Below are 57671 nucleotides of genomic sequence, written 5' to 3'. Positions count from 1 at the left end.
ACCAATCGTGCGGATGGTGACGCGAGCGGCGATCGGCACCCCCACGCTGGCCTCCGCGGCCCGCTGGCGGCCACCCAGCTATTGGCCCGCGAAGGAGCTGGGCCGCCTACTACACGACGCCATAGCGGCAACCGCCCTACTGCGTTTCGCCAGGACCATGTCCGACGAAGGCCTGCCAACCGCCGCACGGAGACATCGGGACGAACTGGTGGCGGCCAACGCCTGCCTGACGAAAGCGGAGCGATCCGCGGCGGCATGGCGAAGCAAGGAGGCGTACGAGCATCCGGCACGCCCAGGACGCTATGTCCACGACCTACTGCAGCCACTCCGTCCGGACCGCGGAATCACCAGGAACACCGAGACGTACGTGCAGGAACGGGTCGGATTGGCACGCAACTACGGCGTGGTGGTCCTGGACGCGATCAGCGAGCTGCTGGAACGAGAGAACGGGCAACCGCTACACGACTCTTGGGACAACTGCAAACCGTGGCAGGCCACCCGGCTTCGCGCGTGGCGCGCCGCCACGGGTTTCCGCCGCTCCCCGAACGGATGGGAGCAGCCACCACTACCCGACGCACACGCCGAAGGTCCGAAGGAGACACTTGCGCAGCGACTGACCGAGGCCCCCGCAGCGGATCCGGCAACACTGGAGACACCACACGACCTGCTGTGGTACGCCGACCTGGCCGATGCCCTGGCCCCGTTCTACGGCAACGAAACCGCGACGGTACGGCATGCGAGACCGGGACCGGAGCTGAGCTACAACCCACCGGCGCCACGGCCGGAGCCGAACGAGGACTCGGTACCACTGGCGGCAGCCGCGACAGCCCAGCTGGTGGCGTTCGGTGCGAGCCCGCCACAACGCTGCCGCAGTTGGGCAGAGCTGGCCGAGGGAGTCAGCTCGGACGCGACGGTCGCCGAGGCGAGCACAGGCACCTTCCCGATCCCGCCCGAGCTGTCCAATGTGGACAAAGAGACCGTGCCGGAAACCGCACTGCGCATAGAACTGGGCCGCGACCCGAGACAGCTGGCCGAATGGTCGAGCTACATGGGGAACTGCATCGGCGAGTCGTGGTACGCCGACCAGGCCCACAAAGGCCAGTGCGTACTGATGGCACTACGCGACGACGACCGGATAGTCGCGAACCTGGACATCCGCCGCCGCACGAGCGGCTGGCAGGTCCACGAGCTACGCGCACGCTTCAACGACACCGTCGCCCCGGAACTGGAGGAGCAGGTCGGACGGTGGGTGAGGTCACTGACCCCAAAGCCACCCACGCCCGAACCAGCGCCACCAGAACCAAGAGTGCGGTCAAGGGACGGCGCATCCCACCGCTCGACCGATGGACGCCTACCAACGGCGCTGGTCAGAGCCCTGACCGCCGAGGTGGACCGAACACTGGCCGAGTCACGGACCACAACGGCCCGCCAGACCTACGCCACCCTGGCACGCGGCCTGGCCCCACATGCCGACTTCGATCCAACCGCCGCGGTCGTCGCACTGAAGCGCCTGGACCCGACCGAACATGTGGACCTACTACGCAGGGCCCTGGCCACAGATTTGGATGTTCCGGCTCTCTGGCGAGCCACCGGCGTCCGCCCGTTGGCCGCAGCGGTCGCCCGCCTGGACCCAGCCGTACAGGAACACGACCGCCTGACGACACTGACCGAGGAAGCACCACTCCCCCGAACGCTGCGAGCGCTGGTACGCCGCCCGGAAATAGCCCCGGCGTACGCCATGGACGTGGCGGCAAGGGCAACCCGCAGAGCCATGGGCAAACTGGCCGGCGACGACACCCTGGCCCGAGCGGTGGCCCGCCACCCGTCCCCGGAACTGGTATGCGCTCTGATCATCAGAACGACCTGCGCCCCGACAGCCAATTCCGCGCCCTTGACGCCTCCCGGGACCACCAGCGTCCCAGGCTTCCCTACGACCGACCTCCTCGACGAACAAGGCCCCTGGCAACAAGCCCTCCCAGCAGCAGCCGACCTGGGTGCCCAGGTGGAGTCGTTCAACCAACACCTAAGCGAACACGGCCTTCTGGCCCCAGCCGCACTCCTGAGAAAAGACGGCTGGCCCGCCCTCTGGCAACGCGCACACCGCTGACGGACAGCCGCAAAATACCGCCGGTGCGGACCAGAAGGTCGCGAGCCAAGAGCCACCCTGTTCATGTTCGCGATTGGACAGCGGCCGATTGCACCGAGCGTTGCTGGTCGCCGCTCGACGTCCACGGATCGGTCTCACTTCTGGATCTAACGACAGTTGGCCGTAGATCCTTTTTCTTGCCGACAATTGCCGACACTTTGGCCATTCGATGGATCGTCGAGAAACGACTCCCAACACCAAGGCGTCATCGTAATCGACAGAGAATGCACTCGAATGCACTAGGGCGGTCGTCTGCACACAGCTTACGCTGAGATAGATGTCCAGGCACGCCGCTTCCGGGCGCATCCGACCTGGGTACCGGCAACTCAAAGGGGGTAAGACAGGTGCTCGACGGCTTCATCACCTGGCTAGATTCCTACATCTCCCGCGAGCGCCCATCAGCCGTCATGCGGGGAATGATCGGACTGATGGCATTTGCCGGTCTATTGGGCACTGTATCAGGGAAACAGGCGATCCGCGCTGGGGCATTTGTCGTCGTGATCGTGATCGCGGTGTCGACCATGCTCGCCCTGCTTGCCGACAGGCGGCGCCTGACACGCGAGAACGACACGAATCGAGGACTGCTTTCTCGTTATTGCGACTCAATCGCCGAGAACAGCGGTGACCCGCTCGTCCGGATCGAACACTGGAGGCAGCATGTGGAGGTGCGACCGAACGGCGACGTCACGGAGACGTTGACACTCAGGGCCGTGGCACTCAGAAGACAGGTGGAGTTCATTCGGTTGACGGCGGGATGCAGATGGGACCAGCCAGACAGATATCGCCGCCGAGTCCAGGTAATCGCCAGAAGCTTGACGATCAACGGGGCACCCGGCACCCGATGGAACGTCACCACGTCGTGGAGGTCCGTTCAGAAGCTTACCTCCGTGCTGCACCTGCACGTGCCCATCAAGCGGGGGCAAATGGTCACCTTCGAGGTAACCAGAACCTGGCCGGCGAAATGCCGGCCACTCATCAACGGAGAGGCCGAAGAATTCACTCTCCGAACCACATCTTTGCTCGATATTCAGCATGTCGAGTACACCATCGTGCTACCACAGGGAGCACAAGCCGTATATGAAGAAATCGGCGCCGGGGAGCCAGATGTTCAATTGAGCACTGACGCCGACGGCGGCAGAATTTTCACCTGGCGAGCAGAAAAAACGCCCACTCTAACCGAAGTCGGAATCAGGCTGGAGTTGAAGTAGCCGGCTCCCCTCAATATTCAACTACGTGTCGCCGTCTTCCCCGCCACCCATCATCCGACAGATCTCCTAAGCCTTGATACAACACCATTGGCAACGCGCGCAACCTGACCAGACTCGCTGCCTGAGGTGCAGGCAACGAGCTATTGCTGAGCGGTCAAGTGTCTCTCGCCGGCCAGTTGATCGGAGAATATCAGAGTCCGCAGTGGACCCCCTGCGGTGTCACACGTCCGAGTGTGCCCTTGGGACAAAGACCCACAACTCCGACCCGACTTGGACGCAGGCCCCCACACAACCGGACCACGCCGGGTCAGCCAGCATCCGACACCAGCGTATGAACCGCGACGGCCAACGGAACCACGCCGGGTCGGGACCACCCGCGCCGTGGGGTCTGCGGGGTCGCCCCCGCAAAATGTTGACGACCGACCCGGCGAAGGTGGCGCAGCCACCGAGCAGGGTCGGCCAGAGGTCGTGGGGCGGGTGGGGCTCGAACCCACGGCCAATGGATTATGAGTCCACTGCTCTAACCGACTGAGCTACCGCCCCTCAGTTCTGGGCGAAAGGTTACTGGCTGCCGGTGGCGAGCCAGGCGGCGACCTCCGCCACCAGCCGGGTCCTGACCTCCGCCGGAGCCGCTGACGCCTGGACCCCGCCCACCGCCACCGCGGCCAGGTCCTCGTCCGTCAGCCCCAGGAAGTCACGCAGGATCTCGTACTGCCCCGCCAACCCCACGCCGAACAGCAACGGGTCGTCGGTGGACACCGCCACCGGTACCCCCGCTGCCAGGAACGTCTTCACGGGAATGGTCGACAGCTCGTGTACGCCGAACGGCGGGTACGACGTCGGGCAGATCTCCAGTGCCACCCCGCGTGACGCCAGTAGCTCCACCACGGCCGGATCCGTTGCCGCCGACGTGCCGTGGCCGATTCTCGCGGCGCCCAGAAGTTCGACGCATTCCTGCACGTGCGTCGCCGGTGTGTAGAAGCCTGAGTGCGGCGCGGCCAGCAGCCCTGCCTCACGCGCGAGCTTGAACGCCGGTGTGAAGTCGGCCACTGACGCGCCGCGTTCGTCGTTCGACAGGCCGAAGCCCACCACGCCGGCCCCCGCGTACCGCGCGGCCAGCCTCGCCAGTGTCACAGCATGGGCCGGTGACCTCTGCCAACTGGACGCCACCAGCACGCCCACCGGGATCGGAGCCGCCGCCGCCCCCGCGAGTACCGCCTCCAGCGCCGCCTCCAGGCTGCCGAACACCGGCAGGTACGACGTCGGGTCGACCTGGATCTCCAGCCAGCCGCAGCCGTCGGCGGCGTCGTCGGACGCGGCCTCCGCGATGACGCGGCCGACATCGGCAGCGGTGCGGAGCACGGCTCGGGACGCGTCGTAGCGGTCCTGGAACGCCGCCCAGGTGCCGGCCGCGCCGGGCAACGGCGGTGGGACCGTGACGCCATAACGGCCGGCCAGCTCGATGAGCGTGGCCGGCCGCATGGCGCCTGTCAGGTGTAGGTGGAGCTGCGTCTTCGGCAGCTCCCGGAGGTCACGGCTTGGCGAGAGCTGGCTCACGCACACCGTTGTTCTGTGTCGCCGACCTGCCGCGGTTCCCGAGGCCGGTCTTCTCCCCGACCTTGGCACGTGCGATACCGGCCGCCCCCTGCACAGCGGGGTGGTCGGCGATCTTGCGATAGGTCCGCATGATCTGGTCGTACCGGCCGCGACCGGCCTTCGCCCCCAGCACGTACCCGATCGCGGCGCCCAGGATGAACGCCCTCATGTGTCTCGCCTCCCATGCCTCAGCGCTGAGGTTCCATCATCCCCTACGAGGCTCCCCGGTGCAGGATGGTCCACGACCGTGCGCTACAGTTACTCCTTGCCGGACCGAGTCCGGCGGCGATCCTCCATAGCTCAATTGGCAGAGCATTCGACTGTTAATCGAAGGGTTGCTGGTTCGAGTCCAGCTGGAGGAGCGACCTCTGGGTACCCCTGCTCGGTGCTTGGCACCTTCGCCGGGTCGGTCGCCATCATTCTGCGGGGGCGACCCCCGCAGGCCCCACGGTGCGGTTGGTTCCTCACCCAGCTCGTCGGGCGTCGCAGACCCCACGGTGCGGTTTGTTCCTCACCCAGCTCGTCGGGCCCCGCAGACCCCCACGGAGCGGTTCGTTCCTCACCCAGCTCGTCGGGCCTCGCAGACCCCACGGTCCGGTTCGTTCCTCACCCAGCTCGCTGGGCGTCGCAGACCCCACGGTCCGGTTCATTCCTCACCCAGCTCGCTGGGCGTCGCAGACCCCACGGAGCGGTTCGTTCCTCACCCAGCTTGTTGTGGTTGGGGTCTGGGCCTGCGTACACGGTGCGGAGTGGTTTCGTTGCCAGTCGGTGTTGTGGCTGGGTTCTGGGCCGGCGGGGGTCATCTTTGTTGTTTTGGTGGGGGGTCGCCGGCTGAGGCTCGGCGGATGTTTTCCAGTTGGTCTTCTGATAGGTCGGGGGCTACCTCTCTTAGGTGGCGGATGAAGGCGTTGGCTCGTTCGTGGCGTTGGGGTTCTTCGTCGTCAGTCACGGGGGTGGGACTTTGTGGGGGTTGGTGTGGATCCCCGTGCCACCTGATTGGGTGGCACGGGGATGTCTTTCACGGCTTGGGGATTGCTACTGCCGTGTACTCGGTTGTGGGGGTTGGGGTTGTGGTGAACCTGGCGTTCGGGAGGTATAGGCGGTCTCGGAAGGACGCCATTGTTGTTGGGACGTCGAATCGTGGGTCTGTCGTGGTTGTGACGAGTGTGCCGCTTGTTGCCTGGCGGTTCAGGTGGAGGACTGCCACGGTGTTCAGGCGGTTCTGCACCACGTACAGGGTCTGGCCGGACAGTAGTAGGCCGTCACCGTTCGTGAGGGTGTAGTCCAGGGCCACCTGGCGGGATACGCCGTTGAAGTCCACTCGGAACAGGTTCCCGGTGCTTGACTGCACGATCAGCAGGGCCCTGCCGTCCGGGGTCGGGGCTATGCCGTTCGCGTTCAGGCCCTCGGTGTACACCAGGTCGCCCGTGATCGGGACGTTGGTGACGACACCACACGTCAGGCGGTACACCACCTGGTTGTTCGAGTCGGTGAACCACGCCGAGCCGCCCACCAGCGCCACGTCGTTGATGAACGTCGTGCCGGTCGCCAGCTGGTGGCTCTCCAGCACCCTGCCGGTCCGCGAGTCGATCACCCGGGCGTCGCCAGCCACACCACCGGAGACGAACAGCCGGCCTCGCCCGTCGATCTTCATGCCTACCGACGGCGTGCCGGGGCCCTCGCTGATCACCTGCCCGGCGCCGGTCCTCAGGTCGACCCGGTAGATGTCGCCGTCGGCCAGCGAGCCGAAGTACGCGACCGGGGCCGACCCGATCGCGACCCCCTCCGGACGGAAGCCTGCCGGCAGGTTGATGGTCGTGGGTAACGAGGGTGCGGCCGACGCCACCGCCGGCGACAGAACGAGCAGGGCAGCCAGTGCAACACCAACGCGTCGAAACATCAGAGAGTCCTAGCGTGGGGAAACAGGGTCAACCCGCACTACGCATTTCGGACGCGCCGGGTTCAGCAGGCAGACCGAGGACACTCAGCATCGCTCGGAGCAGCACGTCCCGCAGCTCCGGCTCGGTCGAGTCGACCCCGTACGTCGGCGCGGTCAGCACCGCGCCGAGCACCTCCATCGCGGCCACCGCGCGCAGCCGCTCCGCCATGGTCGACGCCGGCCCGGCGAGCCAGCCGACCAGCTGCTGGCCAAGCGCCAGGAAGTCCTCCCACAGCGACTTCGCCACCACGGCCACACCGGCCGGGTCACGCTGGAAGACCCCCACGACCGACCGGTTGCGTAGCAACACGTCGAGGCACTGCTCCACCACGTGCCGCACGTTCACCGGCGTGTGGTCCAGGGCCTCGGCCTCGTGGGCGATGGCCCGCCAGCCGGTGAGGACCGGCTCCACGACCGCGTACAGCAACGCCTGCTTCGACGAGTAGTGGTAGTACAGCGACGCCTTCGTCAGCCCGACGCGCTCGGCGATCTCCCGCAGGCTGGTCTGCTCGAAGCCCTTGGTCGAGAACAGTTCCAGGGCTACCGCACGAATCGTCTCGCGGGTGTCCCCGTCCATCCGCGCTCCTCCTCAGCAGTTTCTCAGCCCACCCAAGTTACCTTTCCGCCGACGGGAGCCCTCATCAGATCCTACCTACCGGGCGGCAGGTAGACTCGTCGCGCGAATCTCAGACAGGGGGAGGAACGATGTTCGAACGACTGGGACGGCTGGTCGTGCACAACCCGTGGAAGGTCATCGCGGGCTGGGTGCTGGTCACGATCGCGATCGTGGCCTTCGCGCCGACGCTGTCCGACGTGACCAACAGCGACCAGGCCAACTTCCTGCCGTCGGACTACGAGTCGGTGCAGGCGGGGGACCTCGCGAAGGACGCGTTCGGCCAGAACAACCAGGCCACGGCAACGATCGTGGTCAAGCGGCAGGACAGCCAGGTGTTGACCGGGGGCGACCAGACCTCGGTCGGCGACCTCGCCACGGCGCTCGACGGCGCACGCATCGACCACGTCGAGCAGGTGGTCACGGGCAAGCAGTTCCTGTCCAAGAACCAGAAGGTCCAGCTGGTCAACATCGAGCTGCGGGGTCGGGGGGACGACCCGGCGCTCGTCGACGCGGTCAAGGACATCCGCACCAACGCGACCAGCGAGCTGAAGGGCTCCGACCTGGAGTACGCGGTCACCGGCCAGGTCGCCATGCAGGCGGACAACTCCGACGCCTTCGACACCGCGCTGGTCATCGTCGGCGCGGCCACGATCGCGCTGATCATCGGCCTGCTGCTGTTGATCTACCGCAGCCCGCTCGCCGCGCTGCTCCCGGTCATCACCGTCGGCCTGGTCAGCACCATCGCGCCGGGGCTGGTCGCATGGCTCGCGCAGGCGCTCGACTTCCAGGTCGACCAGTCGGTCCAGATCGTGATGACGATCGTGCTGTTCGGGGTCGGTACGGACTACATCGTGTTCCTGCTGTTCCGGTTCCGCGAGCGGCTGCGCGCGGGTGACGACCCGAAGGCCGCGCTGATCGCGGCCGTCGCCAGGGTCGGCGAGGTCATCGCGTCCGCGGCGGCCGCCATCATCATCGCGTTCATGGCGTTGCTGCTGGCCGCGTTCGGCGCGTTCACGAGCTTCGGCCCCGGCCTGTCGATCGCGGTCGCGCTGATGGCGATCGCGGCGGTCACGCTCATCCCGGCCGTGGTCTCGCTGCTCAGCACCAAGGTCTTCTGGCCGTCGAAGTCCTGGCAGCGCGTGCCGAAGGGCTCGGTGTTCCAGCGACTCGGCAAGTTCACCGGCCGCAGGCCGGGCGTCGTGGCCATCGCGTCCGGCGGCGTCATGGTGGCGCTGGCGCTGGGCATGATCGGCTTCAACACCGACTACGACCAGACCGGCCAGCTGCCGAGCGACACCGAGTCGGCTCGCGGCCTGGACTACATGGCGCTCGGCTTCCCGTCCGGCGCGCTCAACCCGACGTCGGTGTACGTGAAGGCGGACAGCGGCACGCTCGACCAGAACGCGCTCACCAAGTACGCGCAGGCTCTGCAGGATGTGCCCGGCGTCGGCGGCGCGATGCCGGGGCCGACCGGTGCCCCCTTCACGACCAACAAGGCCGGCGACATCGCCAGGATCGACCTGCTGCTGGACACCAGTCCATACGCGAACGCGTCGCTCGACCTGGCCGGCGGCCCGCTGCGGGACGCCGCGCACGAACGGGCCCCGGACGGCGCGAAGGCGTACGTCGGCGGCCTGAGCTCGGTGTTCGCCGACGTCCGGGACGCCAACAACCGGGACCTGTGGGTGATCTTCCCGGTGGCCGGCGTGCTCATCGCGCTCGTGCTGGGGCTGATGCTCCGCAGCCTCGTGGCGCCGATCTACCTGATGGTGGCCGTGGTGCTGGGCTTCTTCAGCACGATGGGCGCGACGGTGATCGCGTTCCAGGGCATCGGCGACCGCCCGGGTGTGTCGTTCATGCTGCCGATGCTCGTGTACCTGTTCGTGGTCGCGATCGGCACGGACTACAACATCCTGATGATCGCCCGGCTACGCGAGGAGGCGAAGAAGGGCCACGACCCGCGCACCGCCGCCGACCTCGCGGTCGAGCACGGCGGGCCGTCGGTCGGCGCGGCGGGCGTCATCCTGGCGGGCACGTTCGGGTCGATGCTGCTGGCCGGCGTGTCGTTCCTGATGGAGATGGGCTTCGCGGTGTCGCTGGGCATCCTGCTAGCGGCGTTCGTGATGTCGATGTTCCTCGTGCCGAGCGTGACCGCCCTGCTGGGCCACGCGGCCTGGTGGCCCGGCCACGGCGACCGCGCGAACACCGGCCCGACGGAACACCGCGAACCAGCACCGGTCGCGTAGTCCCACCCCACCCGCGAGTCCCGCGTTCAAACCTAGCGAGTCGCGCGTTGGCGCATACCGAGTTGCGGTTTCGTGCAGGTCCTGGCCCGAGCCGTGTGCACGAAACCGCAACTCGGAGCGTCTGAACGCGGGACTCGCGGTGTTTGAACGCGGGACTCGCGCGGGGTCAGGCGACTCGGGCTACGGCGAAGACGCGGCGGAACGGGAACCAGGTCGTGCCGTCGGCGCGCTGTGGGTACTCCGCGCGCAGCGTCGGGGCCAGCTCGGCGCGGAACCGGTGCCAGTCGTCGTCCGGGAGGGCGTTCCGGATCGGGCGCAGTGCCGTGCCGGTGATCCACTCCAGCACCGGGTCGTCGCCGGTCAGGCGCTGCAGGTACGTGGTCTCCCACGCGTCGACCTCGCAGCCCGCATCGGTCAGCAGGGCCGCGTACCCGGCCGGGTCGAGCACCGCGTCGTCCTCACGCAGCACGACCGGGCCGAGCCGGTCCCGCCACGCGTCCGACGCGGCGAGCTGACGCGTCCGCACGTGCGACGGCGCGTCGAAGTTTCCGGGCACCTGGCACGCCAGCCACGCGCCGTGCGGCAGGTGCTTCACCCACCGCGCCAGCAGCTCGTCGTGCCCGGGCACCCACTGCAGCACCGCGTTGGTCACCACGACGTCGGTGTCCGCGGCCGGCTGCCACTCCCGCACGTCCAGCACCGTGGCGTCGATCCCCCGCTCACGGGCCGCCGACACCATCTCCGGCGACGAGTCGGACGCCTCCAGCACGGCGGACGGCCAGCGCCGCGCGAGCGCCGCGGTCAGGTTCCCCGGCCCGCAGCCCAGGTCCACGACCCGCCTAGGCGACTCGGCGGAGATCCGGCCGATGAGGTCGAAGAACGGACGCGAGCGATGGTCGGCGAAGTCGAGGTACTTGGTGGGATCCCACATCGGAGACGCGCCTCCCTAGCAAACCGTACGTACGTACTGCTTACTTTAGCGCCTCGCGAATCTTCGCGGCCACCTCCGCGGCCAGGACACGCACCGAGTCCTGGTCCGTTCCCGGGTCCGCCCGCACCTGCAGGACGATCCCGTCCCGCCCCGGCACCTTGCGCTGCACGAACCACGCCCCGCCGCCGGACAGGTCCCGGTGATGGCGCGACCGGATCGACCCGGTCACCCGCCGGTGCACGGCCTGCGGCAGCTTGCCCGGCTCGACCAGCGCGTACCGGCGCGGCTCGCGGTCCTGCAGCAGCACCGCGTCGCCTGCCGCGCCGATCTCGTCGGCCTCGATCACGACCAGCTCGCCGTTGCCCCAGGTCACCTTGCTGAGCAGGTGCCAGCCGATGCGCCGCGGACCGTCGTCCGTCGGCACCCACAGCCCCAGCGACGTCGCGACGAGATGTCCGCCGGCGCGTAGCTCGGCCACGCTGGCGACGCTTTCGTGCGCCTCGAGGGTGCCGGTGAAGCCGGGCGGCGTCCCGTCGCCGACGATCTTGTCGACCAACCTGCGGAACACGCTCACGAGACGCCTCCGGCCGCCTGCTCACCGAGTGCCTTGTAGTACTGCTCCAGCGCGACCAGGTCCCCCCAGAGCGCCCGCGCCTCGTCCGGCTCCTCGATGGGCGACAGCCGCTGCAGCCGCGACTTGATGTCCGCGATCTGCCCCGCGAGCAGCTGCCGCTGCAGCGCGGCGAGCATCCCCGCGGCGTACCGGTCGAGCGCGTTCTGCCTGGCCGGAATGGTTTCGACGGCGAGCTCGGTGACCAGCGACCGCACCGTGCCGGTCTCGCAGCACTTGGCCACGGCGTCGACCATCTCCGCGCCCCCGAGGCCACTGGACGTGCCCCCGGCCGCCTGCACAGCGCGGTGCAGCTCGGCGTACGCGGGGTGCGTGAACACCTCGTGCGGCAGCGAGTCGTACATCGGCCCGGCGAACGCGGGCTCCTGCAGTGCCAGCTTGATCACCTCGCGCTGGACGTGCAGCTGCGGGTCACGCGGGTTCGGCCGTGGCGGACCGTCGACATCGACCGCGAGCGCACCCTGGTTGGGGTCGGCCTGCTTGGCACGCGAAGGCGTCGGCCGCCCGCCCGCGGACTCCCGGACCCGGCGTACGACCGTCGCCATGTCCTCCCAGCCGACCCAGCCCGCGAGCTGGCGGGCGTACTCGTCCCGCAGCGAGGAGTCCTTGATCCGCGCCACCATCGGCACGGTCTTCCGCAGCGCCTCGACCCGTCCCTCGGCGTTGTCCAAATTGTGCTCGGCCAGCTCGGTCTTGATCGCGAACTCGAACAGCGGCCTGCGGCGGGCGATCAGGTCGCGGACCGCGGCCTCGCCCTTGGACTGCCGCAGCTCACACGGGTCCTGGCCGTCCGGTGCGATCGCGATGAACGTCTGCGCGGCGAACTTCTGGTCCTCGTCGAATGCCTTGCGCGCGGCCTTCTGCCCGGCCTCGTCCCCGTCGAAGGTGAAGATCACCTCGCCGCGGAACGCGTCGTCGTCCATCAGCAGGCGGCGCAGCACGGTGATGTGCTCGGTGCCGAACGCCGTGCCGCAGGACGCGACCGCGGTCGGCACGCCGGCCGCGTGCATGGCCATCACGTCCGTGTAGCCCTCGACCACGACGACCTGGTGCCGGCGCGCGATCTCCCGCTTGGCCAGGTCCAGCCCGAACAGCACCTGCGACTTCTTGTAGATCGGGCTCTCGCTGGTGTTGAGGTACTTGGCCTGGATCTGGTCGTCGTCGTACAGCCGCCGCGCGCCGAAGCCGACGACGTCACTGCCCAGGTCCCTGATCGGCCACAGCAGCCTGCGGTGGAACCGGTCGATCGGCCCCTGCCGCCCCTCCCGCGACAGCCCGCCCTTGATCAGCTCCTGGAGGTCGAACCCGCGGCCCAGCAGATGCTTGGTGAGCTTGTCCCAGCCGGCCGGCGCGTAGCCGCAGCCGAACTGGAGGGCGGCGGCCTGGTCGAAGCCGCGCTCCGCGAGGAACTCACGCGCCGCCATCGCGTCGGGGGTCGTCAGCTGGTCGGCGTAGAACTCCGCGGCGGCCTTGTGCGCGTCGACGAGCCTGGTCCGCGTGCCCTTGTCCCGCTGCCGGGTCGGCGCGCCGCCCTCGTAGACCAGCTGGATGCCGCTGCGCTCGGCGAGCCGCTCGACCGCCTCGACGAAGCTCAGGTGGTCGATCTTCATGAGGAACGCGATGACGTCGCCGCCCTCGCCGCAGCCGAAGCAGTGGAACGTGCCATGCGTCGCCCGCACGTTGAACGACGGCGTCTTCTCGTCGTGGAACGGGCACAGGCCCTTCAGCGCACCGCCACCCGCACGGCGCAACGACACGTACTCACCAACGACGTCGTCGATCCGATTGCGGTCGCGGACCTGCGCGATGTCGCTTTCCCGGATCCGTCCTGCCACGTTGTCCGAGTTTAGGCGTCCCCGCCGACAGTAGGATCGGGGGTGTGACAACCAGCGACGAGGTCCTCGCGAAGGAGTTCTCGACGCACCGCGGCCACCTGATCGGCGTCGCGTACCGGTTGACCAGCACGATCTCCGACGCCGAGGACGCGGTGCAGGAGTCCTGGCTGCGGTTGTCCGGCCTCGACGAGGGCAGGCGTGCCCAGATCCTGGACCTGCGTGGCTGGCTCACCACGGTCGTCGGTCGGATCTGCCTCGACCGCCTGCGTTCGGCCGCCGTCCGGCGCGAGCGCTACGTCGGGCCGTGGCTGCCCGAGCCGGTCGTCACCTCGCTCGACGCCAGGCCGGGCGACGATCCACTCGAGACGGTCGTCCTGAACGAGCAGGTGCGGCTGGCCGCGCTGCTGGTGCTGGACAAGATGACCCCGGAGCAGCGGGTCGCCTTCGTGCTGCACGACGCGTTCGCGGTGCCGTTCGGCGAGATCGCCGAGATCCTCAGCGTGACCGAGACGACCGCCCGGCAGCACGCGTCCCGCGGCCGGCGCGCCGTGGCGGACGCGGAGGTGCCGGACCCCGCCGACCTGGCCGAGCAGCGCGCGATCGTGGAGAAGCTGCTGACCGCACTCGCGAGCGGCGACGTGGACGGCGTGGTCGCGGCTCTGCACCCGGACGCCGTGCTCATCGGCGACGGCGACGGCAAGGCCCGCACCGCCCGCCGGCACATCGTCGGCGCCGACAAGGTCACCCGGTTCCTGCGCGGCCTGTCCGACACCTACGGCGTGCACCGGATCCCGCTCGCCAGCCTGGTGGTGGTCAACGGGGACCTGGGAGTGGCGTTCCCGGACCTGCCCGCCGAGGAGGGTTACCGTGCCGTCGACCGGCGGGTTTCCGCGTTCGAGGTGCGCGACGGCCGGATCTGGCGGATCTACGACATCGTCAACCCGGACAAGCTCAGGCACCTTCAGGTCCGTCCGTGACGCTCACCGGCAGGGTCGACATCGCGTCGGCACAGGCGACGGCGAGCCGCTCCTGGTGCGTGTGGGTGGACAAGGAGGCGCCGCCTTACGTGACGGGGTTCGTGACCCGGGCGAGGAAGTACACCACCCCGGTCTCCTGGTGGCGCACCACGAGCAGGAACGGGCGGTCCACGTGCAGCTCGACCGGTTCGCCCGTCGGCATCGACACCATGCGCATCATGATCGCCGTGGCGGCGGCGCCCTCGAAGCCCTGCTCGTCGACCTTGAGCACGGCCTCGTGCAGGACCCGCTGGACGGCGAGGCGTTCGGCCGTGATGCCCCCGAGGTCGGCGGCGTTGGTGAACACCGTGTGCACGCCGAGCTGGGTGAGCGGGTCCGTCAGGTCGGCCCTGGTCCGGAGCTCCAGTTTGGGCAGCCGCAGGTTGACCTGGCGCCGGCGCGGCGCGGCGAGCAGGTGAGCGAGGCGGCCGGCGTCCAGTTCGGGCTCGGCCGTCGCGAGGTCGTCGTCCGGTAGCAGAACGGCCACCTCGACCCCGCCGATCGCCGGGAGCTGGGCGACCTGCCAGCCGTCCGTGGCGGCGTAGCCGATCTGCTCGGACAGGGCCATCGTCGGCACGTCCACCGTCCCGCGCGGGCTGTGGAACGGGAGGGGCGTGGTGGCGCCCTCGATGAACCGGTACCGCCACGCGCACTTCAGGTACAGGGCGTTGACCAGCGTCGACACCGTCTCCGCGGTGACCGCGCCGCCCGTCAGCAGCTCCGGGATGAGGTCCCTGGTGGTCTTGGCGACGTCCAGGTTGATCAGCCTGCGTGCGCCCTCCGCGTCCTGCTGGAACGGCGCGCTCTGGACCATGCCGCTCGACCAGCGACCCAGCTCCTCGACGAACGAGGCCAGGATCTCGACCGACTCGTCCGTCCACAGTGTGTTGGCGACCGCGATGACGGGCTCGTCCTCGTTGTCCCGGTGCTCTGCGAGGACGCCGGCGCGCGTCAGCAGCGCGCCCAGCTCCCCGATGTCGCCGGACTTCTCACCGACGAGCAGGACGGCGAGCTCGTCACGCGTCAGCCCGCGGGCGCCCTGGGTCAGCAGGCCCAGCGCGCTCGCGACGGAGAACGGCGACCAGCAGGCGTTGGCGGTCAGGTTGGGCGCGGTGGCCCGGTGCAGGTTGAGGGTGAACGCGAGGTCCGTCACCGGCGCGGGTCCGGCAATGTGACGAGGAACCGCGGTTTCGGCACGGGCAGCTCCCCCGCGTCCGCCCTGGGCCCCAACGGTTTCGGGTGCCGTGGCTCGCGCACCCCGGCCGAGCCGGCTTCGTCTTCGCCGTCGTTGCGGGAGCCGTCCCACGGACCGGCCGGGACCGCCTCGCGCTTCCGGCGCCGGAAGAGGCCACGACGGCCGTCACCCCCTGGTGGGCGGTTCACTTTCTCGGTCATACCTACGTCACTTCCTCCCCTGACTCGATCCGAGTGTGCCACGTCACTCCTTTTCTGTCCGCCGGCCGACGAGCGCCGTGTGCCAGCTGACCGCCTGGGCATCCGTCAGCGACGCGACCTGGTCGATCACGACCCGCAGCCGCTCCGCGTCGGTGGCAGCGGCGTCCCAGGCGGGCACGAACGCCGGCTCCAACGCGTCGGACCCACGCATGACCAGTACCGCCACCACCTCGGCCAGCAGTTCCCGCTGCCGGGCCTGAAGGGCGAGCCGCTGCGGGTCGCTCATCACGTACCGCAGCGCGACGGCCTTCAGCAGCGCCACCTCGGCCGCTGCCTGCTGCGGGATGACGAGGTCGGCGTTGTACCTGGTCAGCGTGTCGTCGCCGCACTCCCGGCGGGTCCCGGTCACGGCGGCGGAGACGAACCGGCCGACCAGCTCGCTGGTCAGCCGCTTGAGCGCGACCTGCGTGCGGAGCGAACCGCCGGACTCGGCGGCCGCCACGTCGGCGACGACGGGTAGTCGCAGCAGCTCCCGGGACGCGTCCTCCAGAGCGGACACTGGCTCGGCGCTGAAATGCTTGGCCGCCAGCTCGGCGACCACCGCCCACTCGACCGGGTCGGTCAGCTCGGCGAGCGAGATTCGCCCTGCGCGAACACCGTCCTCGACGTCGTGGACCGAGTACGCGACGTCGTCGGCCCAGTCCATGACCTGCGCCTCGACGCAGCGAGTTCGCGGCGGCGCACCGTCCCGCAGCCAGTCGAAGACGGGCCGGTCGTCCTCGTAGACGCCGAACTTGGCCGTGCCGGCGGTGCGGGGCCAGGGGTACTTGGTGGCGGCGTCGAGCGAGGCGCGGGTGAGGTTGAGGCCGCGGTCGGCGATCTTGGGCTCGAGCCTGGTGAGGATGCGAAGGGTCTGCGCGTTGCCCTCGAACCCGCCGCAGTCCTGGGCGACCTCGTCGAGGGCGCGCTCGCCGTTGTGGCCGAAGGGCGGATGGCCGATGTCGTGCGCGAGGCCGGCGAGGTCGACGATGTCCGGGTCGCAGCCCAGTTCCTCGGCGATGCCCCGGCCGATCTGGGCGACCTCGAGCGAGTGGGTGAGCCTCGTGCGGGGCACACCGCTGACCTCGGATCCCTCGCCGGGCCCGACGACCTGCGTCTTGCCCGCCAGGCGACGCAGCGCGGCCGAGTGCAGCACGCGCGCGCGATCGCGGGAGAAGGGGCTGCGCCGGGACGGCCAGGCGTCCGGCAGTAGGGCACCTTTCTCCTGCTCAGCGATGAGGCGAGCCGTGTCGTGATCGCCATAGCCGTGATGAATTGGTCGCTCCGCTCCTCCGCTGACGACGCCGCTTCCCTCCTGCGCGCGGAGGCCCGGGCTCGTACCTCGCCGGGACTCCGTGCCCGTCGGTCCGGACGGCGGGCTGGTCATGCCGCGAGGCTACTTGTCCGCACCGACATCCCCGGCGCCGTCGGCCGGTGCCTTGGTCGCGTGGTAATACAGGAGCGCGGCCGTCTCGTAGAAGATGTAGCGGATCTGCGTCTCGCGGGTCCGGACGATCGGGCCGCTGTGCGTCGGCGACGTCCAGGCGTCCAACCCCACGTCGGAGGCCATGGTCCTGGCGCGAAGCGAGTGCCACGGGTCGCTCACGATGACGGCGCTGCGCCAGCCGCGATCGTGGATCTGCTCGGCGGCGGCCCTCAGGCTGCCCAGGGTGTCGTTGCCCTTGGCGACCGGGATGACCCGGTTCTGGGGTACGCCGTGCTCGGTGAGCCAGCGAACACCGGCGGTGGCCTCGGTGTACTTGTCGCCGGGGCGGTTGCCGCCGGTGGTGACGATGTAGGGGGCGACGCCCTCGTGGTAGAGGTTCATCGCGTGGCGGAGGCGGGCCTCGAGGACCTTGGAGGGCTTGCCGTCGTACTGGGCGGCGCCGAGCACGAGCACGACGTCGGCGGTGGCACGGTCGTCGAACCGGGCGACCTGCCAGACACGGAAGCCGGTGCCGGCGACGATGAGCATGCCGACCAGCAGCACGCCGAGCACAAGGCGGCGCAGGAATCGGCGCACCGGTCTCGGCTCCACGGGACTCACTGGACCCATCCTTCCAGATACGGAGGGCAAATGTCGGATGCTAAGGGCGGCCACCGACATCCGGCGACCCCTGACCGGCGGTTATCCACAACCGACCCACTTGTCCACATGTTGATCATCGTCGCTCGCCCCGCCTCCCGATCCACGCTTTGCTTGGCCCATGACCGACAACCGAGCAACGCTCAACCTCGCCGCCATCCCTCTCGTCTTCGACCACCTGGTCGCACCCGTGCGGGAGTTGCACGCGCTGGGCATGTCCACACACGCCATCTACGAACGGTGCCGCCCCGGGGGTCCGTGGCAACGCATGGAGCCGAACCTCGTCCTACTGACCGACGAGCCGCCGAGCAGAGCACAACTCATCCACGCCGCGCTGAAGGTGGCCGGCGAGGACGCGGTGCTCACCGGTGTAGACGCGCTGAAGCTGCACGGGTTGTCCGGAGCGAAGCTCCTGTCGCCGATCCATGTGCTGCTACCGGTCCGCCGCCGACAACCCAGGCTGGTGGACGGGGTCTACTTCGACCGCACCCACCAGCTCCCAGAACCACTGCACCTGAAGGGTTTCCCCGTGGCGCCCCTCCCAAGGGCCACGGTGGACGCCGCACGCCGGGCGAAGGTCTCCAAACACGTGGAGGACCTGCTGGCCGAGTCGATCTACAAGGGAAAGATCACCCCCGCGACCCTGCGCGACGAGCTTGACCGCGTAGGCGGCCGAGGCCTGACCCTCCCCCGTAGGAAGCTGGCCGAGATAGACGACAAGGTCCGCTCGATGGCCCGCGGCTGGGCACGGCGCCTCGTGCAACGGTCCGGCCTGCCGATGCCGGAGTGGCGAGTCCCGATCACGTCCCGAAACGGCATCCACGTGGCGACGGCGGACGCGTGGTGGGACGAGGTGGGGCTGGCGTGGGAGGTGGACTCCTACGCGTTCGACCTGTCCCCGGTGGACGCTCAGGCCGCGTTGAGCAGAGCCGCGAGGCTGACGGCGAGCGGCGTGCTGGTCGTGCACACCTCCCCGTCACAACTTCGAGAAGAACCAGCCAGGGTCGCCGATTTACTGCGCGGCGCCTACGCCCGAGCAATGGCCCGCCCAAGACCAGAAGTGAACGGCCAGTGCAGACCACCCAAGCCAACCCGCCAACCGAGCCTGTTCCCCGGCACCCTCCAGAAGACGCCCGCGACGACCCCCTCAGGAAAGCTGGTTCTGCTGGACCCATCACAAAAGCCTGCGCCGCCCCAACCCCAGCAGACCGCCGAATCGACCCCGACCGAGAAGCCAGCCGACTCCAACCCACCCCAGAAGCCGCACGAGAACGAACAATCCGAGAAGACCGCCAAGCCCGCCAAGCCCGAACAGCCGCCGCAAGGTCCCGCGCCCGAACCAACCTCCAAAACGCCGGAGCCGGGTCCCCTTCGACCGACACCCGAACCGCAAGCAACGGAACCAACTCCCGAGCCGAGGACAATCGAACCGACACCCGAGCCGGAAACAATCGGCCCAACTCCGGAACCGCAAGCAACCGAACCGACTTCCGAGCCAGAAGCAACCGAACAAACTCCCGAGCCGAAAGTAACCGGCCAAATTCCCAAGACAGGAGCGCACAACAAGACTCCCTACCCGGACCAGCCCCAACCACCTCCCGAACCACTCGAGAACGCAGCCGAACCGGGATCCCCAGACAAGAGTTCCAATCCGGACCAACCCAGTCCGACTCCCGAACCGGGATCCCTCCACAAGGCGCACGCGACGGAACCGTCCCAACCCACTCCAGCTTCCAAGGCACACCAGAAGATCCCCGAACCACAACAAACCCAACCAACTTCCAAACCCCAACCACTCCAGGCTCCGGAGGCCGTTCAGTTCCGACCGGCTCCCGAGTCCTGATCACTTCGAAAGGAGCACAGGTCCTGACGAACCGCACGGCTGCCGCGCGCCTGAGAACCCTGATGACCCAACCCAACCAACCCATCCCTCCCTCACCGGTCGCCGGTCTGATCAACCGCGCGACCTGAAGGACCGGGCGAGCCCCGTCGCGCTCGATGCGGTTCCGGCACCGGCAAAGATGCGAATGGCAGCCACCGGAAGCGAGTGGTGCGAGGTGAACCAGGAGACTGAAACCAGACGACCACGACGGCGTCCGGCGAGGGTCCCAGGCACGCGCCATATCCGCCCAACCCCAACGGAATCGGTCACGCCCTCGTCCCCCACCGGACCGGGCACCGCCCTTCGGACCCAGAAAGACATCCCAGGAGGTTATGCCAAGCTGCACTGTTCTCGGTGTGATTCGACCAGGCGGTCGTCTCGTCGTAGGTACCGGTTTGAGGCCGCCGTGCAGGATGCCGACCAACCGGATGGCCAGCTGGCGCAGGCGGCGTAGACCTCAGCCACGACCTCAGGCCGGCCCAGGTGATGCTCGCGCAACGTGGTCTGGATCATGGTTGCTTGCCCCGCGATGTCGCGCCGGCGGGGCGCGCGTGAGCGCGGCGCGGATCTGCGCCATCGTCAACCAGGCAGCAGCCCCTACCGGGGCGGGAGCCTGGTCAGCAGTGCGGCCTGCAACGGATCCACCCCATCACCGTCTAGCCGACCGCGACCAGAGCACCCCTGCCCCCGATCCACCGAGAAGGCACCGAGCAGTCCATACAGGACGACAACTCCACACCAACCGGGCCTTATCCCCGGATGTTGGACACGGGGTTATGCGGCGTGGGTCAGCGTAGCCGGTGTCGGGGTCAGGCTGTTCTCGTAGTCGATCGGGGACATCTGTCCGAGGTGGGAGTGGCGTCGTCGGGTGTTAGCGGTGTAGCCAACCGAACACGGCCAGCCGTGCTTCCCTTTCACTGTCCCAATTCTGGGCGTCCTGGAGTTGTCCGCCGAGCTGCCGACGGCGCCCATGGATCGGGTCACCCCCGCCTCGCGGCAGGCATCCGCGAACGCCCGAGCGCTGTATTGCGGACCCGTGATCGCTGTGGAACACCGCCCCGGCCAGGCTGCCCCGCGTGCGTTGGGCGGCGGTCAGGGCATCGAGCACGAGTTCGGTGCGCATGTGGTCGGCGATGGCCCAGCCGACCAGGCAGCGTGAGCACAGGTCCATCACGGTGGCCAGATAGCGGAAGGTGCCGTCGGCGATCGGCAGGTAGGTGATGTCGCCGACATAGCGGGTGTTCGGTGCCTGGGCGGTGAAGTCCCGTCCGAGCAGGTCCAGGGCCTTGACCGCGGTCGGATCGGCGACAGTGGTGCGATATCGGCGACGCAGCCGTAGCCCGGTCAGGCCGATCCCGCGCATGACCCGGGCGACACACTTGTGGTTGGACCACCTACCCGGCCTCGCGCAACTCGGCGGTGATCCGCGGGACGCCGTAGGTGCCGGCCGAGTCCCGATGACTCACACGGATCCGGGCCGCCAGGCGGGCATCCGCAGCGGCGCGGACCGCTCGATCGAGTGAAGTGGCCGTCCAGCGGTAGTAGCTGGACCGGGCAATCCCGATGACCTGGCATAACCGCTTGACGCCGTAGCGGCGCTGATGATCGTCAACGAACTGGAAGCGGTTCACCAGCGCGTCTCCCCCGCGAAATAGCGGGCTGCCTTGCGCAGGATATCCCGCTCCTCCTCCAGCTCGCGGATCCTCTTACGCAGCGCGGCGTTCTCCTCCTCCGGCGAACCTGACGGCGACACGGTCGCAGGCGTAGCGGCCTGCGCACCGGCGCCCTGTGCGTCGTCGATCCGGATCCAGTTGCGCAGCGTCTCATGGTCGACCCCGAGATCCTCGGCCACCGACTTGATCGTCACGCCCAGCCTGGACCGGAACAGCGCGACCGCCTCGGCCCGAAACTCCAGCGGGTAGTGCATCATCACCATCTGTACCGGACTCCTGTCCACCCGGACCACCAGGGCCCAAGTGTCTCTGGTGTCCAGCACTCGGGGTCAAGGCCCGGGTGGGTGGCGGCGGAGTCGGGTTCGGGCTGCTGGGGGTTGAGCCGGGCTTGGGATCAGGTCACTCTGTCTGGATTGCGGTCAGGATGTTGGTTCTCGCGGCCCGGTGGGCTGGCCACAGCGCGGACAGGGCTCCTACCGTGAGCATGCCGAGCAGGGCTGTTGCGATGGTTGTCGTGGGGATCTCTGTGACCTGTAAGGGGTTGCCCAGCATCGCGTGTTGCATGACCGCGCCGAACAGGGTGCCTACGACTATCCCCAGTGCGCCGCCGTAGGTGCAGATCACGATGCTCTCTGTGCGTACTGTTCGGCGGATCAGGTGGCGGGGGGCGCCTATCGCGCGTAGTAGGCCCAGTTCTCGGGTTCGTTCCATTACGGACAGGGCCAGGGTGTTGATGACGCCGAAGATCGCTATCGCTATGGCGGCGCCGAACATCGCGTACATCGCCGACAGGAGTAGTTGGAAGTCGGCCGTTTCCGTTGCTATCACGCCTTCTCGGTCGGTTACCACCACGTCTGGACGGTTCCGGAACTCGCTGTCCAATGCCTGGCGGACCGCGCTCGGGGTTGCGCCCGTCGCGTAGATCGACGTCACGTTCCCGTGGAACCAGTTGGGGGTTTCGGCCACGTCCACGTAGATCAGGGGTTGGCCCTCCACGGTGTCGATCAGGCCGGTGACGCGTTGGTGGACCGGACGGCTGTTCGGGAACTTTATCGCCAGGTCGTCTCCTAGTTGCAGGCCCAGCACGGCTGCCTGGTCGGTGTCGACCACCACGCCGCGGTGGAGGTCGGCGTTGCCCTCCACCAGCTTCGGGGTCAGGACCGTGGTGAAGCCGGCGGGCTCTGTCGCCGAGATCGAGGAGGCCGCCGTGCCTCCCGCCGTGGACACGGTGACGAGTGTGTATCGGTCCGCTGCCACGCCTGTCACGCCGGGGGTCGCGCGGACACGGTCGAGCACGTCCGTGCTCAGTGGGTCCACTCCGGACGCCGAGCGCAGGATCGTCGCCGACGGGGGCACCATGTTTCGTACCGCGCCGCCCAGTGTGGACACCATGGTCTCCCCCAGTGTCGCGAACGCGCACACCAGTGCCAGGCCCACCAACAGCGCCGATGACGTCGCCGCGGTGCGGCGGGGGTCGCGTACCGCGTTGCGGGTTGCCAGGCGGACTGCTGGGCCGCGGCGTCGGGACAGCAGGCGGGACAGGGGGGTCAGTGCGGCGTGCGCCAGCACCGGTGCCAGCAGCAGCACAGCCAGCCAGCCCGCCACGCCCGCTCCCATGCACACGACTCGTTCCGTGGTGCTCAGGTTGGGGCCGGCTGTCGACGCCACCGTCGCGGCGCCTGCGACCAGAAGTACCGCGCCCGCGGTCGTTCGCGCCACCGTGGTGCGGCGTGGTGGTGTCGCGTCCGTGCGTAGGGCCGCCACCGGGGGCGCCTCGGCCGCCCGGCGGGCTGAGCCGTAGGCGGCCGCCACCGTGACGCCGATGCCTACCGCGTAGCCGACCAGGATTCCCTGTGGGGACACGGAGTAGGTCACCGGTTCGCCGTCAGGGGTGAAGGCCCACATGCCCAGTAGGCCCAGCGCGATGCCCACCGCCACGCCGATCGTCGCGCCCACCACGCCCAGTGCGCCGGCTTCCAGCACCACCGCCCGGCGGACCTGTCGTCTCGTCGCCCCTACGGCACGCAGGAGCGCGAACTGGCGGACTCGTTGTGTCACCAGCATCGTGAACGTATTGGCGATGACGAACATGCCGACCAGCAGCGCCACCACCGCGAACGCCAGCAGGGACTCGCGGGTCGACTCCGCGGCGGACGCCGCCTCGTCGTGTGCCTTGGCCGTCAGTTCCGCGCCGGTGTGCACGGCGATGGCCGGGTCGGGTAACGCCGCGCGGACCTGTGGCGCCAGGCCTGGGCCGTGCAACTCGATGCGGTCGTACTCGTTGCCCAGGTACTCGTGGGCGGTCGTCGGCGCGAAGGCCACCGACGGGGCCGTCTCCATGCCCAGCATTCGGTAGTCGAACAGGCCGACCACGTGAGCTTCGACCTCGCGGCCGTCCCCGAGGATCACGCGGGCCCGGGAGCCCAGACGCAGGTTCGCGCTGGCGGCTACCGCCTGGGACAGCGCCACCTCATCGGCGCTCGTCGGTGGGCGGCCATCGAGGATCGTGAAGCGGTCCGTGTCGTCCCAGGCCGTGCCCGCGTGGTCCTGCGCGCCCGCGACGAGCTTGCCGTCGGCGCCTATCAGGGAGGCTCGGGCCGCCAGGATTCCTGTCGCCCGGCGGACTCCCGGGAGCCTGGACAACCTGGCCAGGTCGTCCTCGGTAAGTACTGCCTCGTTGGTGGGGCTCTGGGCCACCACATCCACTGTGGACCGACCGCCCTCACCCGCCAGCGAGGCGGCCGTCGAGTCGGACAGCACCCACGTGGCCACCACGAACGCCACGCCCAGGACGATCGCCACCAGTGTCATCGCCATTCGGCCCGTGTGGGCGCGTAGGTCGCGCAGCATCGCACGCAGCATCAGAGCGTCACCCGTTCCAGGTTCTTCATGCGGTCGAGGACGCGGTCCGCGGTCGGGGCCGACAGCTCGTCGACCAGGCGGCCGTCGGCCAGGAACAGGACGCTGTCCGCGTAGGCGGCGGCCGCCGGCTCGTGCGTGACCATCACGACGGTCTGGCCCAGGTCGTCGACACTCGTCCGCAGCAGGCCGAGCAGTTGTGCGGACGCCGCCGAGTCGAGCGCGCCGGTCGGCTCGTCGGCGAACACCACCTCCGGGCGGGTGATCAGGGCGCGGGCGCACGCGACCCGCTGCTGCTGGCCACCGGACAGCTGGTTCGGGCGGTGGTGCAGGCGGTCGCCGAGGCCCACCGCGGCGATGATCTTCTTCGCCACCTCGCGGTCCGGGGACCTGCCGGCCAGGTCCAGCGGCAGCGAGATGTTCTCCCACGCGGTCAGCGTCGGCAGCAGGTTGAACGCCTGGAACACGAAGCCGACGCGGTCCCGGCGTAACGCGGTGAGCTCGTTGTCGCTCATGCCCGTCAACTCGGCGTCGCCGAGGAACACCTGGCCGCTGGTCGGCTCGTCCAGGCCCGCGACACAGTGCATGAGCGTGGACTTACCGGAGCCCGACGGGCCCATGATCGCGGTGAACCGTCCGGTGTGGAAGTCGGCGTCGACGTGGTCAAGTGCCACGACGCGGGAGTCTCCCGCGCCGTGGACCTTGGTCAGTGCTCGAGCACGAGCGGCTGGGTTGGTTTGCACGGTGACCACGGTCCTGGAAACGAGGGCGGTCCACATCGGACCAGGGTCCGGACTTTTCCGTCCCACCACGGTCTGGGTCGGCCCGAAAAGGAGTCCACCCGTGGTGGGACGCGCCAGCGGCTCGCGGCCGATACGGTCTGGGTGTGTTCTCATTCGTCCGCCAGGTATGGCTCCGCATGGTCGACATAGTCGCCGCGGTGGTGCTGCTCGCCATCGTGGGCTATGCGGCCATCGACGCGACGACGTCCTCCGGCGTCGCCGAGCCCGAGTGGGTGTCACTGTCCGCCGCGACCCTCATCGCCGCGCCGATCGTCACGCGCCGGTGGGCGCCGCTGCTCTCGCTGGCGGTCAGCCTCGGTGCCTCGGTGCTGGCCATGGGGTCCGGAGTGATCTCGGTCGTCGGGATGGGCGCGCCCGTCACCGCGGTCGGAACCGTGCTGTACATGGTGGCGAGCCTGCGTCCGAAGCGGCTGTCGGTACCCGCTCTCGTCGCGTGCGTCGGCGCCAACCTGGTGGTACTGCTGGGCCGCCGGTTGGTCGATGTCCCGGCCGAGGCATGGTCGGACAGCCTGTTCGGGATCACCTTCGCGTGCCTGTTACTGGTGACCGCCTGGTCGCTCGGGTTCGCGACACGGGAGCGGCGGCGGCACGCAGAGGAGTCCGCGGCCCGGCAGGCCGAGCAGGCGGTGGCGGAGGAACGGCTGCGGATCGCCCGCGAGCTGCACGACATCGTTGCGCACAGCATGAGCCTGATCGCGGTGAAGGCGGGTGTGGCCAACCATGTCGCCGAGCAGCGACCGGCCGAGGCACGCGAGGCGCTGCGGGTGATCGAGGCGACCAGCCGCGGCTCGCTGGCCGAGATGCGCCACCTGCTCGGCGTGCTGCGGTCCGAGGTGGACGGTCCGGAGCGCGCGCCGGCGCCCGGCCCGTCGGGAATTCCGGCACTGGTCGAGCGGGCGCGGTCCGCCGGGGTGACGGCCGAGCTGTCGCTCGACGACACGGCCGGTCTGCCCGACGGGGTCGGCCTGTCGGTGTACCGGATCGTGCAGGAGGCGCTGACCAACGTCGTCCGGCACGCGGCGCCGGGACGGTGCGAGGTCAACGTGGCGGTTGACGAGGAGGTGGTGCGGGTCGAGGTGGTCAACGAGGGGCCGCGGGTGGAACCGGGGCCGAGTGGGCACGGGCTGCTCGGGATGCGGGAGCGGGTGGCGGTGTACGGCGGGACGTTCGCGGCGGGGCCGAGAAGGGAAGGGGGCTGGCGGGTGTCTGCGGTGCTGCCGAGGTGACCAGGGTGCTGGTGGCCGACGACCAGGCGTTGGTGCGGGGCAGCTTCCGCGTGCTCGTGGAGAGCGCGCCAGGGCTGACCGCGGTCGGCGAGGCGTCGAACGGGAAGGAGGCCGTGGAGCTGGCGGCACGCGAGCGGCCGGACGTCGTGCTGATGGACGTGCGGATGCCGGAGCTGAACGGCATCGAGGCGACCGAGCGGATCTGTGCCGACCCGGCGACGGCCGGGGTGCGGGTGCTGATCCTGACCACGTTCGACCTCGACGAGTACGTGTACGCGGCGCTGCGGGCCGGCGCGAGCGGGTTCCTGCTCAAGGACACGCCGCCCGCGGACCTGTTGACGGCAATCGAGGTCGTCGCGGCCGGTGAGGCGTTGCTCGCGCCGTCGGTGACGCGGCGGTTGATCGCGGAGTTCACCCGCCAGCCGGAGAAGCCGAGGTTGCCGGCCACGCTCGACGACCTCACCGAACGGGAGCGCGAGGTGTTGCTGCTGATCGCCTGCGGCCGGTCGAACTCGGAGATCGCCACGCAGCTGTACCTCGGCATGGCCACGGTGAAGACCCACATCGGCAGGCTGCTGAGCAAGCTGGGGGCGAGGGACCGGGCGCAGCTGGTCATCGCCGCGTACGAGGCCGGTCTCGTCCGTCCGGGTTGATTCCGTGCGGGTTGATTCCGTGCGGGTTGATTGCGGGTTGATACTGTCGCCGCGTGCCAGTCACCGCCGATGACGTCGACCTGTCGGTCCGCCTCACGATCGAGGCCTTCGGCGGTGTGGCCGACGGCTGGGACGCGCCGGCCGGAACGCTGGAGTGGACGTGCTGGGAGACCGCCGAGCACGTGGCCGACGACCTGTTCTTCTACGCGACGCAGATCGGCGCCCGCGCGTTGCGGCACGCGGTCCCGTTCGGATACGGGGCGCTGCGGGAAGGCGGGCCCGACCTGACGATCACCGCCAGGCGCGAGGCCGGACCCGCCGGACTACTGCAGGTCGTCGAGGCATGCGGGGCACTACTGACCGCCGTGGTCCGCACCGCTCCCCCGGAAGCCAGGGCGCACCACGTCTTCGGCGACGGTGACGCCGAGGGGTTCGCCGCGATGGGGGTCGCCGAGATGCTGGTGCACGCGCACGACATCGCGGCGGGCCTCGGTGTCGGCTGGCAGCCGCCCGCCGACCTGTGCGCACGTGTACTGGCCCGGCTGTTCCCGGACGTCACATCGACCGACGACCCGTGGCGGACGCTGCTGTGGGCCACCGGCCGGGATGACCTCCCCGACCGGCCGCGGCGGACGGAATGGCGCTGGCACAGCGGCCCTATACCGGCCGCCTGAGCACCCGGTACATCACCGGGGCCGCGAGCAACACCCCACCCAGCAACAGGATCCCGCTCTCGGTCCACTGGAAACGCCAGTACCGGTCCTGCGGCTGGACGTAGAAGGCGAGGCGATAGCCGGCTTTCTCGACGCAGTCCGTGTACGTGATCTGGTCCGCCTCCGCGCATGCCGGTGGGTCGGCGACCGGGGTGCCGGACGGGTCGACCCACGTCGAATCGGTGATCATGGCCCCCGGCTCCGGTCCCTTGTCCGACTGCTGAAACAGCGGTTCCGCGTAGTTCTGCCGCGCCTGCAGGAGCCCGAAGAGCACCAGCATGAACACGGCGATCGTCACCGCCATGGCCGGCAGCAGCCTGCGCAGCACCCCGCCCGCGGCGGCGCCCAGCAGGAACGCGAACAACCACCACGCACCCGCCGCCACCCCCGAGCCGCCGAACAGCGCGTCGTCGCTGAACACGCTCTGTTGGAACCTCGTCGCCCAGGCGCTGACCATCAGGCCGGTCACGAGGCCGGCGACAGTCACCGCCAGGCCGAGCGAGCCGAGCTTCGTCAGCAGCCAGCGCCGTCGCGACACGGACTGCGTCCACGCGAGCCGGTGCGTACCCCGCTCGAACTCGCGCGAGAGCATCGGGGCACCCCAGAAGATCCCGACGAGGAGCGGCGCGACCGGCAACATGCCCAGGTAGACGTAGGCAGCGGACCCCTGCACCAGCATGAGCACGCCCAGCACCACCAGCAGGCCGACGGTGGCCAGCGCCTGCGTCCGGTGCTGGCGCCACAACAACCACACCATCCCGAAATGTCCTTTCATCGAAATGGGAGTCATGCCAGGACCGGCCGAGGCAGTGCCGCGGCGTCCGGGCGGCGCAGGTACGCGAGGACCAGTTCCTCGAGCCCCACCCCGCGGGACGTCCACCGCGGGTCGACTGGCGCGTCCCCGGAACGTACGAGCACCGTCGCCTGGCGCTCGGTTCGTGAGTCGTCCACAACGGACAGTGGCAGGGTGTCGGCCAGTTCCACCGGGCCGGTCAGCAACCGGTGCGAGCCGAGGAGGTCCTCGATGTCGCCGGACACCTGGACTTGGCCGCGGTTCAGCACGACCAGCCAGTCACACGTGTCCTCCAGGTCCGACACCACGTGCGAGGACAGCACCACGGTCATCCCGCCTTCGGCGACCGCGGCCATCAGCCCACGCATGACGTCGTGCCGGGCCAGCGGGTCGAGGTTCGCGAGCGGTTCGTCGAGCACCAGCAGTTCCGGCCGTTTGGCGAGTGCGACCGTCAGCGCCACCTGTGCCCGCTGACCGCCTGACAGCCGGCCCACCTTGCGGTGCATGGGAATCTCCAGCGACGCGAGCCGCGTCGTGGCGAGCGCGGCGTCCCAGTGCGGGTTCGTGTGCGCGCCGAAACGCAGCATGTCCGCCACCGAGAAGCCGTCGTAGAGCGGCTTGTCCTGGGCCAGGAAAGCGATACGCGGCAGCGTCTCGCGGGTGCCGGCCGGGTGGCCGAGCACCGTAACGTTCCCCTCCTCCGCGGCCAGCAGGCCGACGATGATGTGCAGCAAGGTCGTCTTGCCCGCCCCGTTCGGCCCGACCAGCGCGACCACCCGGCCGGCCGGGACCGAGACGGAACAGTCCCGCAACACCCAGTTCCGCCGGTACCGCTTCCCAACCCCCGTCAAGGTCACAGTCATGCCGTGTCCTCCCCTATCCGAAAAGAATCCAGCACCACCGATGCGAACAACGCCTCCACGTCCTCCACGTCCAGCCCCGCCGAGCGCGCGTCGCGCACCCAGCCGGTGAGCGACTCCCGCAGCCGTGCGTGCTCGGCGACCGAAGCGCCGCCGAGCGAGCGCTGCACGAACGTGCCCAGCCCGGGCCGGCCCACGACGAGCCCCTCGCGCTCCAGCTCGCGGTACGCCTTCAACACGGTGTTGGGGTTGATGGCCAACTTGTCCACCACCTCCTTCGCCGTCGGCAGCCGGTCCCCCGGCCGCAGCGTTCCGAGCCGCAGTGCGTGTCTGACCTGGTGGACGAGTTGCAGGTATGTGGCGACCCCGGAGCCGCGATCGAGCCTGAAGTCGACCACGAAGCAACACCCTTTCCCTAATGAAGTAGTGAAATAGTGGAGGTACACGCAACTGTTGTCAAGCGGAACGCAGTTTCACGCGATTGGGTCTCGGTACTCGCTGGTCCCCGGTTACGCTGGCGATCACGTCAGGGGGACGTGTACGAAAGGCTTCATCCGGCATCGAGAACCTCTTGGGGGGACAGGTCATGAGTGCTCCCACCGCGCCACCACCGGTGCGTACGCAAGCGATGCCGGAGAGTGTCGGCAGGGTCGCCGAGGCGCGTGCCCTGTCCCGCACGACGCCGGGCGTGCTGATCTTGTTCATCGTGGCGCTCGTCGCCGCGAGCGTGGTGGTGGGCGTGGTCACCGCGGTCAGCGTGCAGAGCCGCGCGCAGGCGCTGGACAACCTGTCCGGCCGGAGCGGGCCGCTGTCGGTCGCCGCGCAGGACCTCTACCGGTCGCTCTCGGACGCGGACGCGACCGCCAACAGCGCGTTCCTCGCGGGCGGCGTCGAGTCGAAGGCGGTGCGGGACCGGTACGAGAAGGACATGGCGGAGGCCCAGCACGCGCTCGCCATCGCGGTGGCCGCCCGGGAGCCCGCCGACCTGGCCGACCCGAACAGCCCGCTCGCCATCCTGACCAGCCAGCTGTCCACGTACGCCGGCATCGTCGAGATCGCACGGACGAACAACCTCCACGGCTACCCCGTCGGCGCCGCCTACCAGCGCGAGGCGTCGACGCTCATGCACGACAAACTGCTTCGAGCGGCTCGGTCGCTTTACGAGATGGAGACCCGGGGCGTCGCCGACGACCAGGACTCGGCCACGTCGTGGCTGGGACTGACGGTCGAGGTGCTGCTCGGGCTGGCCACGCTCGCCCTGCTCGTCCAAGCGCAGCGGTACGTCCGCAGGCGCACCCGCCGACGCATCAACGTCGGGCTCGCCGTCGCCACGGTCGCCGCGCTGGCCTCGCTGGTGTGGGTGCTGGCCGCGTCCATCGGCGTGATGACGAACGTGCACGCGAGCCGCGAGGACGGCTCGGACCAGACGAAGGTCCTGGCCGACGCCCGGATCAACGTGCTCGCCGCGCGTGGCGACGAGACCCTCACGCTCGTGGCGAGGGGCTCCGGCACCACGATCGAGCAGGACTACGTGGCCACCCGCAAGACCCTCGCCACCCAGGAGCTGCCCGGCGCGCGCGACCTCGCCACCGACGACGACGTGCGGGCCAACGTGCAGACCGCGATCGACCAGGAGATCGCCTGGCACAAGACGCACGTCGAGATCCGGACGGCGGACGACGATGGCGACTTCCCCGGTGCGGTCGACAAGGCGCTGACCGGCGCGGCGAAGCAGTTCGACCAGGTCGACCAGGCGCTGAACGACGCGATCGGCAAGACCACCAACGCCTTCGACAAGGAGGTGTCCCAGGCGTCCGACGCGTTGACGGGCCTGGTCGCCGGCGTGATCCTGCTGGCGCTGGTGACGGCCGTCGGCGCGGTGACCGGGATCTGGCAGCGGCTCAAGGAGTACCGATGAAGGCGATCACGCTCGTACTCGCCGTGGTGCTCGTCGCGGCGGGCTGCTCGGCGGCCCCCAGCGCGGTCGGCACCCAGAACCCGGCGGCGGTCCAGCCCCTGCCGGCCGGGGCCACGGTGGTCACCACGACGCCGGTTCCGTCCGTGGACGGCAGCTGCGGTGACCCGAAGGCGAGCTACCGCCCGGACGCCGCGCTACCCGCCCCCGGCGCCTTCGAGTCCGGCTCGATGATGGCCACGATCCACCAACGCGGCAGGCTGAAGGTCGGCGTCGACCAGAACACCTACCGGTTCGCCTACCGGGACTCCCAGAGCGGGCAGATCGAGGGGTTCGCGCTCGACATCGCCCACCAGATCGCCAGGGCCATCTTCGGCGACGACGGACCGGAGCGGCTCCAGCTCGTCGTGCTCACGTCGGCGCAACGCATTCCGGCGGTCAAGAACGGCGACGTCGACCTCGTCGTGCACTCCATGACCGCCAACTGCGAGCGGTGGAAGGACGTGGACTTCTCGGCGATCTTCTACGAGGCCGAGCAGAAGGTCCTGGTACGGAAGAACTCGGGATACAAGGACCGAAACTCGTTGGCGGGCAAGAAAGTGTGTGCCACCAAGGACTCCACCTCACTCGCCAGGATCGTCAACCTGGACGTCACCCCCAAGCCGATCGGCATGCAGGTGCCCGGCTGGACCGACTGCCTCGTGATGCTGCAGCAGAACCAGGTCTACGCGATCTCCACGGACGACACGATCCTCGCCGGTCTCGCCGCGCAGGACCCGTTCACCGTCGTGGAGAAGGACGGGATCGCCCCGGAGCCCTACGGCATCGCGATTCCCAAGGACCACGTCGAGTTCGTGAAGTTCGTGAACTCGGTGCTCGAGCGGATCAAGGCAGACGGCACCTGGACGAACAGCTACAACAAGTGGCTGGCGGAGCTGCTCGGCCCGGCGCCCGTCCCGCCGGCCGCGGTGTACAAGAGCTGAGCGGCGATGGACGGGATCTTGTCGAGCCGCGAGGAGATCGACCGCGCGCTGGCTCAGGTGGAGGCCGACAGCGAGCGGATCGCCGCGTCGCTCGTGGAGATGGACGCCCATCCCGGGCACCGGTTGCTGCGGGACACCGCGCTCGCCGGGCTGACGGCGAAGCGCTGGACCGAGGCGTCCGCCGCGATGACGACGCTGTGGGAGCAGTACACGACCTACCGGGACCTCGTCGCCCGCGCGCGCGAGGTCCGGTCCCGCCGGTCCAGGCCGGGCGACGAGGAGATCGAGGAGCTGACCCACATCCTGGGCGGTCCGGTCGTGGAGCTGGACTCCGAGGCCATCCCGATCGAACGGCGCGGGCTGACCGGCGCGGCACAGGTCACCGAGCGGATCACGATGGCCGAGCTGCTCGGCCGGATGCGCCAGGCCTTCGACACGGTGACCGCGGTGCTCGCGGCCGCCGAGTCCGCGTGGTCGGCGGCGATCGGCCGGCTCGACCCGATCGACCGGCGCGTGCACGCGGTCTCGGTGCTGGCGGAGTCGGTCGGCGAGGGTGACTTCGCGAACCTGCGCCGGGACCTGGAGAAGGCTCGCGAGCTGGTGCTCACCGACGTCCTGACCGCGCAGGCCACCGACGCGCTGCCGGAGATCGAGCGCCGGCTGACCGAGCTGGAGACCCGGCTGACCGAGCTGGCCAGGATCCGCGACGAGTTCTCCTCCCGGCTGGCGGCGCTGGACTCGGTGGTGTCGGACGTCGAGGCGGCCGAGGCGATGGCACGGCAGACGTACACGGCGGTGCTGGACAAGATCGCGTCACCCGGCCTGCCCACGCCGACGGACCAGGGCTCGGCGGCCATCCACGGTCGACTGCAGCGGCTGCGGGCGCGGACGGACACCGCGGGCTGGGCGACGCTGGGCCGGGAGACCGACGAGCTCGACCGGTTCGCGATGACCACGCTCGACTCGGTTCGCACCTCGGTCCGTGCCATCACGGGTTTGTTGGACCGCCGCGCGGAGCTGCGTGGCCGGTTGGAGGCGTACCAGGTGAAGGCGGCACGGCTCGGGCACGCGGAGGACGCGGAGCTGTCCGGGTTGCACGACGAGGCACACGAGATCCTGTTCACCGCGCCGTGTGACCTGCCGGCGGCGACCCGCGCGCTGAACCGCTACCGCCAGGCGATCCAGGACCGGACCCGCGAGGAGGGGACACCATGAGCGGAGCTCGCGGAGGCTGCCCGCACGAATGGGACTTTCGTACGGGGTCGGGGAGCAAGATGGACGGTTCGCTCGTTGCCATGGAGGTAGCGTCGGGCAGGGCGGGGAAAGGCGTGAGGGCGTCATGACGGTATGCCCCCGGACCGGCTGCGACGGCACGCTCGACGAGGACGGCTTCTGCGACACCTGCGGCCTCGAAGCCCCCGCTGCAGCCAGCGCGCCCGCTTCCGCGGAGGCGCCCGCTGCGGCGAAAGCGGCGGCATCCGCGAAAGCGCCCGCCGCGGCGAAGGCGCCCGGCGCGTCGAGGGCGGCGGCATCCGCGAAGGCGCCCGGCGGAGGGAAGGCTGCGGCATCCGCGTCGAGCAGCCGGACGACGCCGGACGACGCCACCCCGCCCGCTCCCCCGACGCCCGCCTCCCTCGGCGGTCTGTCCTGCCCGCGCGACGACTGCGACGGCACGCTCGACGAGGACGGCTTCTGCGACACCTGCGGCCTCGAGGCCCCCGCCGGCACCATGCCCCCCGCGGCGCCGGCCAAGCCGGCCACGTTCGGGCCCACCGGCGGCGCCACGGAGGACCACGACCCCGGCAGCACACGCACCGGCAGCATCCGTACGGGCTCGGTCGCGACCGGCTGGACGGCGTCGACCGGCGCCGTCACGAGCAGCTCGCGTCGCGGCTCGACGCGTTCGTCCAGTCGTGGACTGCTCGGCGCGGGCCTGGTCGAGGTGCCTCGCGTCCCGTACCGGGACCCGAAGGCCGCCGTTCTCGACGATCCGAAGGTCCCCGAGGAGAAGCGGTTCTGCAGCAACTGCGGCGCGAAGGTGGGTCGCGGCAAGGACGGCAAGCCCGGTCGCACCGAGGGGTTCTGCACGTCCTGCCGGAACCGCTTCTCGTTCTCCCCCAAGCTTTCCGCGGGTGAGATCCTGCACGACCAGTACGAGGTGCTCGGCTGCCTCGCGCACGGCGGGCTCGGCTGGATCTACCTCGCGCTGGATCGGGCCGTCGCCGACCGGTGGGTCGTGCTCAAGGGCCTGCTCGACACCGGCGACGTGGACGCGCTCGCCGCCGCCGTCGCGGAGCGGCGGTTCCTCGCCGAGGTCGAGCATCCGAACATCGTCAAGATCCACAACTTCGTCCAGCACCTCGACAAGGAAACCAACACGATGGTCGGCTACATCGTGATGGAGTACGTCGGGGGTCAGTCCATCAAAGAGATGCTCAAGGACATCCGCGCTGCCGAGGGGCCGCAGGCGTGCCTGCCGCTGGACCGCGCGATCGCCTACGTGCTGGAGATGCTGCCGCCAATCGGCTACCTGCACACGCTGAACCTCCTGTTCTGCGACTTCAAGCCGGACAACGTGATCCAGACCGAGGAACTGCTCAAGCTGATCGACCTCGGCGCCGTCCGGCATCTGGACGACGACGACAGCGCCGTCTACGGCACGATCGGCTACCAGGCGCCGGAGATCGCCGCCGTGGGTCCGTCGGTCTCCTCGGACCTGTACACCATCGGCCGCACGCTCGCGGTGATGGCGTTCCCGTTCGACTTCCAGCGCTCGTACGTCGACCGGTTGCCGAACCCGGCCGAGGAGCCGCTGCTCGCGCGGTACGACTCGTTCTACCGGTTCCTGCTCCGCGCGACCGCGAGTGAGCCGTCCGCGCGCTTCACCTCCGCCGAGGAGATGAAGGACCAGCTGACCGGCGTGCTGCGTGAGGTGCTGGCGACCGACGACCTCCAGCCGCGGCCCGGCCCGTCCGCGGAGTTCACGCCGGAGCGCCGCTCGTTCGCCATCGACCTCGCGGCCGGCCCGGCCATGCCGTCGCTGGTCCACTCGCTGCCGGTGCCCAGGGTGGACGGCAACGACCCGGCGGCCGCGTTCCTCGCGACGGTCACGTCGACCGACCCGCTGGCGCTGGTCGACGAGCTGCGCATGGCGCCGCACTCGTCGGTCGAGGTGCGGCTGCGGATCGCCCGCGCCTACCTGGAGGGGGGCGAGTTCGCCTCCGCCCGCCGCCGGCTGCTCGAGCTGTCCACGGACGCGCTCGACCTGGAGCGGCTGTGGCTCGTCGAGTGGTACCGGGGCATGCTCGGGCTGGCCGAGAACAAGCCCGCGCAGGCGGCCGAGCACTTCGACAAGGTCTACTCGGCGGTGCCGGGCGAGGCCGCGCCGAAGCTCGCGCTCGCGGCGTGCGCGGAGGCGCGGGGCGACTGGGCGACGGCCGACCGCTTCTACCGCGTCGTGTGGGGCACGGACCGCGGCTACGTGAGCGCGGCGTTCGGCCTCGCGCGGTCCTTGATCGCGACGGGCAACCGGTCGGAGGCGTTCGACGTCCTGTGTTCCGTGCCGGAGACGTCGAACCATCATGTGACCGCCCGGCTCGCGGCCGCCGACGTGCGGGTGCGGGACGTTCCGGCGAACGATCTCACCGAGGACGACCTGGTCGCCGCCGGTGAACTGCTCACCGACCTCGACCTGGACGTGGTCCGCAGGGCGCACGCGTCGGAGCGGGTCTTCTCCGCCGCGCTGGCGTGGCTGCCCCACAACGGGAACTCGAGCGGGTCTGTGCTTGGCTGCGCACTGACGGACATCGACCTGCGGGCCGCGCTGGAGAGCTGCTACCGGACACTCGCGCGGCACGCGAACAGCACGAGGGAGCGCATCACATTGGTGGACAGCGCGAACCAGATCCGACCGAGGACGTGGGTGTGACCGTAACCAACTGCCCCGGCTGCGGCACCCCCGTCGGACCCGAGGACCGCTTCTGCGAGAACTGCGGACAGAGTCTCCTTGTGCAACGGACCCCGCTCGGTGGGCCGACGCTGAAACCGGCCGGCGGCGCGTGCGTGGCCTGCGGCGGCGAGCACGTCGGCGCCGACGGGTTCTGCGAGGACTGCGGGCGTGCGCAGCCGAGCGGGCGGGACCGGATGGAGTGCGACCTCGGGCTGGTCGTCGGCGTCAGCGACAAGGGCAACCGGCGGGCGCGCAACGAGGACTCGATGGCGTTCGGGACGGTGCTCGGCGGGGACGCCCCGCCGACGGTCGTCGCGGTGGTGTGTGATGGGGTCGCGACCTCCGACCGGGCCGACAGCGCCTCGCAGCGCGCCGTGGACGAGGCCACTTCCGTGCTGCTCGACGCGGTGCTCGAGAACGGTGACCCGACCGCGGCGACGAAGGCCGCGGTGGCGCAGGCGATCTCTGCGGTGGCGCAGCTCGCCGACCCGAACGTGCCCGGCACCGCGCCGTCCTGCACGTTCGTGTCCGTCGTGGTGACGCCGACCGAGGTGACGGTGGGGTCGGTCGGCGACAGCAGGGTGTACTGGCTGGCCGCGCCGGACTCGGCGGCCATGTCCTCCCGCATGCTGACGGCCGACGACACCGTGGCGGCCGAGCTCATGGCCGAGGGCCTGAGCGAGGAGGAGGCCAACGCGGTGTACCAGGCGCACGCCCTGTCCAAGTGGATCGGCGCGGACGCCGGCGAGATCGAGCCGCGCGTGGTGACCGTCGCGCCGGGCGGGCCGGGGCACGTGCTGCTGTGCAGCGACGGCCTGTGGAACTACGTGCCGGACGCGGCGGCGCTCACGGAGGTCATGCCGGCCGAGGGTGGCATGACGGCCGCGGCGGAACTGACCGCGCTGGCGCTGAAGCTCGGCGGCCACGACAACATCACGACGGTGCTCGTGCCGTTCCCGCCGACCGGAGGGGAGAAACCATGACCGACTTCTCGGTGGAGGTCTACCAGAACGAGTACTTGGCGGCGGGTTCCGCCGAGGTGAACGCGATCGTCACGGTCACGTCGACGGGCGCGCCCACCGGGCCCAGCGTCTCGGGCGGCGCCGCCGAGGTGATCATCGTCGACTGCTCCGGGTCGATGCACGTGCCCCGCACGAAGCTGGCGTCGGCCAAGCAGGCGACGGCCGCGGCCATCGACACGTTGCGCGACGGCGTGGAGTTCGCCGTCGTGGCCGGCACGGACGAGTCGCGGCTGGTGTATCCCTACCAGCACGGCATGGTGGTCTCCTCGCCGCAGACGCGGGCCGAGGCCAAGGAGGCGGTGACGAAGCTCGCCGCCAACGGCGGCACGGCGATCGGCAAGTGGCTGCGGCTGGCCGACTCGCTGTTCGCGACGTCGGCGGCGCCGATGCGGCACGCGATCCTGCTGACCGACGGCCAGAACATGCACGAGACGCCGCGCCAGCTCGCCAGGACGCTGCAGGAGGTGGCCGGGCACTTCGTGTGCGACTGCCGCGGCGTCGGCACCGACTGGGAGGTCAAGGAGCTGCGGACGATCGCCGACACGCTGCTCGGCACGGTCGACATCGTGGCCGAGCCGGAGGGCCTCGAGGCGGACTTCCGCGCGATGGCGGCCTCGGCGATGGACAAGGCGGTCGCGGACGTGGCGCTGCGGCTGTGGACGCCGATGGGCGCGACGGTCAAGTTCGTGAAGCAGGTGGAGCCCACGCTCGCGGACCTCACCGCGCGGCGGGTCGAGGTGCCGCCGCGCAGCGGTGACTACCCGACCGGCTCGTGGGGCTCGGAGACGCGGGACTACCACGTGTGCGTGCAGGTGCCGGCCGCGGCGCCGGGCGAGCGGATGCTGGCCGGGCGGGTGAGCCTGGTGGTGCCGGGCTCCGCCGGCGCGGAGGAGCAGGTGCTCGGCAAGGGCCGGATCCTGGCCGTGTGGACCGAGGACACGGCGCTGTCCACGCGCATCAACCGGGAGGTCGCGCACTACACCGGTCAGGCCGAGCTGGCGTCGGCGATCCAGGAGGGGCTGGAGGCACGCAAGGCGGGCGACGTCGAGACGGCGACCGCGAAGCTGGGCCGGGCCGTGCAGCTCGCGACCGAGACCGGGCACACGGACACCGCGAAGCTGCTGTCGAAGGTGGTCGACGTCGAGGACGCGCGGACCGGGACGGTGCGGCTGAAGCGCAAGGTGGAGACGGTCGACGAGATGACCCTGGACACCCGGTCGTCCAAGACGATGCGGGTGCGCAAGAAGCAGTCGACGGAAGGCTGAGGCGCTCGATGGCGACCTGTCCACAGGGCCACACCTCGACGGACGAGGAGTACTGCGACGTCTGCGGCCGGGAGATCGGCGGCGCGCCGGCCTCCGTCGCCGACGCGCCCACCTCCGCCGAGGCGCAGCTGCCGGCCGCGGGCACGACCTGCAAGGCGTGCGGTGCCGCGTTGGCCGGACGGTTCTGTGAGGAGTGCGGCCACGACTCGCTCGCGCCGCCGCCCGCGGCGCCCGTGACGGCCGCGGCCAGGACCGTCGTGGTCGAGGACGCGCCACCGGTGCCCACGGACCGGGTGGAGGCGTCCACCTGGACGGCGACCGTGACGGCGGACCGCACGTACTTCGACTCGGTGATGGCGGCGGACGGGCCGGACGCGTCGGCCATCCAGTTCCCGCCGTACTGCCCGGACCGGCACTTCCCGTTGGCGGGCAAGGAGATCAGCATCGGCCGGCAGAGCCGCAGCCGGGGCATCATGCCGGACATCGACCTGCTGGGGCCGCCGGAGGATCCTGGCGTGTCGCACCTGCACGCGCTGCTGATCGCGCAGGCCGACGGTTCGTGGTCCATTGTGGACCTGGACTCGGCGAACGGGACGCAGGTGAACGAGGAGAAGAACCCGTTGCGCCCCAACGTGCCGCGCCCACTGGCCGACGGTGACCGGGTCTACATCGGAGCATGGACCAGGATCACGGTGCGGCGCGCCTGAACGTTCAGTGGTCCTGAACGTTCAGCAACGGAAGGTTATCCGCGGTTGTCCCCGTTCGGACGCAGCTCGTTGCCGCAGGTCGTGGATATGCTGCGCGACATGTCTGGACACCGTGGTCTGCGACTCGTGTTCGCCTTGGCGCTCTTGACGTTGCTCGTACTGAACGGTCAGGAGGCCGGCGCGCTCGGCCGTGCCCGATGGGTCGCGTCGTGGGCGGCGAGCCCGGTCGTCGGGAGCGTGATCCCGTTCTCCGACTGCCCCGCCGGCAACGGGTTGACCGACCAGACGGTCCGCAACGTGGTGTTCGTGAGCGTGGGCGGGAGCTCGGCGCGGGTCCGGCTGACGAACGCCTTCGGCACGACGCCCCTGCGCGTCGGTCGTGCGTCGGTGGCGGTCCAGTCCTCCGCGGCCGACGCGGTGCCCGGCACGGTGCGGGAGCTGAGGTTCCACGGCCACCGGTCGGTGACGATCCCCGCGGGCCGCGAGCTGTTCAGCGATCCCGTGCCCCTGCCCGTGGCGGCGCTGTCGACGCTGCTGGTGAGCGTGTACGTGCCCGGCCCGACCGGTCCCGTCACCAACCACCCGTTCACGGCGCAGGGCAACTTCCTGGCGGCCGGCGACCGGTCCACCGCCGTGGCTGGCGGCTCGTTCGGCAACACGCCGTGCTGGATGTTGGCGGACGGCGTGGACGTGGCGCCGAACCGGCCGGTCGCCGGCTCGGTGGTGGCGTTGGGCGACTCGATCACCGACACGTCGGCGACGACCGGCAACGCCAACCACCGCTGGCCGGACCACCTGGCCCGCCGCCTGAACGCGGTTCACGGCCCGACGATGTCGGTGGTGAACGCGGGCCTGGGCGGTAACCGCGTGCTGCTCCCGCGCGATGGCGAGCCGTTCTACGGCGTCCCGGCCGTGGACCGGCTGGCGCGGGATGTGTTCGCACAGACGGGTGTCCGGACGGTGATCCTGCTGGAAGGCGTGAACGACATCGGTTTCGACGCGGCCGCGCCGGACCTGATCGCGGGCCTGCGGTTCGTCGCAGACCGGACGCACGCGGCGGGCCTGCGGATCGTCGGCGGCACGATCACGCCGTTCGGCGGTTCGTTCATCGAGACACCGGCACGCGTCGAGACGTGGGCCGCGGTCAACGACTGGATCCGCCACAGCGGCACCTTCGACGCGGTGGTCGACTTCGCCGCTGCGACGGCCGCCCCGGACGACCCGACGGCGCTGAACCCGTTGTACGACAGCGGTGACCACCTGCACCCCAACGACGCCGGCACGTCGGCGATGGCGGACGCGATCGACCTGTCGCTGCTACTCCCCCACCAGCACGCCGCGGCGGGCTGACGCCAGCACCAGCTGCCGGACGATGCCGACCAGCCAGACGAACGTGAAGGCGATGACCGTCGGGTTCTTCACGAACAGCAGGACGGCGAGGTAGGTCTGCCGGGCGGACGCCGGCAGCAGGCCGGCGAGCCCCTCGAGGCCGAGGTCGAAGACCGCCGCCGCTGCCGCGAGCAGGCCTGCCTGGCACAGGAGGCTCGGCCAGTGCTCGCGGAGGAAGGCGCGGAGGTGGGCCCGGCTCGGGCGTCCCTTTGGGGTGGCCAGCCGCCAGATCGCGACGAGCAGCAGCAGGCGTGCGGCCATGACGACCACCTCCGAGCCGAGGGCGACCGCGTGCGGGATCTCGTCGGTCCAGTTGACGACGATCAGGCGCTGCACGGACCCGACCAACGACAGCCCGACGACGAGTACGACGTGGCGGCGGTAGAAGTGCCATGCCCAGCGTGGGACGGAGATCGCCAGCCGCCACTCGTGGCGAAGTCTCATGATGCTGCCCTCCAGAGTTATTTTAGTTGACTATACTAAAATAACTGGCCGGGTAAAGTACCTCGCATGCCGAAGGAGGATCACGCAGCTCAGACCGGGCGGACGGGTGACGAGCTGGGCCGCGACCTGAGCACGGCGGTGGTCATGTTCCACGAGGCGGTGGGCGCACACCTGGGCGTGAGCGCGGGCGACCAGCGGGCGCTGACCTTCATCAGCCGCGACGGCGCGATGTCGGCCGGCGAACTGGCGGAGCGGACCGGGCTGACCCCCGGCGCGGTGACGGGCATGATCGACCGGCTGGCCCGCGCCGGCCTGGTCCACCGCGCCCACGACCCGAACGACCGCAGGCGGGTACTGGTCACCGCCACCGGCCACCGACCAGACGTCTTCGGCGACCTGGCCACGGCGATGAACGCCCTGAACTCCCGCTACGACGAGCAGGAGATGCGGGCCATCGCCGACTACCTGACCCGCATGGTGGACATATTGCGCGAGCAGACCCGCAGGTTGACCGCCCGCCGTTGAGCGTCAGGGCCACAACGGCGCGGGGCGGCTGAGCCGCCGACTGACACCACGCCTGGCCGCCCGGGTCGCGGGCGGCCAGGCGGGCCGTCTTCCCTACCCCACCGACACGCTGCCATCACTCTGTCGAACGCACGCGACCTGTCGAGACGCCGTGACCGCCGCGCCCGACAGGCACTGCCCCAGCACCCCGTAGCCGTTCACGTTGGGGTGCCACGACTCCTGGCACGTCTGGAAGTACGTCACGCACGTGTTGGCGATCCGCTGGATGTCCAGCTTGTCGTAGCCGGACAGGCTCGTCACGAACGTTCCGCTCGGACCGTCCATCAGGCGGATCGGGGTCGCCAACGCGTTCGCCGGGCTGCCGTCCTGCTCGCACAGCCGCGCCCCGTTGAACGCGGACTGCACGTTCACGTAGACCAGGTCGTCCGACGGGAACTCCGCCGACAGCGTCTGGTGTGCCGACCGCACGATCGTCCCGAGCGCCTGCGAGAACAGGTGACCCGCCGCCAGGGTCGCGCGGTGGGCCGGGCAGCCCGCCGCGTACCGCTCCGCCCCGAGGGCGCGGAACTTGTCGCGGTCGTCGGCCCGGCCGTCCTCCTCCCAGTAGCGCTGGGCGTAGTCCGTCGGCAGTGGGTTCGTGTAGTCCTGGAACACCACCCGGTGCTGACCGTCCGCGTCGACCTGGTCCAACGTGGTCAGCAACGCGCGCAACGCGGTGGTCGTCTCCGCGGTCGCCGACGACACCTCCGCGTCGGTGGCCAGGTCCGACAGCGTGCACGGCTCCTGCGGCACCGGACCGCCCAGGTACGCCCAGAACTCCCACCAACCCGTCCACGCGTCGGCGATGAACCTGTTGGCACACACCGAAGCCGCGTCGCCGAAGGTGAAGGAGCTGTTGTTCGAGCCCAGTCCCACCAGGACCAGGTCGATGTCGTGGGTGGCCGCCACCGCACGCAGCTGGTCGAGCTGGGACGCCACCGAGCGGCCCTTGGCGCGGCCCGGCGAAGCGTTCAGCACGTCGTACGGCTGGCCGCCCGAGCACGCGAGGTTGAAGCGGTCCTGGATGCCGGGCAACGTCGCCCGGAACAGCGACGCGTTCGGTGACCGGTGACAGAAGTACGCGTTGGTGTTGTCCGCCGACCAGCCGGGAAAGCCCTGGGACACTCCGTTGACGTCTGTCACGGCGGAGTAGTTCCCGCCGCCTTCGCCGGAGATGAAGCTGTCCCCGAGCGCCACGGCGGCGGTCGGCAAAGCGGTTGTTGAAGCGGTGGGTTCGGCGGCGGTGGCGGCCGGCGCGCCAAGCACGAGGAGCACGGCGGCTGCCGCGAGGTAACGCAGGGACATCACGGCCCTCCAGATCGGGCACGAATGTGAATTAATTTCAAACACGAATTCTGCTCACTAACGCAGCCAGGAGTCAAGATCACCGTTGCAATAGCGCATGCGTTCGAGCACGGCACGTAGTAATAGCGACCATACGGACGGAATTGCCAACTAATGGTGTGACATGCCGTGACAAGACATGCGCACACAGTGCACGGTATAGGGCATGTCCTTAGAAGGCCTCCGCTACCGATTACTCGTCCAGTGCCCGCTCGAGCGAGCGGACACCGTCGCGCCCATCACCGCCCGGTACCACTCCGGGCTCGTACTGACCGGACCCAAGCCCCGCTCGACCGTCCGACACCTCCACCGCCTCGGCTACCAAGCCCCGATCCTCTGCGACGCCGCCCGCTACACCGGACGCCACCGCGTCCCGGCCGGCGCCGGCCTCAGCCGCGACTGGACGGCCGAACAACACGACCTCGGCCTCGTCGCCCTCACCGACTCCGGCTACCTCGCCGCCGGCGACTGGGCCGGCCTCTACCGCGTCCTCCACGACGCCGCCCACCAACCGCAGCCGCTGGTCGTCACCCTTCCCCTGGCCAACGGTTGGTTCGCCGAGCGGACGCAGCTCACCCGGCTGATCGCCACGCTCAACGACGCACGCCTACCCGTCGCCGTCGTCGGCACCCGATATGTCACCGGCGGGCTCGTCCGGCTGCTCGCCGCCACCGTGCCCGTGCTCGTGCTCCGCTCCGACATCGGCGCGCTCGGCGCGCTGTGCCACGGCGCCCACACCGGCGCGCTCGGCATCACCTCCGGCCTCTTCGTGCCGGCCCTGCTCGGTCACCACCGACCGGCCGTGCTCGCCCGGATCGTGTCCAGGACGCCCGATCTCGCGCACCTGTGGCCGTGCCGCTGCCCCGAATGCACCGGCGCCGTACCGACCCATCTGGACCCCGAAGGCATCTACCGGCACTCGCTGCACACCCAGCTCGCGCTCGGCGACCAGCTGCACCACGACGCCATGACCTGGCGGGAGAGCTGTGGTGACGCGCTCGCCGTGCACCGGAAGGTCGCCGAGGTCATGCCGAACTGGCCGCCGCCGGAGGCACTCCAGCGGTGGCACGAGCTGGATCCGCCCGCCATCCCCCGGCAGACCGCCGGGGAGCACGCCCCTCGGTTCGGATAGCCCCAGGACGTGGCACCATCGATGTCACCATGACTCTGACTGATGTGCTGCCCGCCGAGCAGGATCCGGACACCCTCTTCGACGCCTTCTCCACGTGGGCGGAGGGCGAGGGTCTTTCGCTGTACCCGGCGCAGCAGGAGGCGATGATCGAGATCGTCTCCGGGGCGAACGTCATCCTGTCCACGCCGACGGGCTCCGGTAAGAGCATGGTGGCCACCGGCGCGCACTTCGCCGCGCTCGCCGGCGGCCAGCGCAGCTTCTACACCGCGCCGATCAAGGCACTGGTGAGTGAGAAGTTCTTCGCGCTGTGCGACATCTTCGGCGCCGACAAGGTCGGCATGATCACCGGCGACTCGAGCGTCAACGCGGGCGCGCCGATCATCTGCTGCACGGCGGAGATCCTCGCCAACATCGCGTTGCGGGAGGGGAACGCGGCGGACGTCGGCGTGGTGATCATGGACGAGTTCCACTTCTACGCCGAGCCGGACCGCGGGTGGGCCTGGCAGATTCCCCTGCTGGAGCTGTCGAAGGCGCAGTTCCTGCTGATGTCGGCGACACTCGGCGACGTCGCGCGCTTCCAGGAGGACCTGACCCGCCGCACCGGCCGGCCGACGGCGGTCGTCACCTCCGCCGAACGGCCGGTGCCGCTGTTCTACTCGTTCCGCCTCACCCCGCTGCACGAGACGATCGAGGAGCTGCTCGGCACCAACCAGGCGCCGATCTACGTCGTGCACTTCACGCAGGCCGCGGCGCTCGAACGCGCGCAGAACCTGATGAGCATCAACGTGTGCACGCGCGAGGAGAAGGACCAGATCGCGAAGCTCATCGGCAACTTCCGGTTCACCGCCGGCTTCGGCAGGACGCTGTCGCGCCTGGTGCGGCACGGGATCGGCGTGCACCACGCGGGCATGCTGCCCAAGTACCGCCGGCTCGTCGAGCGCCTCGCCCAGGCCGGCCTGATGAAGGTCGTGTGCGGCACCGACACGCTCGGTGTCGGCATCAACGTGCCGATCCGCACGGTCGTGTTCACCGCGCTGTCCAAGTACGACGGGCAGCGGGTGCGGCTGCTCAAGGCACGCGAGTTCCACCAGATCGCCGGCCGCGCGGGCCGGGCGGGCTACGACACGGTCGGCAACGTGGTCGTACAGGCGCCCGAGCACGTCATCGACAACGAGAAGGCGCTGGCCAAGGCGGGCGACGACCCGAAGAAGCGTCGCAAGGTCGTGAAGAAGAAGCCGCCGGAGGGCTCGATCGGCTGGGGCGAACCGACGTTCCAGCGCCTGGTCGAGGCGGAGCCCGAGGCGCTCACGTCGAGCTTCGCGGTCACGCATTCCATGCTGCTCAACGTGATCGGCCGGCCGGGCGACGCGTTCACGGCCATGCGCAGGCTGCTGGAGGACAACCACGAGGAGCGGCCGGCGCAGCGCAGGCACATCCGCCGCGCGATCGCGATCTACCGGGCGTTGCTGTCCGCCGGGGTGGTCGAGCGGCTGTCCGAGCCCGACGAGCAGGGGCGGTCGATCCGGCTGACCGTGGACCTGCAGCTGGACTTCGCACTGAACCAGCCGCTGTCACCGTTCGCGCTGGCCGTGATCGAGCTGCTGGACCGGGAGTCGCCCTCCTACGCGCTGGACGTGCTGTCGGTCATCGAGTCCACCCTGGAGGATCCCCGCCAGATCCTGTCCGCGCAGGAGCACAAGGCGCGGGGTGAGGCCGTGCAGGCGCTGAAGGCCGACGGGGTGGAGTACGAGGAGCGGATGGCGCTGCTCGAGAACGTCACCTACCCCAAGCCGCTGGCCGAGGAGCTGCTGAACGGGGCGTACGAGACCTACCGGCGGGGGCACCCGTGGGTCGGCGACTACCACGTGCGGCCCAAGTCCGTGGCACGCGACATGTTCGAGCGGTCCATGACCTTCACCGAGTACGTCGGCTTCTACCAGCTCGCCCGCAGTGAGGGCATCGTGCTGCGGTACCTGGCCGACGCGTACAAGGCGCTGCGGCAGACGGTGCCGGACGAGGCGAAGACCGAGGAGCTTGCGGACCTCACCGAGTGGCTCGGGGAGCTGGTCCGCCAGGTCGACTCGAGCCTGCTCGACGAGTGGGAAAGGCTGACCAACCCGGACGACGAGGTCCTGTCGGCGGACGCGGACGAGCGGGCGCCCGCGGTGACGCGGAACGTGCGGGCGTTCCGGGTGCTGGTGCGCAACGCGTTGTTCCACCGGGTGCAGCTGGCGGCCGCGCGGCGGTGGGCCGACCTTGGCGAGCTCGACCGCGACGCCGGCTGGGACGCCGAGTCCTGGGCCGACGCGCTGGAGCCGTACTTCGACGAGCACGACCAGATCCGGACGGGCCCGGACGCGCGTGGGCCACGGTTCCTGATGATCACCGAGCACGAGGACCGCTGGGCGGCAAGGCAGATCTTCGACGACCCGGCCGGCGACGGCGACTGGGGCTTCACCGCGGAGATCGACCTGGCCGCCTCCGACGAGATCGGCGCGGCGGCGGTCCGGGTGCTCGACGCCGGCCAGCTCTGACGCGCGCTCAGCCGCGGGTGGGCCAGCGGGTGGGGCTCCACTCGGCGCGGGTGGCGCCGAGCGGCTCGAAGCCGAGCCGCGGGTCGTCCGACTGGACCAGGCACAGCAGGCGGTGACCGACGAGCATGGCCGAGCGGGCCGTGCCCGCGATGATGTCGAGGATGACCTGCGCGGCCCGGGGCTCGCGGCCGGCGAAGGCGTCGTAGCCGGTGAACACGAGGACCGTGCCGGTGGCGTCGGGGGACGCGCCGTAGTCGTAGGTCGCGACGTCGCGCATGCAGTCGTTGAACGCGTCGAGGTTGTGGCCGTAGTAGTCCGGGAAGTCCAGGCCGGCCTTGATGTCCTCGTGGAAGCCGGCCAGGGTGGTCCATCCACCCGCGGCCAGGCCGACCAGCTGGTAGCCGTGTTCGGCGAGCCAGGCCGTGGTCTCCGCCAGGACCTCGCGACTCCGGAACAGGGTCACCGGGCCGTTCGTCGCGAGGAGGAACGCGCGATCCACGGCCAGGTCGGTGCGAAGATCGAAAGGAGCCACGCGGCCAGCGTAGTTATCGCAGCAGCGCACGCACTTCCCGGTCCGGCACCTGGGTGAAGTCGTCGTACCACTGGCCGACCGCGGAGAAGTCGGCCGGCGCCGCCGGGCAGACGATCTCGTCCGCGAGGGGCGCCAGGGCACGCAGCGACTCCGGCGGCGCGACCGGCACGGCCAGGATGATGCGCGACGTGCCGAGGTGCCGCAGGATCCGCAGCGCGGCGATCACGGTGGCGCCGGTGGCGATCCCGTCGTCGACCAGGATCACCGTGCGGTCGGCGAGGTCCGGGCGCGGGTGGCCGTGCCGCAGGGTCGCGGCCCGGCGGCGGATCTCCGCACGCGCGTGCTCGACCTGCGCGGCGAGTTCGCCCCAGGTGAGACCGAGGTCGTGCAGGAGGGCCTCGTTCCGGACGGTCACGCCGTCCTCGCCGACCGCCCCGACGGCAAGCTCCTCCCGGTCCGGCGCGCCGATCTTGCGCACGAGCACGACGTCCAGCTCGGCGTCCAGCGCGTGCGCGACCTCGGCGGCCACCGGCACCCCGCCGCGCGGCAACCCCACGACCACCGGTCCGGCCGCACGCAGGTGACCGAGGCGCGCGGCGAGCACCTGCCCCGCCTCCGCACGGTCCCGGAAGCGCATCGACGTCACCTCCACCCACCAGTGTCACCCGCGAAGCACGGTGATAGTATCGAACATGTGATCGATACCTGTCCGAGCTGTGTCGAAGTGAGCGTGCCCGACCATGTCCAGGACCCGCCACCGCTGGGCCGGGCCGCCAACATGTCCACCTCCGACCGGCGCGTGCACGGCCGCCGCGCCCGGCAGCGTGCCGCCTAGGGTCGCGTGAAGTAGTGCCCCTTCTCGAGGTCCACGATCAGGCCCGGCCGCACGGGCTGCCAGCCGAACCGCTCGCGCGTCCACGCACTCGACACCCACACGTCGCGGCGGAGGAACTGGCCGACGAAGCCGAAGTGGCCGGCCGACTCCTCGCCGGGGATGGACCGCACGGGCACGTCGAGGTGCCGGCCGACGACCTCCGCGATCTCCCGCACCGGGACGCCCTCCTCGGCGGCCGCGTGCAGGGTCGTCCCGGCGGGTGCGGACTCCAGCGCCAGCCGGAACAGGTTCGCGGCGTCGAGGCGGTGGACGGCGGCCCAGCGGTTGGCGCCGTCACCCGGGTAGGCCGACACGCCCTTCTCCCGCGCCACGTCGATGATGATCGGGACGAAGCCGCGGTCGCCCGCGCCGTGCACGGTCGGGGGCAGCCGCAGCACGGACGCGCGGACGCCGCGGTCGACGAACGCGAACGCCGTCTCCTCGGACACGAGCCGAAGCCACGACGGGTCGGACGGGTCCTGCTCGGTGGCCGGCCGGCCGGGCTGTGCGACCACCACGCTCCCGGAGGAGACGACCAGCGGGCGGCCGGAACCCGCGAGCACCTCGCCGAGCGCGGTGACGACCCGCCGCTCGGTCTCGATGGCACCGCCGTGGTTGGCGAAGTCGTGGATGAACGCGGTGTGGACCACGCCGTCCGAGTCCGCCGCGCCGCGGCGCAGGCTGTCGAGGTCCTCCAGCGAACCGCGCAGCACCTGGGCGCCGGCCGTGGCGACCGCGGCGGCACCCTCGTCCGAGCGGGCGAGCCCGAGCACCTCGTGGCCGGCGTCGAGCAGCTCACGAACGACGGCCGAGCCGATGAAGCCGCTCGCGCCGGTGACGAACACACGCATCGTGTGCACTCCTTGTCTGTTCGGACGTTGGTGACTCCACCGTGCCCGCGAAGCGTCGCCGAAATCCAAGTCCCGTTTCGAACCACGCAATACGTTCGAGGCATCACCGCAGCTAGACTGGCTGCATGTCCGACCTCGACCTGCGGCTGGTGCGGTACTTCACCGTCGTCGCCGAACACCGGCACTTCGGCCGTGCCGCCGTGGCGCTGCGGGTGGCCCAGCCGTCGCTGAGCCGCCAGATCCGCAGCCTCGAACAGCGCCTCGGCGCCCGCCTGCTGGACCGCACGCCCCAGGGCACCCGGCTGACCGAGGCCGGCGAGGTCTTCCTCCCGCTCGCCAAGGCACTGCTGCGCTCCGCCGACGAGGCGCAGGCACGCACGAAGGCCGCCGCCCGGCCCACCCGGATCACCATCGGCTACATGGGGAACCTGTTCGTCACCTCGGCCGTGCGCGAGCTGCGCCACCGGCACCCGGACGCGGACGTGCGCGTCCTGCACATGGACTGGAACGAGCCGCGTGAGGCGCTGCTGGAGCACCGGGTGGACGCCGCGGTGACCAGGATGCCGCTGGCCACCGACGGGTTGGACGTGACGGTCCTCTACGACGAGCCGAGGGCGCTGCTCGTGCCGCTCGACCACCGGCTCGCCGGCAAGGAGTACGTCACCCTCGACGACATCGCCGACGAGCCCGTGCCGAGGGTGCTCGACCCGGCCTGGAACGCCTTCTGGCGCGTCGACCCACGGCCGGACGGCCGCCCGGCTCCCGACGGCCCGCTGGTCGAGGACCTGCAGGACAAGCTGGAGTACATCGCGGCCGGGCAGGCCGTGGCGATCGTGTCGGCCGGACTACAGGCGACCGCCATCCGGCCGGAGCTCACCACCGTCCCGCTGGAAGGGGTCGAGCCGGCGCACGTCGTGCTGGCGACCCGCGCCGGCGACAGGAACCGGTTGGTCGCGGACTTCCGCAAGATCGCCAAGGCCCACCTCACCGAGCCGGCTTTCGAGCCTCGATGAGGAACCGCGAGCTGTGCGCGACGAACGGCCCTTCCGCGGTGATCCTGTCGTGCAGCTCGCGCAGTGCCGGCCGGTACCGCGCCACCGTGAAGCCGGGCACCATCCAGATCACCTTGCGCAGGAAGTACACGACGGCGCCGATGTCGTGGAACTCCATGCGTAGCCGGGCGTTCCGCAGGCCGACCACCTCGAGGCCGGCGGCCTCGGCCAGCTCGCGTGCCTTCCCGGGGTCGCGCCCTTCTTTCGGCCGCGGCCCGAGGAAGAACTCGATCAGCTCGAACACGCTGGCCGGCCCGACCTCCTGCGACAGGTAGGTGCCGCCGGGCGCGAGCACCCGCGCGATCTCCGACCACCAGGCCCGTACGGGATGCCGGCTGACGACGAGGTCGAAGGCGTTGTCGCGAAAGGGAAACGACGGCTCGTCCCGATCGGCGACCACGGTCACGCCGCGTGGCCGCAGGTTCTCCCGCGCGCGGGCGATGTTGGGTGGCCACGACTCGGTGGCCACGGTCGTCCGCGCGAGCCTCGGCACGCCGGCCAGCACCTCGCCACCGCCGGTCTGGAGATCGAGCGCGACGGTCGCCTCGGCCATCCGCTCCCCCACGAGCCGCTGGTACCCCCACGGCGGCCGCTCCTCGCTCGCGCGCCCGTCGAGCCACGAGAAGTCCCAGCCGTCCACGGAAACGGCCTCTGCCTCGGCGACCAGCTCCTCGAACGACATGGGCTCGATCCTGGCCCGCGGGATCGCCGGCCGCACCTCAATTACCGTTCGCCCAGCCAGGTCTCGACCAGGTAGGACTCGATCGAGTCGTGGCGGGTGCCGCCCTGGGCGCGGACCTCGTCGCGGGTGAACCAGTGGGCTTCGGCCAGCTCGTCGTGGTCGACGGCGACGTCCTCGGTGTCGGCACGGGCGCGGAAGCCGACCATCAGCCCGGACGGGAACGGCCATGCCTGTGACGCCTGGTAGCTGACCTCGCTCACGCGTACCCCCGCCTCCTCGTGCAGCTCCCGCCGCACGGCGTCCTCCAGGCTCTCGCCGATCTCGACGAACCCGGCCAGCGTCGAGTAGTCACGCGCGCCCCGATGCCTGGCCAGCAGGCATCTCTCGCGGTCAGGGGACTCCACCAGCATGATCACGGCCGGCGCGATGCGGGGGAAGTGCAGCTTCCCGCAGTCCGCGCAGCGCCGGACGTGCCCGGCCTGCTCCGCGGCGGTCCGGCCGCCGCAGGCGCCGCAGAACCGCTGGTTGCGCGTCCAGTGCAGCATGCCGCGGGCGTACGCGAGGGTCGCGGCCTCCTGGCGGTCGAGCTGGGGGAACAGCACGCGGATGTCGACGGCGGCCTCCGCGCCGGCCTGCGCCACCGCCGTGTCGGCGTCCAGGTCGGACAGGTCGGCGGCGAACACGGCCGTCTCGGCCGCGCCGAGGAAGACGACCTCGCGGTCGGTCGTCGGAAGGCGCACCGGCCGCCCGCCGGCGACGAGGCACTTGTCCTGCCAGTAGGCGAGGATCTGTCCGGCGTCGAGCGCGGCCGCGAGCCAGTCGGCGTCCGACCGCCGCCCGCGGTCGAGGGCCAAGCCGTTGTACGGCAAGGTAATGACGTTCTCCCGAGCGGAGCGAGCACTATTTGGGCACACGTGCCACCCTAGAGCCCATGACGATCGACGACCCGAGCTGTGCGGTAGCACACGGCGAGGCTCCCGGCGAGGTCGAGACCCGGACCCTGGTGGCGGTCTTCTCGTCCCCGGTGGCGGACCTGCTGCTGCGGTACGGGCGCGACCTCGGCTACCGCACGGTGCTGGTGGAACCCGAGCGCGCCCGCGTCACCAACGAGCAGTCCGACGCGGCCACGGTGTTCACCCACGTCCCCGGTCTCGACGAACACGCGGACGTGGTGGTGACCGACCACCACCGGGCCGAGCTGGGGCACGTGCTGGCCGAGGCGCTGAAGCAGCCGGCGCGGTGGATCGGGGTCATGGGCAACCCGCGCCACCAGGGCCCGCACGTGGCGGCACTGCGCGAGCTGGGCGTCGCGGACGGCGAGATCGCGCGGGTGCACCGGCCCATCGGCCTCAACATCGGCTCCCGCACCCCACCGGAGATCGCGATCGCGACGCTCGCCGGCCTGCTCGCCGACCGCAACGGCAAACCGGGCGGCTTCACGTTCTGAGCGACGCCGGGTGACCCCGAAGCACTAGGCGACGTGGGTGCCGCTCTTCCTGGCCAGCACCCACACGTAGTGCCACTCGTTCTCCCGCAGGACCCGCGTGCTGTTCTCCGCGGCCGCGTTCACGATCCCCCACAGGCCACCGCTGGCGCCGAGAGCGGCGACCGCCGCGGCCAGCGCCGGTCCGTACACGGCCACCAGGACCGCGCCGACCGACCCGACGACCGCGCCGGTCACGGCGACGGACCTCCGCCGGCGGACGCGTTCCATCTCCGCGCGCGCGGAACGGACCTCGTCCTTGATCCGCAGACCCAGCTTGACGATTTCGTTGTCCGACTGGACCGCGTTCAGTGACTCGTCCAGCTCCAGGAAGCTGAGTCGCAGGAAATCGCGAAAAGCCGAGTACGACGCGAACTCCTCGATGGTTATCCTGCTGAAGTCGCGAATGCTCACGCCGTCCATGAACGGCAGGTCGATCTGCAGCAGCGGCCGCACGAGCCGGCTCTTGACCGGCCGCACCTCCGAGGTGTCCACGGCCCGGCCGTCCTGGATCAGGAAATCGACCGCCTTTGCCCGTTCCGCCTCGCCGAAGCTCTCGATGTAGGGCTTGTCGTCGTCGGCGCCGAGGTGGGTCACCACCGAATAGCTGGGCAGGTACCAGGCCAGCCCCGCTTCGAGCAGATCACGCGCGCCGAGCAGCCACCGGCCCAGCTCGGTGAGATCGGGGCAGTGCATGCCATAGACGCGCGCGCTTTCGACCTGCCGCGCGGCCTGCTCGCGTTTGCGCTCGGCCAGCCATTCCGCGACCGCGTAGTCCGAGTCGGCCGGGGTGTACGCGCCGGCGTGGTACTCCCACCCCTTCCGGCGACTTTCACCGATACCGTGATAGGCGCCCTTCCAGTCATGGCACAGCAGCAGCGTGTCCGACACAAGCGCGGCCCTTTTGGTGAGCTGGTCGAAACTCTCCGCACCGGCCGACAGGCCGATGTGAAACCGGGCCCTGGACAGCTCATTCGCGTTGTCCAGGTTCTCGGTCGAGCGGTCCCACAGGAATGCGCCATAGCTCTTCGCGACGCCGTCCGGTCTGGTCTCCCGCAGCGAGCGGAAGAACTGTCTCATCTGACGCGCGACGATCTCGTTCTGGACGATCGGCCGGCGGCGGAACATATCCCCAGGGTAATCCGGGTCACCACCGGCCGCGTCCGAACCGCGCGGGACGTCACCCGCCCGTCACATCTCACTGTTGCCCGGAACGCACGCGCGAGGTAGCTTACTAAGCGCTTGCTTAGCTCGTCGAACAGAAGGAGAACCTGTGGCCCCGTCCCGTGTCGCGATCGTCACCGGCGCTGCTCGTGGCATCGGCGCCGCCATCGCCAAGCGTCTTGCCCAGGACGGCTTCGCGGTCGGTGTGCTCGATCTTGTCGAGGACAACTGCAAGGACACCGTCGCCGCCATCCAGGCCGCCGGTGGGAAGGCGCTCGCAACCGGGGCCGACGTCTCGAACGCCGAGCAGGTGACCGCCGCCGTGACCAGGGCGGCCGACGAGCTCGGCCCGCCCACCGTCCTGGTCAACAACGCCGGCATCCTGCGCGACAACCTGATCTTCAAGATGTCCGAGGACGACTGGGACCTGGTCCTCGGCGTGCACCTGCGCGGCGCGTTCCTGATGACCCGCGAGGTGCAGAAGTACCAGACCGAGCAGGGCTGGGGCCGCATCATCAACCTCTCCAGCACCTCCGCGCTCGGCAACCGTGGCCAGGTCAACTACTCCGCGGCCAAGGCCGGCATGCAGGGGTTCACCAAGACGCTGGCCATCGAGCTGGGCAAGTTCGGGGTCACGGCCAACGCGATCGCGCCCGGGTTCATCGAGACCGACATGACGGCGGCGACCGCGGCCCGCGTCGGGGTCGAGTTCGAGCAGTTCAAGCAGGGCGCGGCCGCGGCGATCCCGGTGCGGCGGATCGGGCAGCCGGAGGACATCGCGGCGATGGCGTCGTTCTTCGCGAGCGACGAGGCCGGGTTCGTGTCCGGCCAGGTGATCTACGTGGCCGGCGGGCCACAGGACTGAGGTTTCATCCGATGCGAGTCTTCGCGAATCTCGACGAGCTCGCCGCCGCGAAGGGCGAGCACCTCGGCCACGGGGAGTGGCACACCGTCACCCAGGAGCAGGTCGACCTGTTCGCCGACGCGACCGGCGACCACCAGTGGATCCACGTCGACGCCGAGAAGGCGGCGCAGGGCCCGTTCGGTGCCACGATCGCCCACGGCTACCTGACGTTGTCCCTGATTCCCTTCCTGGGCAAGGACGTCCTGCGCGTCGACGGCCTGACGATGGGCATCAACTACGGACTCGGCAAGGTCCGGTTCCCGTCGGTCGTGCCGGTCGGCTCGCGGATCCGGGCCGGCGCCGAGCTGGTCGACCTCACCGACCGGGCGCAGGGCAGGCAGGTCACCTTCCGCTGGACCATCGAGATCGAGGGCACCGACAAACCGGCCTGTGTCGCCGAGACGATCGTGGTGTACGTACCGTGAACGAGACGGAGCTGCGGGAGCTGAGCCGCGCGTTTCTCAGCGACAACGACCCGAACGCCATGGCGAGCCTGGACTTCCTCCGCGCCCGGTTCGACGCCGGGCTCGCGTGGGTCCACTTCCCCACCAGGCTCGGCGGGCTGGGCCTTCCTCGCCAGCTCCAGTCCGTCGTGGACGAGGAGCTGAGGGGCACCCCGGACAACGACCCGCGCCGGATCGGCATCGGGCTGGGCATGGCCGCGCCGACCATCCTCACCTTCGGCACGGACGAGCAGAAGCAGCGCTTCCTTCGTCCACTGTGGACCGGCGAGGAGGTGTGGTGCCAGCTGTTCTCCGAGCCGGGCGCGGGATCCGACCTCGCCGCAGCGGGCACGCGTGCCGTACGCGACGGTGACGACTGGCGGGTGACCGGGCAGAAGGTCTGGACGTCGAGCGCGCACAACGCCCGCTTCGCGATCCTGTTGGCCAGGCACGATCCCGACCTGCCCAAGCACGCCGGTCTCACGTACTTCATCCTCGACATGACCGACCCCGGCGTGGAGGTCCGGCCGCTGCGCCAGATCACCGGCGAGGCGGAGTTCAACGAGGTGTTCATGACCGACGCGCGGGTGCCGGACGCGAACCGGCTCGGCGCGGTCGGCGAGGGCTGGCAGGTCGCGCAGACCACGCTGATGAACGAGCGCGTCGCCATCGGCAGCCGCCCTGCCGCCGGCGGCAGCATGGCCGACGTGGTCGCCCAGACCTGGCGGGACCACCCGGCGGGCCACACGACCGAGCTGCACGACCGGTTGCTCGACCTGTGGGCGCGGTCGGAGGCGTTGCGGCTGGCGGGCGAGCGGCTCCGACAGCAGCTCGCGGTCGGCGCCCCCGGACCGGAGGGCTCGGCGATGAAGCTCGAGTTCGCCCGGCTCGCGCAGCGGCTGTCCGGCCTGGAGGTCGAGCTGCTCGGCGTGGACGGCCTGCGCTACGACGACTGGACGATGCGGCGGCCGGAGAAGGTCGAGTTCACCGGCCGCGACGCCGGCTACCGCTACCTGCGGGCGAAGGGCAACTCGATCGAGGGCGGCACGTCCGAGGTGCTGCGCAACATCATCGCCGAGCGCGTGCTCGGCCTGCCGGCGGAGCCCCGCACGGACACCAAGGTCGCGTGGAAGGACCTGCCGCGATGAACCTGCTGTACACCGACATCGAGACCGATCTGCGGGCCAGCGTCAGGGATCTGCTCACCGACCGCGCCCAACCGGCCGACGTGCTGGCGCGGTGTGAGACGGCCGAGCCGTACGACCTCGATCTGTGGCGTGCGTTGACGGGCCTCGGGGCGGCGTCGCTGCACGTGCCGGAGGAGCTTGGCGGGCAGGGCGCGTCGCTGCGGGAGACCGCGGTGGTGATGGAGGAGCTGGGCCGGTTCGTCGCGCCGGTGCCGTTCCTCGGCAGCGCGGTGCTCGCCACGACGGCGTTGCTGGGCTGCAAGCCGACCGACGAGGTCCGCTCGCTGCTCGACGCGCTCGGCAACGGCTCGACCGTCGCGACGCTGGCGGTCTCCCTTGCCACTGCGCCCGGTTCCGCGGTGGCGCCGGTCGAGACCGGCGAGGGGCTGACCGGGCGGGTCCGTTCGGTGGCCGACGCGTCGGTCGCGGACCTGTTGCTGGTGCCCGCCGCCGGCGCCGGCGGCCTGGAGCTGCACGCCGTCTCCGTCGAGCAGCAGGGCGTCACGGTCGAGCCGGTGACGTCGCTGGACCTGACCCGGCCGGTCGCGGACCTCACGCTCGACGGGGCGTCCAGCACGCTGCTCGCCGGACCGGAGTCCGCGGAGTCCGCTGTGGACGGTGCACTGTGGACCGCCGCCGGGCTGCTGGCGTCCGAGCAGCTGGGTGTCGCCGAGTGGTGCCTGACCACGACCGTCGCCTACCTCAAGGAGCGGCACCAGTTCGGGCGTCCGGTCGGCTCCTTCCAGGCGCTGAAGCACCGGCTGGCCGACGTGTGGCAGGACCTCGTGCTCGCGCGTGCCGTGGCGCGCAACGCCGCCGACGACCCCGGCCCGCTGTCGGCGTCGCTGGCGAAGGCCCTGTGCTCCACGGTCGCGCTGCACGCCGCGGAGGAGGCCGTGCAGCTGCACGGCGGCATCGGGATGACGTGGGAGCACCCGGCGCACCTGTACCTGAAGCGCGCCAAGGCGGACTCGATCGCGCTCGGCACGGCGGGGCAGCACAGACAGCTGCTGGCGCCGCACGCGAACATAGTCGCGTGAGGCGGGAGCGGAAGGCGGCCCGCGGATGAGCGACGCGACCCGTTCGGCACTGCCCGAGGACCCGTGGCCGGAGGTGCGGCCGGAGGCCGCTCGCCGGCTGATGGCGGCCGCCGTCGAGTCGTTCGCGGTCCGTGGCTACCACGCCACGACGACGCGGGACATCGCGACGGCGGCCGGCATGTCGCCCGCCGCGCTGTACGTGCACTTCCCGGCGAAGTCGGCGGTGCTGTTCGCGATCAGCCGCAGCGGCCACGAACGGACGCTGAAGATGGTCCGGACGACGATCGAGGAGCACGAGGACCCGGTGGACGCCACGCGTGCCCTGGTCGAGAACTTCGTGGCCTGGCACGCGAAGCGGCACGTGATCGCCCGGGTGGTGCAGCACGAGCTGGACGCCCTCACGGCGGATGACCACAAGGTGGTGCTGGAGCTGCGGCGCGGCACCGAGGGCCTGGTCCGTGACCTGATCACGCGGGGCGTCGAGGCCGGCGCGTTCACCGTGCCGGACGTCCGAACCGCGGCCCGCGCGGTGCTGTCCCTGGGGATCGACGTGGCGCGGTGGTACTCGCCGAGCAGCAAACCGTCACCGGAGGTACTGGGTAAGCAGTACGGCGAGCTGGTGCTGAACATGCTCGGGCAGCACTAGACGCCAGACGCTAGACGCGGTGGACCGTCACGCCTTCCGCCTCGAAGGCGGCCACCACCTCCCGCGGCGCCTCGCTGTCGGTGATCAGCGTGTCGATGGCCGGCGGGGGGCAGATGCGGGCGAAGGCGTGGCGGCCGAGCTTGGAGTTGTCGGCCACGACCACGACGCGGCGGGCACGGTCGGCCATCAGCCGGTTGATGCTGGCCTCGCCCTCGTGGTGGGCGTAGGCGCCGTGGACCGGGTCGACCGCGTCCACCCCCAGGAACACCACGTCCATCGTGATCTCGTCCAGGATCCGGGTCGCCAGTGGACCGCTCAGCTCGAACGACGCCGGCCTCGCCACCCCGCCCGTCACGACGATCTTGACGTGGGGGCGCACGGCCAGCTCCGACGCGATGTTCAGCGCGTTCGTCACCACC

At 70.2% G+C, this 57671-nt stretch carries 50 protein-coding genes, 2 tRNA genes and 2 pseudogenes (1 of these 54 running past the window's edge); 27 read left to right on the top strand and 27 right to left on the bottom strand.

Going from position 1 to position 57671, the window contains the following annotated elements; all coding sequences use genetic code 11:
* Positions 1-2107 carry the 3' portion of a hypothetical protein gene (locus VET29_RS39245; RefSeq protein ID WP_324930848.1) on the top strand. Its footprint begins 662 nt before the window's first position, so the window shows 2107 of its 2769 coding nt (coding positions 663-2769); its start codon lies beyond the left edge, outside the window; it ends in the stop codon at positions 2105-2107.
* Positions 2108-2490: 383 nt separating this feature from the next.
* A complete protein-coding gene (locus VET29_RS39240) occupies positions 2491-3354 on the top strand; it encodes a hypothetical protein (RefSeq protein WP_324930845.1) in 864 nt (287 codons plus the stop codon).
* A gap of 469 nt (positions 3355-3823) precedes the next feature.
* On the opposite strand, the gene VET29_RS39235 is transcribed toward VET29_RS39240, so the two are convergent.
* The 3 genes from VET29_RS39235 to VET29_RS39225 form a co-directional block, all read right to left on the bottom strand.
* A tRNA-Ile gene (locus VET29_RS39235) sits at positions 3824-3897 on the bottom strand.
* Between the two features lie 18 nt (positions 3898-3915).
* A complete protein-coding gene (gene add, locus VET29_RS39230) occupies positions 3916-4911 on the bottom strand; it encodes an adenosine deaminase (protein WP_324930842.1) in 996 nt (331 codons plus the stop codon).
* Complete coding sequence (locus tag VET29_RS39225; RefSeq protein ID WP_324930839.1) at positions 4886-5119, bottom strand: hypothetical protein; 234 nt, start codon at positions 5117-5119, stop codon at positions 4886-4888. Before VET29_RS39225 ends, add begins: the two co-directional genes overlap by 26 nt.
* Positions 5120-5239: 120 nt before the next feature.
* On the opposite strand from VET29_RS39225, the gene VET29_RS39220 reads away from it, so the two are divergent.
* A tRNA-Asn gene (locus tag VET29_RS39220) sits at positions 5240-5312 on the top strand.
* Positions 5313-5968: 656 nt separating this feature from the next.
* On the opposite strand, the gene VET29_RS39215 is transcribed toward VET29_RS39220, so the two are convergent.
* Positions 5969-6850, bottom strand: a complete 882-nt coding sequence (locus VET29_RS39215) for a superoxide dismutase (RefSeq protein ID WP_324930836.1) — start codon at positions 6848-6850, stop codon at positions 5969-5971.
* Between the two features lie 28 nt (positions 6851-6878).
* A complete protein-coding gene (locus VET29_RS39210; protein WP_324930833.1) occupies positions 6879-7466 on the bottom strand; it encodes a helix-turn-helix domain-containing protein in 588 nt (195 codons plus the stop codon).
* 128 nt (positions 7467-7594) lie between these two features.
* Between VET29_RS39210 and VET29_RS39205 the strand changes: the two genes are divergently transcribed.
* On the top strand, positions 7595-9751 hold the full coding sequence (locus VET29_RS39205) for an MMPL family transporter (RefSeq protein WP_324930831.1): 2157 nt from the start codon (positions 7595-7597) through the stop codon (positions 9749-9751).
* A 166-nt stretch (positions 9752-9917) separates the two neighbouring features.
* On the opposite strand, the gene VET29_RS39200 is transcribed toward VET29_RS39205, so the two are convergent.
* From VET29_RS39200 to dnaG, 3 genes are read right to left on the bottom strand one after another with little or no spacing between them, the layout of a single operon-like run.
* Entirely contained in the window at positions 9918-10682 is a 765-nt protein-coding gene (locus tag VET29_RS39200; protein ID WP_324930828.1) for a trans-aconitate 2-methyltransferase, read from the bottom strand.
* Positions 10683-10722: 40 nt separating this feature from the next.
* A complete protein-coding gene (locus tag VET29_RS39195; RefSeq protein ID WP_324930825.1) occupies positions 10723-11256 on the bottom strand; it encodes a hypothetical protein in 534 nt (177 codons plus the stop codon).
* Positions 11253-13148, bottom strand: coding sequence for a DNA primase (dnaG, locus tag VET29_RS39190; protein ID WP_324930821.1), 1896 nt, complete (start codon positions 13146-13148; stop codon positions 11253-11255). Before dnaG ends, VET29_RS39195 begins: the two co-directional genes overlap by 4 nt.
* Positions 13149-13192: 44 nt before the next feature.
* Here dnaG and VET29_RS39185 point away from each other — a divergent pair, with 44 nt between their 5' ends.
* A complete protein-coding gene (locus VET29_RS39185) occupies positions 13193-14125 on the top strand; it encodes a sigma-70 family RNA polymerase sigma factor (RefSeq protein WP_324930817.1) in 933 nt (310 codons plus the stop codon).
* A gap of 85 nt (positions 14126-14210) precedes the next feature.
* Here the strand turns inward: VET29_RS39185 and VET29_RS39180 are convergent, their stop codons facing one another.
* The 4 genes from VET29_RS39180 to VET29_RS39165 all read right to left on the bottom strand — a co-directional run bounded on the left by VET29_RS39180 (position 14211) and on the right by VET29_RS39165 (position 17573).
* A complete protein-coding gene (locus tag VET29_RS39180; RefSeq protein ID WP_324930814.1) occupies positions 14211-15317 on the bottom strand; it encodes a serpin family protein in 1107 nt (368 codons plus the stop codon).
* Positions 15314-15559 (bottom strand): hypothetical protein, encoded by a 246-nt coding sequence (locus VET29_RS39175; RefSeq protein ID WP_324930811.1) that lies wholly within the window; start codon positions 15557-15559, stop codon positions 15314-15316. Before VET29_RS39175 ends, VET29_RS39180 begins: the two co-directional genes overlap by 4 nt.
* A gap of 43 nt (positions 15560-15602) precedes the next feature.
* Positions 15603-16874 carry a deoxyguanosinetriphosphate triphosphohydrolase gene (locus VET29_RS39170; RefSeq protein WP_324930866.1) on the bottom strand — a complete coding sequence of 424 codons (1272 nt, stop codon included), beginning with the start codon at positions 16872-16874 and terminating at the stop codon, positions 15603-15605.
* A gap of 120 nt (positions 16875-16994) precedes the next feature.
* Positions 16995-17573: a YdcF family protein gene (locus tag VET29_RS39165; RefSeq protein WP_324930863.1), complete on the bottom strand. Its 579-nt coding sequence runs from the start codon at positions 17571-17573 to the stop codon at positions 16995-16997.
* A gap of 379 nt (positions 17574-17952) precedes the next feature.
* On the opposite strand from VET29_RS39165, the gene VET29_RS39160 reads away from it, so the two are divergent.
* Positions 17953-19527, top strand: coding sequence for a hypothetical protein (locus VET29_RS39160; RefSeq protein WP_324930807.1), 1575 nt, complete (start codon positions 17953-17955; stop codon positions 19525-19527).
* A gap of 813 nt (positions 19528-20340) precedes the next feature.
* Here VET29_RS39160 and VET29_RS39155 read toward each other — a convergent pair.
* The 3 genes and pseudogenes from VET29_RS39155 to VET29_RS39145 all read right to left on the bottom strand — a co-directional run bounded on the left by VET29_RS39155 (position 20341) and on the right by VET29_RS39145 (position 24877).
* Positions 20341-21502 (bottom strand): annotated as a pseudogene (locus tag VET29_RS39155) (IS3 family transposase).
* 136 nt (positions 21503-21638) lie between these two features.
* Positions 21639-24101, bottom strand: a complete 2463-nt coding sequence (locus tag VET29_RS39150) for an ABC transporter permease (RefSeq protein WP_324930804.1) — start codon at positions 24099-24101, stop codon at positions 21639-21641.
* Positions 24101-24877 carry an ABC transporter ATP-binding protein gene (locus tag VET29_RS39145; protein ID WP_414636720.1) on the bottom strand — a complete coding sequence of 259 codons (777 nt, stop codon included), beginning with the start codon at positions 24875-24877 and terminating at the stop codon, positions 24101-24103. The genes VET29_RS39150 and VET29_RS39145 overlap by 1 nt, the downstream gene beginning before the upstream one ends.
* A gap of 107 nt (positions 24878-24984) precedes the next feature.
* Here VET29_RS39145 and VET29_RS39140 point away from each other — a divergent pair, with 107 nt between their 5' ends.
* Genes VET29_RS39140 through VET29_RS39130 form a run of 3 tightly spaced genes read left to right on the top strand, consistent with a single transcriptional unit; the run spans position 24985 to position 27454 of the window.
* The gene (locus VET29_RS39140) at positions 24985-26127 is read left to right on the top strand and encodes a sensor histidine kinase (RefSeq protein ID WP_324930799.1); all 1143 of its coding nucleotides are present in this window, start codon (positions 24985-24987) and stop codon (positions 26125-26127) included.
* A complete protein-coding gene (locus VET29_RS39135; protein ID WP_324930796.1) occupies positions 26124-26780 on the top strand; it encodes a response regulator transcription factor in 657 nt (218 codons plus the stop codon). Before VET29_RS39140 ends, VET29_RS39135 begins: the two co-directional genes overlap by 4 nt.
* Positions 26781-26833: 53 nt before the next feature.
* Complete coding sequence (locus tag VET29_RS39130; protein WP_324930793.1) at positions 26834-27454, top strand: maleylpyruvate isomerase N-terminal domain-containing protein; 621 nt, start codon at positions 26834-26836, stop codon at positions 27452-27454.
* Here the strand turns inward: VET29_RS39130 and VET29_RS39125 are convergent.
* From VET29_RS39125 to VET29_RS39115, 3 genes are read right to left on the bottom strand one after another with little or no spacing between them, the layout of a single operon-like run.
* Positions 27438-28250: an ABC transporter permease gene (locus tag VET29_RS39125; RefSeq protein ID WP_324930790.1), complete on the bottom strand. Its 813-nt coding sequence runs from the start codon at positions 28248-28250 to the stop codon at positions 27438-27440. The two genes, VET29_RS39130 and VET29_RS39125, sit on opposite strands and share 17 nt — an antisense overlap.
* A gap of 29 nt (positions 28251-28279) precedes the next feature.
* Positions 28280-29149, bottom strand: a complete 870-nt coding sequence (locus tag VET29_RS39120; protein ID WP_324930787.1) for an ABC transporter ATP-binding protein — start codon at positions 29147-29149, stop codon at positions 28280-28282.
* Positions 29146-29544 (bottom strand): GntR family transcriptional regulator, encoded by a 399-nt coding sequence (locus tag VET29_RS39115; protein WP_324930785.1) that lies wholly within the window; start codon positions 29542-29544, stop codon positions 29146-29148. The genes VET29_RS39120 and VET29_RS39115 overlap by 4 nt, the downstream gene beginning before the upstream one ends.
* Before the next feature lie 188 nt (positions 29545-29732).
* Here VET29_RS39115 and VET29_RS39110 point away from each other — a divergent pair, with 188 nt between their 5' ends.
* The 8 genes from VET29_RS39110 (at position 29733) to VET29_RS39075 (ending at position 40337) form a co-directional block, all read left to right on the top strand.
* Positions 29733-31064 (top strand): hypothetical protein, encoded by a 1332-nt coding sequence (locus tag VET29_RS39110; RefSeq protein WP_324930783.1) that lies wholly within the window; start codon positions 29733-29735, stop codon positions 31062-31064.
* The gene (locus tag VET29_RS39105) at positions 31061-32044 is read left to right on the top strand and encodes a glutamate ABC transporter substrate-binding protein (protein ID WP_324930780.1); all 984 of its coding nucleotides are present in this window, start codon (positions 31061-31063) and stop codon (positions 32042-32044) included. The genes VET29_RS39110 and VET29_RS39105 overlap by 4 nt, the downstream gene beginning before the upstream one ends.
* A gap of 6 nt (positions 32045-32050) precedes the next feature.
* Positions 32051-33259: a hypothetical protein gene (locus VET29_RS39100; protein ID WP_324930777.1), complete on the top strand. Its 1209-nt coding sequence runs from the start codon at positions 32051-32053 to the stop codon at positions 33257-33259.
* 124 nt (positions 33260-33383) lie between these two features.
* Positions 33384-35972, top strand: coding sequence for a tetratricopeptide repeat protein (locus VET29_RS39095; protein WP_324930774.1), 2589 nt, complete (start codon positions 33384-33386; stop codon positions 35970-35972).
* Positions 35963-36976, top strand: a complete 1014-nt coding sequence (locus VET29_RS39090; RefSeq protein WP_324930771.1) for a protein phosphatase 2C domain-containing protein — start codon at positions 35963-35965, stop codon at positions 36974-36976. The genes VET29_RS39095 and VET29_RS39090 overlap by 10 nt, the downstream gene beginning before the upstream one ends.
* Entirely contained in the window at positions 36973-38280 is a 1308-nt protein-coding gene (locus VET29_RS39085; RefSeq protein WP_324930769.1) for a VWA domain-containing protein, read from the top strand. Before VET29_RS39090 ends, VET29_RS39085 begins: the two co-directional genes overlap by 4 nt.
* A gap of 8 nt (positions 38281-38288) precedes the next feature.
* Positions 38289-38987 (top strand): FHA domain-containing protein, encoded by a 699-nt coding sequence (locus VET29_RS39080; RefSeq protein WP_324930767.1) that lies wholly within the window; start codon positions 38289-38291, stop codon positions 38985-38987.
* A gap of 99 nt (positions 38988-39086) precedes the next feature.
* Complete coding sequence (locus VET29_RS39075; protein WP_324930764.1) at positions 39087-40337, top strand: SGNH/GDSL hydrolase family protein; 1251 nt, start codon at positions 39087-39089, stop codon at positions 40335-40337.
* Here the strand turns inward: VET29_RS39075 and VET29_RS39070 are convergent.
* Positions 40305-40820, bottom strand: coding sequence for a hypothetical protein (locus VET29_RS39070; protein ID WP_324930761.1), 516 nt, complete (start codon positions 40818-40820; stop codon positions 40305-40307). The two genes, VET29_RS39075 and VET29_RS39070, sit on opposite strands and share 33 nt — an antisense overlap.
* 66 nt (positions 40821-40886) lie before the next feature.
* On the opposite strand from VET29_RS39070, the gene VET29_RS39065 reads away from it, so the two are divergent.
* Entirely contained in the window at positions 40887-41345 is a 459-nt protein-coding gene (locus tag VET29_RS39065; protein ID WP_324930758.1) for a MarR family winged helix-turn-helix transcriptional regulator, read from the top strand.
* 93 nt (positions 41346-41438) lie between these two features.
* On the opposite strand, the gene VET29_RS39060 is transcribed toward VET29_RS39065, so the two are convergent.
* On the bottom strand, positions 41439-42689 hold the full coding sequence (locus tag VET29_RS39060; RefSeq protein WP_324930755.1) for a hypothetical protein: 1251 nt from the start codon (positions 42687-42689) through the stop codon (positions 41439-41441).
* Positions 42690-42894: 205 nt separating this feature from the next.
* Between VET29_RS39060 and VET29_RS39055 the strand changes: the two genes are divergently transcribed.
* On the top strand, positions 42895-43860 hold the full coding sequence (locus VET29_RS39055) for a hypothetical protein (protein WP_324930752.1): 966 nt from the start codon (positions 42895-42897) through the stop codon (positions 43858-43860).
* 29 nt (positions 43861-43889) lie between these two features.
* Positions 43890-46394, top strand: a complete 2505-nt coding sequence (locus VET29_RS39050) for a DEAD/DEAH box helicase (protein WP_324930750.1) — start codon at positions 43890-43892, stop codon at positions 46392-46394.
* Positions 46395-46401: 7 nt separating this feature from the next.
* On the opposite strand, the gene VET29_RS39045 is transcribed toward VET29_RS39050, so the two are convergent.
* From VET29_RS39045 to VET29_RS39035, 3 genes are all read right to left on the bottom strand, one after another.
* Positions 46402-46926 carry a barstar family protein gene (locus tag VET29_RS39045; RefSeq protein ID WP_324930747.1) on the bottom strand — a complete coding sequence of 175 codons (525 nt, stop codon included), beginning with the start codon at positions 46924-46926 and terminating at the stop codon, positions 46402-46404.
* A gap of 13 nt (positions 46927-46939) precedes the next feature.
* Positions 46940-47563, bottom strand: coding sequence for a phosphoribosyltransferase (locus tag VET29_RS39040; protein WP_324930743.1), 624 nt, complete (start codon positions 47561-47563; stop codon positions 46940-46942).
* Between the two features lie 194 nt (positions 47564-47757).
* Positions 47758-48651, bottom strand: coding sequence for an SDR family oxidoreductase (locus VET29_RS39035; protein WP_324930740.1), 894 nt, complete (start codon positions 48649-48651; stop codon positions 47758-47760).
* A gap of 125 nt (positions 48652-48776) precedes the next feature.
* On the opposite strand from VET29_RS39035, the gene VET29_RS39030 reads away from it, so the two are divergent.
* The gene (locus VET29_RS39030) at positions 48777-49664 is read left to right on the top strand and encodes a LysR family transcriptional regulator (protein ID WP_324930737.1); all 888 of its coding nucleotides are present in this window, start codon (positions 48777-48779) and stop codon (positions 49662-49664) included.
* Here VET29_RS39030 and VET29_RS39025 read toward each other — a convergent pair.
* Both VET29_RS39025 and nudC read right to left on the bottom strand, forming a co-directional pair.
* Positions 49636-50385 (bottom strand): class I SAM-dependent methyltransferase, encoded by a 750-nt coding sequence (locus tag VET29_RS39025; RefSeq protein WP_324930860.1) that lies wholly within the window; start codon positions 50383-50385, stop codon positions 49636-49638. The genes VET29_RS39030 and VET29_RS39025 overlap by 29 nt on opposite strands.
* 41 nt (positions 50386-50426) lie before the next feature.
* Entirely contained in the window at positions 50427-51254 is an 828-nt protein-coding gene (gene nudC / locus VET29_RS39020) for an NAD(+) diphosphatase (protein WP_324930734.1), read from the bottom strand.
* A 62-nt stretch (positions 51255-51316) separates the two neighbouring features.
* On the opposite strand from nudC, the gene VET29_RS39015 reads away from it, so the two are divergent.
* Positions 51317-51832: an XdhC family protein gene (locus tag VET29_RS39015; protein ID WP_324930731.1), complete on the top strand. Its 516-nt coding sequence runs from the start codon at positions 51317-51319 to the stop codon at positions 51830-51832.
* 24 nt (positions 51833-51856) lie between these two features.
* Here VET29_RS39015 and VET29_RS39010 read toward each other — a convergent pair whose 3' ends face one another.
* Positions 51857-52996: a hypothetical protein gene (locus tag VET29_RS39010; RefSeq protein ID WP_324930728.1), complete on the bottom strand. Its 1140-nt coding sequence runs from the start codon at positions 52994-52996 to the stop codon at positions 51857-51859.
* Between the two features lie 145 nt (positions 52997-53141).
* On the opposite strand from VET29_RS39010, the gene fabG reads away from it, so the two are divergent.
* From fabG to VET29_RS38985, 5 genes are read left to right on the top strand one after another with little or no spacing between them, the layout of a single operon-like run.
* Positions 53142-53897: a 3-oxoacyl-ACP reductase FabG gene (gene fabG / locus VET29_RS39005; protein WP_324930725.1), complete on the top strand. Its 756-nt coding sequence runs from the start codon at positions 53142-53144 to the stop codon at positions 53895-53897.
* A gap of 11 nt (positions 53898-53908) precedes the next feature.
* Positions 53909-54361: a MaoC family dehydratase gene (locus VET29_RS39000; RefSeq protein ID WP_324930722.1), complete on the top strand. Its 453-nt coding sequence runs from the start codon at positions 53909-53911 to the stop codon at positions 54359-54361.
* A 59-nt stretch (positions 54362-54420) separates the two neighbouring features.
* A complete protein-coding gene (locus VET29_RS38995; protein WP_324930858.1) occupies positions 54421-55527 on the top strand; it encodes an acyl-CoA dehydrogenase family protein in 1107 nt (368 codons plus the stop codon).
* Positions 55524-56606 (top strand): acyl-CoA dehydrogenase family protein, encoded by a 1083-nt coding sequence (locus tag VET29_RS38990; protein ID WP_324930720.1) that lies wholly within the window; start codon positions 55524-55526, stop codon positions 56604-56606. Before VET29_RS38995 ends, VET29_RS38990 begins: the two co-directional genes overlap by 4 nt.
* Before the next feature lie 25 nt (positions 56607-56631).
* Positions 56632-57252, top strand: coding sequence for a TetR/AcrR family transcriptional regulator (locus tag VET29_RS38985; RefSeq protein ID WP_324930717.1), 621 nt, complete (start codon positions 56632-56634; stop codon positions 57250-57252).
* 10 nt (positions 57253-57262) lie between these two features.
* Here the strand turns inward: VET29_RS38985 and VET29_RS38980 are convergent.
* Positions 57263-57671, bottom strand: a pseudogene (locus tag VET29_RS38980) (DeoR/GlpR family DNA-binding transcription regulator); the annotation flags it as partial.

Origin of the sequence: Actinophytocola sp. (assembly GCF_035634895.1) — a bacterium.
Taxonomy (GTDB): Bacteria; Actinomycetota; Actinomycetes; order Mycobacteriales; family Pseudonocardiaceae; genus Actinophytocola.
Note: the sequence above shows the minus strand (reverse complement) of the source record. Positions and strands in the feature narration are given on the sequence as shown.

What these genes read in the sequence shown, in the direction of transcription:
- VET29_RS39145 (WP_414636720.1), bottom strand. Translation starts at nt 24,877, where the DNA reads ATGTGGACCGCCCTCGTTTCCAGGACCGTGGTCACCGTGCAAACCAAC.
- VET29_RS39175 (WP_324930811.1), bottom strand. Translation starts at nt 15,559, where the DNA reads ATGACCGAGAAAGTGAACCGCCCACCAGGGGGTGACGGCCGTCGTGGC.
- VET29_RS38995 (WP_324930858.1), top strand. Translation starts at nt 54,421, where the DNA reads ATGGCGAGCCTGGACTTCCTCCGCGCCCGGTTCGACGCCGGGCTCGCG.
- VET29_RS39050 (WP_324930750.1), top strand. Translation starts at nt 43,890, where the DNA reads ATGACTCTGACTGATGTGCTGCCCGCCGAGCAGGATCCGGACACCCTC.
- VET29_RS39105 (WP_324930780.1), top strand. Translation starts at nt 31,061, where the DNA reads ATGAAGGCGATCACGCTCGTACTCGCCGTGGTGCTCGTCGCGGCGGGC.
- VET29_RS39055 (WP_324930752.1), top strand. Translation starts at nt 42,895, where the DNA reads ATGTCCTTAGAAGGCCTCCGCTACCGATTACTCGTCCAGTGCCCGCTC.
- VET29_RS39010 (WP_324930728.1), bottom strand. Translation starts at nt 52,996, where the DNA reads ATGTTCCGCCGCCGGCCGATCGTCCAGAACGAGATCGTCGCGCGTCAG.
- VET29_RS38990 (WP_324930720.1), top strand. Translation starts at nt 55,524, where the DNA reads ATGAACCTGCTGTACACCGACATCGAGACCGATCTGCGGGCCAGCGTC.
- VET29_RS39080 (WP_324930767.1), top strand. Translation starts at nt 38,289, where the DNA reads ATGGCGACCTGTCCACAGGGCCACACCTCGACGGACGAGGAGTACTGC.
- VET29_RS39225 (WP_324930839.1), bottom strand. Translation starts at nt 5,119, where the DNA reads ATGAGGGCGTTCATCCTGGGCGCCGCGATCGGGTACGTGCTGGGGGCG.
- VET29_RS39040 (WP_324930743.1), bottom strand. Translation starts at nt 47,563, where the DNA reads ATGCGCTTCCGGGACCGTGCGGAGGCGGGGCAGGTGCTCGCCGCGCGC.
- VET29_RS39060 (WP_324930755.1), bottom strand. Translation starts at nt 42,689, where the DNA reads ATGTCCCTGCGTTACCTCGCGGCAGCCGCCGTGCTCCTCGTGCTTGGC.
- VET29_RS39035 (WP_324930740.1), bottom strand. Translation starts at nt 48,651, where the DNA reads ATGCGTGTGTTCGTCACCGGCGCGAGCGGCTTCATCGGCTCGGCCGTC.
- VET29_RS39120 (WP_324930787.1), bottom strand. Translation starts at nt 29,149, where the DNA reads ATGACTGTGACCTTGACGGGGGTTGGGAAGCGGTACCGGCGGAACTGG.
- VET29_RS39025 (WP_324930860.1), bottom strand. Translation starts at nt 50,385, where the DNA reads ATGTCGTTCGAGGAGCTGGTCGCCGAGGCAGAGGCCGTTTCCGTGGAC.
- VET29_RS39085 (WP_324930769.1), top strand. Translation starts at nt 36,973, where the DNA reads ATGACCGACTTCTCGGTGGAGGTCTACCAGAACGAGTACTTGGCGGCG.
- VET29_RS39205 (WP_324930831.1), top strand. Translation starts at nt 7,595, where the DNA reads ATGTTCGAACGACTGGGACGGCTGGTCGTGCACAACCCGTGGAAGGTC.
- VET29_RS39200 (WP_324930828.1), bottom strand. Translation starts at nt 10,682, where the DNA reads ATGTGGGATCCCACCAAGTACCTCGACTTCGCCGACCATCGCTCGCGT.
- VET29_RS39160 (WP_324930807.1), top strand. Translation starts at nt 17,953, where the DNA reads ATGGAGCCGAACCTCGTCCTACTGACCGACGAGCCGCCGAGCAGAGCA.
- VET29_RS39065 (WP_324930758.1), top strand. Translation starts at nt 40,887, where the DNA reads ATGCCGAAGGAGGATCACGCAGCTCAGACCGGGCGGACGGGTGACGAG.
- VET29_RS39095 (WP_324930774.1), top strand. Translation starts at nt 33,384, where the DNA reads ATGACGGTATGCCCCCGGACCGGCTGCGACGGCACGCTCGACGAGGAC.
- VET29_RS39150 (WP_324930804.1), bottom strand. Translation starts at nt 24,101, where the DNA reads ATGCTGCGTGCGATGCTGCGCGACCTACGCGCCCACACGGGCCGAATG.
- VET29_RS39030 (WP_324930737.1), top strand. Translation starts at nt 48,777, where the DNA reads ATGTCCGACCTCGACCTGCGGCTGGTGCGGTACTTCACCGTCGTCGCC.
- VET29_RS39000 (WP_324930722.1), top strand. Translation starts at nt 53,909, where the DNA reads ATGCGAGTCTTCGCGAATCTCGACGAGCTCGCCGCCGCGAAGGGCGAG.
- VET29_RS38985 (WP_324930717.1), top strand. Translation starts at nt 56,632, where the DNA reads ATGAGCGACGCGACCCGTTCGGCACTGCCCGAGGACCCGTGGCCGGAG.
- VET29_RS39165 (WP_324930863.1), bottom strand. Translation starts at nt 17,573, where the DNA reads ATGCTCATCGTCGCCGGCACCGGCTTCCGTGTCTGGCAGGTCGCCCGG.
- VET29_RS39215 (WP_324930836.1), bottom strand. Translation starts at nt 6,850, where the DNA reads ATGTTTCGACGCGTTGGTGTTGCACTGGCTGCCCTGCTCGTTCTGTCG.
- VET29_RS39100 (WP_324930777.1), top strand. Translation starts at nt 32,051, where the DNA reads ATGGACGGGATCTTGTCGAGCCGCGAGGAGATCGACCGCGCGCTGGCT.
- VET29_RS39210 (WP_324930833.1), bottom strand. Translation starts at nt 7,466, where the DNA reads ATGGACGGGGACACCCGCGAGACGATTCGTGCGGTAGCCCTGGAACTG.
- VET29_RS39015 (WP_324930731.1), top strand. Translation starts at nt 51,317, where the DNA reads ATGACGATCGACGACCCGAGCTGTGCGGTAGCACACGGCGAGGCTCCC.
- VET29_RS39075 (WP_324930764.1), top strand. Translation starts at nt 39,087, where the DNA reads ATGTCTGGACACCGTGGTCTGCGACTCGTGTTCGCCTTGGCGCTCTTG.
- VET29_RS39110 (WP_324930783.1), top strand. Translation starts at nt 29,733, where the DNA reads ATGAGTGCTCCCACCGCGCCACCACCGGTGCGTACGCAAGCGATGCCG.
- VET29_RS39070 (WP_324930761.1), bottom strand. Translation starts at nt 40,820, where the DNA reads ATGAGACTTCGCCACGAGTGGCGGCTGGCGATCTCCGTCCCACGCTGG.
- VET29_RS39125 (WP_324930790.1), bottom strand. Translation starts at nt 28,250, where the DNA reads ATGGTGTGGTTGTTGTGGCGCCAGCACCGGACGCAGGCGCTGGCCACC.